Origin of the sequence: Nonlabens sp., assembly GCF_047636915.1 — a bacterium.
In the GTDB taxonomy this organism is placed as follows: domain Bacteria; phylum Bacteroidota; class Bacteroidia; order Flavobacteriales; family Flavobacteriaceae; genus Nonlabens.
Genome location: NZ_JBLIGN010000013.1, coordinates 1 through 52,050, shown reverse-complemented (window position 1 = coordinate 52,050; position 52,050 = coordinate 1). Strand labels below are relative to the sequence as shown.

At 37.6% G+C, this 52,050-nt stretch carries 46 protein-coding genes and 1 riboswitch; of the genes, 26 read left to right on the top strand and 20 right to left on the bottom strand.

What is annotated here, in order from left to right:
- Positions 1-403, bottom strand: a 403-nt coding sequence (locus ACJAT0_RS03930; protein ID WP_415180610.1) for a T9SS type A sorting domain-containing protein, incomplete at its 3' end; no start/stop codon positions are given.
- A gap of 446 nt (positions 404-849) precedes the next feature.
- Here ACJAT0_RS03930 and ACJAT0_RS03925 point away from each other — a divergent pair.
- Positions 850-1,134 (top strand): hypothetical protein, encoded by a 285-nt coding sequence (locus ACJAT0_RS03925; RefSeq protein ID WP_415180609.1) that lies wholly within the window; start codon positions 850-852, stop codon positions 1,132-1,134.
- 52 nt (positions 1,135-1,186) lie between these two features.
- Here ACJAT0_RS03925 and ACJAT0_RS03920 read toward each other — a convergent pair whose 3' ends face one another.
- Together ACJAT0_RS03920 and ACJAT0_RS03915 are read right to left on the bottom strand one after the other, a co-directional pair.
- Complete coding sequence (locus ACJAT0_RS03920) at positions 1,187-2,785, bottom strand: 4Fe-4S binding protein (protein WP_415180608.1); 1,599 nt, start codon at positions 2,783-2,785, stop codon at positions 1,187-1,189.
- Between the two features lie 25 nt (positions 2,786-2,810).
- Positions 2,811-4,151, bottom strand: coding sequence for an NAD(P)/FAD-dependent oxidoreductase (locus tag ACJAT0_RS03915; RefSeq protein ID WP_415180607.1), 1,341 nt, complete (start codon positions 4,149-4,151; stop codon positions 2,811-2,813).
- Positions 4,152-4,562: 411 nt separating this feature from the next.
- Here ACJAT0_RS03915 and ACJAT0_RS03910 point away from each other — a divergent pair, with 411 nt between their 5' ends.
- The 3 genes from ACJAT0_RS03910 to ACJAT0_RS03900 all read left to right on the top strand — a co-directional run bounded on the left by ACJAT0_RS03910 (position 4,563) and on the right by ACJAT0_RS03900 (position 7,506).
- A complete protein-coding gene (locus tag ACJAT0_RS03910) occupies positions 4,563-5,633 on the top strand; it encodes a glycoside hydrolase family 113 (RefSeq protein WP_415180606.1) in 1,071 nt (356 codons plus the stop codon).
- A 77-nt stretch (positions 5,634-5,710) separates the two neighbouring features.
- The gene (locus ACJAT0_RS03905) at positions 5,711-7,375 is read left to right on the top strand and encodes a M1 family metallopeptidase (protein WP_415180605.1); all 1,665 of its coding nucleotides are present in this window, start codon (positions 5,711-5,713) and stop codon (positions 7,373-7,375) included.
- Between the two features lie 8 nt (positions 7,376-7,383).
- Positions 7,384-7,506 (top strand): hypothetical protein, encoded by a 123-nt coding sequence (locus ACJAT0_RS03900; RefSeq protein WP_415180604.1) that lies wholly within the window; start codon positions 7,384-7,386, stop codon positions 7,504-7,506.
- Between the two features lie 252 nt (positions 7,507-7,758).
- Here the strand turns inward: ACJAT0_RS03900 and ACJAT0_RS03895 are convergent, their stop codons facing one another.
- A complete protein-coding gene (locus ACJAT0_RS03895) occupies positions 7,759-7,962 on the bottom strand; it encodes a DUF1731 domain-containing protein (protein ID WP_415180603.1) in 204 nt (67 codons plus the stop codon).
- A 6-nt stretch (positions 7,963-7,968) separates the two neighbouring features.
- Positions 7,969-8,094 carry a hypothetical protein gene (locus ACJAT0_RS03890; protein WP_415180602.1) on the bottom strand — a complete coding sequence of 42 codons (126 nt, stop codon included), beginning with the start codon at positions 8,092-8,094 and terminating at the stop codon, positions 7,969-7,971.
- 96 nt (positions 8,095-8,190) lie between these two features.
- Between ACJAT0_RS03890 and ACJAT0_RS03885 the strand changes: the two genes are divergently transcribed.
- Genes ACJAT0_RS03885 through ACJAT0_RS03875 form a run of 3 tightly spaced genes read left to right on the top strand, consistent with a single transcriptional unit; the run spans position 8,191 to position 10,218 of the window.
- Complete coding sequence (locus ACJAT0_RS03885) at positions 8,191-8,844, top strand: HD domain-containing protein (protein WP_415180601.1); 654 nt, start codon at positions 8,191-8,193, stop codon at positions 8,842-8,844.
- Positions 8,845-8,872: 28 nt separating this feature from the next.
- Positions 8,873-9,415, top strand: a complete 543-nt coding sequence (locus tag ACJAT0_RS03880; protein ID WP_415180600.1) for a hypothetical protein — start codon at positions 8,873-8,875, stop codon at positions 9,413-9,415.
- A complete protein-coding gene (locus tag ACJAT0_RS03875; protein ID WP_415180599.1) occupies positions 9,412-10,218 on the top strand; it encodes a tRNA pseudouridine(38-40) synthase TruA in 807 nt (268 codons plus the stop codon). The genes ACJAT0_RS03880 and ACJAT0_RS03875 overlap by 4 nt, the downstream gene beginning before the upstream one ends.
- A 25-nt stretch (positions 10,219-10,243) precedes the next feature.
- Here ACJAT0_RS03875 and ade read toward each other — a convergent pair whose 3' ends face one another.
- The 4 genes from ade to ACJAT0_RS03855 all read right to left on the bottom strand — a co-directional run bounded on the left by ade (position 10,244) and on the right by ACJAT0_RS03855 (position 14,800).
- Entirely contained in the window at positions 10,244-11,878 is a 1,635-nt protein-coding gene (gene ade, locus ACJAT0_RS03870) for an adenine deaminase (RefSeq protein WP_415180598.1), read from the bottom strand.
- A gap of 534 nt (positions 11,879-12,412) precedes the next feature.
- Positions 12,413-12,733: a 2Fe-2S iron-sulfur cluster-binding protein gene (locus ACJAT0_RS03865; RefSeq protein ID WP_374002913.1), complete on the bottom strand. Its 321-nt coding sequence runs from the start codon at positions 12,731-12,733 to the stop codon at positions 12,413-12,415.
- Positions 12,733-13,800 carry an NAD(P)/FAD-dependent oxidoreductase gene (locus ACJAT0_RS03860; RefSeq protein WP_415180612.1) on the bottom strand — a complete coding sequence of 356 codons (1,068 nt, stop codon included), beginning with the start codon at positions 13,798-13,800 and terminating at the stop codon, positions 12,733-12,735. Before ACJAT0_RS03860 ends, ACJAT0_RS03865 begins: the two co-directional genes overlap by 1 nt.
- Positions 13,801-14,392: 592 nt before the next feature.
- A complete protein-coding gene (locus tag ACJAT0_RS03855) occupies positions 14,393-14,800 on the bottom strand; it encodes an RrF2 family transcriptional regulator (RefSeq protein WP_374002924.1) in 408 nt (135 codons plus the stop codon).
- Between the two features lie 527 nt (positions 14,801-15,327).
- On the opposite strand from ACJAT0_RS03855, the gene ACJAT0_RS03850 reads away from it, so the two are divergent.
- On the top strand, positions 15,328-16,533 hold the full coding sequence (locus ACJAT0_RS03850; protein ID WP_415180597.1) for a sensor histidine kinase: 1,206 nt from the start codon (positions 15,328-15,330) through the stop codon (positions 16,531-16,533).
- A gap of 65 nt (positions 16,534-16,598) precedes the next feature.
- On the opposite strand, the gene ACJAT0_RS03845 is transcribed toward ACJAT0_RS03850, so the two are convergent.
- The 5 genes from ACJAT0_RS03845 to ACJAT0_RS03825 form a co-directional block, all read right to left on the bottom strand.
- Entirely contained in the window at positions 16,599-17,684 is a 1,086-nt protein-coding gene (locus ACJAT0_RS03845) for an aspartate kinase (protein ID WP_415180596.1), read from the bottom strand.
- A 21-nt stretch (positions 17,685-17,705) separates the two neighbouring features.
- Positions 17,706-18,722 carry an alpha/beta fold hydrolase gene (locus tag ACJAT0_RS03840; protein WP_415180595.1) on the bottom strand — a complete coding sequence of 339 codons (1,017 nt, stop codon included), beginning with the start codon at positions 18,720-18,722 and terminating at the stop codon, positions 17,706-17,708.
- Positions 18,723-20,015 (bottom strand): O-acetylhomoserine aminocarboxypropyltransferase/cysteine synthase family protein, encoded by a 1,293-nt coding sequence (locus ACJAT0_RS03835; RefSeq protein ID WP_415180611.1) that lies wholly within the window; start codon positions 20,013-20,015, stop codon positions 18,723-18,725.
- Between the two features lie 288 nt (positions 20,016-20,303).
- Positions 20,304-20,423: riboswitch (SAM riboswitch) on the bottom strand.
- 1,274 nt (positions 20,424-21,697) lie between these two features.
- Positions 21,698-23,284 carry an NADP-dependent glyceraldehyde-3-phosphate dehydrogenase gene (locus ACJAT0_RS03830; protein ID WP_415180594.1) on the bottom strand — a complete coding sequence of 529 codons (1,587 nt, stop codon included), beginning with the start codon at positions 23,282-23,284 and terminating at the stop codon, positions 21,698-21,700.
- 372 nt (positions 23,285-23,656) lie between these two features.
- Positions 23,657-23,887: a hypothetical protein gene (locus ACJAT0_RS03825; protein ID WP_415180593.1), complete on the bottom strand. Its 231-nt coding sequence runs from the start codon at positions 23,885-23,887 to the stop codon at positions 23,657-23,659.
- A gap of 760 nt (positions 23,888-24,647) precedes the next feature.
- Here ACJAT0_RS03825 and metK point away from each other — a divergent pair.
- Positions 24,648-25,904, top strand: coding sequence for a methionine adenosyltransferase (metK, locus tag ACJAT0_RS03820; protein WP_374004422.1), 1,257 nt, complete (start codon positions 24,648-24,650; stop codon positions 25,902-25,904).
- A gap of 490 nt (positions 25,905-26,394) precedes the next feature.
- Here metK and ACJAT0_RS03815 read toward each other — a convergent pair whose 3' ends face one another.
- Positions 26,395-28,854, bottom strand: coding sequence for a sodium-translocating pyrophosphatase (locus ACJAT0_RS03815; RefSeq protein ID WP_415180592.1), 2,460 nt, complete (start codon positions 28,852-28,854; stop codon positions 26,395-26,397).
- A gap of 327 nt (positions 28,855-29,181) precedes the next feature.
- Between ACJAT0_RS03815 and ACJAT0_RS03810 the strand changes: the two genes are divergently transcribed.
- Positions 29,182-30,534: a vanadium-dependent haloperoxidase gene (locus ACJAT0_RS03810; protein WP_415180591.1), complete on the top strand. Its 1,353-nt coding sequence runs from the start codon at positions 29,182-29,184 to the stop codon at positions 30,532-30,534.
- Between the two features lie 531 nt (positions 30,535-31,065).
- Here the strand turns inward: ACJAT0_RS03810 and ACJAT0_RS03805 are convergent.
- Together ACJAT0_RS03805 and ACJAT0_RS03800 are read right to left on the bottom strand one after the other, a co-directional pair.
- Positions 31,066-33,504 carry a DUF5686 family protein gene (locus ACJAT0_RS03805; protein WP_415180590.1) on the bottom strand — a complete coding sequence of 813 codons (2,439 nt, stop codon included), beginning with the start codon at positions 33,502-33,504 and terminating at the stop codon, positions 31,066-31,068.
- 265 nt (positions 33,505-33,769) lie between these two features.
- Positions 33,770-34,750, bottom strand: coding sequence for a pyruvate dehydrogenase complex E1 component subunit beta (locus ACJAT0_RS03800; RefSeq protein WP_374004415.1), 981 nt, complete (start codon positions 34,748-34,750; stop codon positions 33,770-33,772).
- 292 nt (positions 34,751-35,042) lie between these two features.
- Here ACJAT0_RS03800 and ACJAT0_RS03795 point away from each other — a divergent pair, with 292 nt between their 5' ends.
- From ACJAT0_RS03795 to ACJAT0_RS03755, 9 genes are all read left to right on the top strand, one after another.
- Entirely contained in the window at positions 35,043-35,789 is a 747-nt protein-coding gene (locus ACJAT0_RS03795; protein ID WP_374004414.1) for an electron transfer flavoprotein subunit beta/FixA family protein, read from the top strand.
- A 136-nt stretch (positions 35,790-35,925) separates the two neighbouring features.
- A complete protein-coding gene (locus ACJAT0_RS03790) occupies positions 35,926-36,894 on the top strand; it encodes an electron transfer flavoprotein subunit alpha/FixB family protein (RefSeq protein WP_415180589.1) in 969 nt (322 codons plus the stop codon).
- Between the two features lie 265 nt (positions 36,895-37,159).
- Positions 37,160-37,771, top strand: a complete 612-nt coding sequence (locus ACJAT0_RS03785) for a bifunctional nuclease domain-containing protein (RefSeq protein ID WP_374004412.1) — start codon at positions 37,160-37,162, stop codon at positions 37,769-37,771.
- A 10-nt stretch (positions 37,772-37,781) separates the two neighbouring features.
- Positions 37,782-39,215, top strand: a complete 1,434-nt coding sequence (locus ACJAT0_RS03780) for a NupC/NupG family nucleoside CNT transporter (protein WP_374004411.1) — start codon at positions 37,782-37,784, stop codon at positions 39,213-39,215.
- Between the two features lie 85 nt (positions 39,216-39,300).
- On the top strand, positions 39,301-39,705 hold the full coding sequence (locus tag ACJAT0_RS03775; protein WP_415180588.1) for a thymidylate synthase: 405 nt from the start codon (positions 39,301-39,303) through the stop codon (positions 39,703-39,705).
- Between the two features lie 136 nt (positions 39,706-39,841).
- Positions 39,842-40,666, top strand: coding sequence for a thymidylate synthase (locus ACJAT0_RS03770; protein WP_415180587.1), 825 nt, complete (start codon positions 39,842-39,844; stop codon positions 40,664-40,666).
- Between the two features lie 1,069 nt (positions 40,667-41,735).
- Positions 41,736-42,902: an ergothioneine biosynthesis protein EgtB gene (gene egtB / locus ACJAT0_RS03765; RefSeq protein WP_415180586.1), complete on the top strand. Its 1,167-nt coding sequence runs from the start codon at positions 41,736-41,738 to the stop codon at positions 42,900-42,902.
- Positions 42,899-43,861, top strand: coding sequence for an L-histidine N(alpha)-methyltransferase (locus ACJAT0_RS03760; RefSeq protein WP_415180585.1), 963 nt, complete (start codon positions 42,899-42,901; stop codon positions 43,859-43,861). Before egtB ends, ACJAT0_RS03760 begins: the two co-directional genes overlap by 4 nt.
- Positions 43,862-43,865: 4 nt before the next feature.
- Positions 43,866-44,147 carry a DUF427 domain-containing protein gene (locus ACJAT0_RS03755; RefSeq protein ID WP_415180584.1) on the top strand — a complete coding sequence of 94 codons (282 nt, stop codon included), beginning with the start codon at positions 43,866-43,868 and terminating at the stop codon, positions 44,145-44,147.
- A 103-nt stretch (positions 44,148-44,250) separates the two neighbouring features.
- Here the strand turns inward: ACJAT0_RS03755 and ACJAT0_RS03750 are convergent, their stop codons facing one another.
- Positions 44,251-44,766: a hypothetical protein gene (locus ACJAT0_RS03750; RefSeq protein WP_415180583.1), complete on the bottom strand. Its 516-nt coding sequence runs from the start codon at positions 44,764-44,766 to the stop codon at positions 44,251-44,253.
- Positions 44,767-45,071: 305 nt separating this feature from the next.
- Between ACJAT0_RS03750 and rplM the strand changes: the two genes are divergently transcribed.
- The 5 genes from rplM (at position 45,072) to ACJAT0_RS03725 (ending at position 49,036) form a co-directional block, all read left to right on the top strand.
- Positions 45,072-45,527: a 50S ribosomal protein L13 gene (rplM, locus tag ACJAT0_RS03745; protein ID WP_374004402.1), complete on the top strand. Its 456-nt coding sequence runs from the start codon at positions 45,072-45,074 to the stop codon at positions 45,525-45,527.
- Position 45,528: 1 nt separating this feature from the next.
- Positions 45,529-45,915: a 30S ribosomal protein S9 gene (rpsI, locus tag ACJAT0_RS03740; protein ID WP_374004400.1), complete on the top strand. Its 387-nt coding sequence runs from the start codon at positions 45,529-45,531 to the stop codon at positions 45,913-45,915.
- A 188-nt stretch (positions 45,916-46,103) separates the two neighbouring features.
- Complete coding sequence (gene rpsB / locus ACJAT0_RS03735) at positions 46,104-46,931, top strand: 30S ribosomal protein S2 (protein ID WP_374004399.1); 828 nt, start codon at positions 46,104-46,106, stop codon at positions 46,929-46,931.
- Between the two features lie 38 nt (positions 46,932-46,969).
- On the top strand, positions 46,970-47,935 hold the full coding sequence (gene tsf / locus ACJAT0_RS03730; RefSeq protein WP_415180582.1) for a translation elongation factor Ts: 966 nt from the start codon (positions 46,970-46,972) through the stop codon (positions 47,933-47,935).
- A 195-nt stretch (positions 47,936-48,130) separates the two neighbouring features.
- On the top strand, positions 48,131-49,036 hold the full coding sequence (locus tag ACJAT0_RS03725) for a hypothetical protein (protein ID WP_415180581.1): 906 nt from the start codon (positions 48,131-48,133) through the stop codon (positions 49,034-49,036).
- A gap of 263 nt (positions 49,037-49,299) precedes the next feature.
- Here ACJAT0_RS03725 and ACJAT0_RS03720 read toward each other — a convergent pair whose 3' ends face one another.
- Complete coding sequence (locus ACJAT0_RS03720; protein WP_415180580.1) at positions 49,300-49,812, bottom strand: rhodanese-like domain-containing protein; 513 nt, start codon at positions 49,810-49,812, stop codon at positions 49,300-49,302.
- Positions 49,813-49,815: 3 nt separating this feature from the next.
- Entirely contained in the window at positions 49,816-50,370 is a 555-nt protein-coding gene (gene ruvC / locus ACJAT0_RS03715) for a crossover junction endodeoxyribonuclease RuvC (protein ID WP_374004395.1), read from the bottom strand.
- 18 nt (positions 50,371-50,388) lie between these two features.
- Here ruvC and ACJAT0_RS03710 point away from each other — a divergent pair, with 18 nt between their 5' ends.
- Complete coding sequence (locus tag ACJAT0_RS03710; RefSeq protein ID WP_415180579.1) at positions 50,389-51,303, top strand: lysylphosphatidylglycerol synthase domain-containing protein; 915 nt, start codon at positions 50,389-50,391, stop codon at positions 51,301-51,303.
- Positions 51,300-52,050: glycosyltransferase (locus tag ACJAT0_RS03705; RefSeq protein ID WP_415180578.1), on the top strand; the 751-nt coding region annotated here is incomplete at its 3' end. The genes ACJAT0_RS03710 and ACJAT0_RS03705, both read left to right, overlap by 4 nt.

The window sequence follows — 52,050 nt, the reverse complement described above, 5'->3', positions numbered from 1 at the left end:
CTATGGCTAATTGATGCATATTAATTTGAGTGTCTCCATTAATAATGCGGCCATTAGATATAGCTTTTCCATTAATGTCTACAAGTTGATAACTCAAATTATCAAGCGCATGATCTGAAATTTTCAAAATCACATAATCAGACGTTGGATTAGGATACGTAATGGCTGTTAGATTTACAGTAGTCAATTCTGGATTACTAAGTATTTGAAATTCAAACGGCTGTTGCACCCCTTGGATAACTGTGCCACTACCGGTGTTGGTCGTATACACCAATTGCCCAACCGTATAACTGGAGGAACCTCCGCTGCCTATGGCATCTCCTCCTGATGTTGGAATGGTTTGTTGTGAATACATTAATTGGGTAACAAGTAATAGACAGGCCACGAGTGTTATTTTTTTCATTGGGTCTTTTTAAAAGATTTTGTCTTTTTTTACCTCAATTAAAAGAGAGAAGAAAATTAATTAAGCTAAGATAAAATAAAAGTACGGATGTTTTTTCCTACATTTTAAACAATTTAACATTTTTTTATTAAAAATTAATTCAGGGATGAATGCCACCCTTGTACACCGTAACTTTATTTCGCGAATTTTAATAGGAAAAACGTAAATAACTAATGGTCCCATCAGATCCAACAGAATGGGTATGTTTTCTACACACAACAGCACCTATAGCAATTAGCGATCAATCGTTGTGAAAAGAGCCGCTACGAGACATATGCGCAAACCTTATAAAACATTTGAAAATAACAATAGCCTACAAAAAAAAATACTTGAATATAAATCTTATATATGCTTTACTTTTCACTGTAACGCTGTTTACCCTTACTTTGAATAGTTCAGAGAGCTAGATGATCATTATCAGAATATTGACACCTACCTGTTGTATCGCAAAATATTTTTATCAGAAACCAAAAAAATATCTAAAAATTGAAGATGAAAGAATAAGAGTCAATACCATTTTCGGTGAAGGGATTAATTTAAATAAAATACATAAAATTGAAAAAAAATACGCTGGAGATTATATACTTAAAATCGGTAAGAAAAAACTGAAAATGGATACCACTATCATAGAGCCAACGGAACTAGCTAATTTGAATTCCGAATTAGAGAAACTAAATCTAAAGTGGGAATAGAAAACGCTTTACAACATTGTATGTAAAACACAGTTGGATCACCTCCACCCAACTACGACTGCCTTCTTTTATTCAACAATTCTATTAAATCCACATCATTTCCTAACAGTATTTCTGTGGGATTAATGCGTCCATCTTCAGGACCATTTTCTAATTTTAAAACTCCACGCGGGCATACCGCGCTGCAAATACCACAACCTACACAGCTGGAACGCACGATGTTTTCGCCTTTTTGAGCATAAGCTCGCACGTCTATTCCCATCTCACAATACGTAGTACAATTACCGCAAGAAATACATTGTGCCCCATTAGTTGTGATTCTAAATCGAGATTTAAAACGCTGTACAAACCCTAAATAAGCGGCCAGTGGACAACCGAAACGACACCATACCCGATTACCAAAAATAGGATAGAATCCTGTTCCAATCACCCCTGCAAAAATCGCCCCTATAAAAAAACTATAGGTATTCATGATGCTTTGTACTTCAATCCCTAAAACTACATTTGCCTCGGTAAAAAAACCATAGAGTGTAAAGCCAGTCATGACCACAGCAAAAACGAGTACGCCGTGAACCAACCAGCGTTCTACCTTCCAAGAAAAAAGAGAGGTGCTAGAATGCTGGCGGTACGGATCTCCCAAAGTTTCGGCCAGACCACCGCAACCACAAACCCAAGAGCAATACCATCTTTTACCAAAGAAATATACCATTACCGGGACAACCACCACAGTCAGCAGGATGCCCCAAATAAGAATAAACAAGCCCAAACCACCGCTATCAATAAGTTCTGTCAGGTTCCAGCTGAAAAAGAAATCGTAATCTAACGGAAAGGCATTTTTAAAATCATAGCCTTTGGAATAGGACAATTGCAAGCGCACCATAACCTCTGGAATAAGAAATGCAAAAACAATCTGAAAGAACAACACAGAAGTGGTTCTTAAAACTTGATACTTATTATAGCGGTATTTCACATACATTCTTACCGCCATAACGCTCATGACGGTACAATACATAAAACCGTATACAAACCAATGACTGGCGAGATTACCGCTCAAATTTTTACTTATAGGATCTACTAGATACGTCCAGTTGACTGCATATTCTGATTGAAAATATAAAACCAAATAAAAACTAACTAAGAAAATAAAAACAAGCCAAGCAATCCATCCTCTATTGGTAGAACTTTGGTGGTAAATGCCGTTGTTTTTAATTCCTTTTCTTCCTAAAGTAATCACTTGTGGTAAGATAAACATCAAAGATCCTAAAATGCCCAGTCCAAAGGTGAGGAACCACATCAAAACCTTATTTTCTGGAATAAAACCATACCCAGATTCCTTTCGTATAGAGGTAGCTAGACCATCATCACTGGCATATACTTTTTTGTTCCACTCTTTATTCTCGGTATGGATGGCATTTGCCTTTTCCGTAACTGATGCCACTATAGAAGATAAAGGCGTGATCCCAGAAAAATCTTTATCGACTATGGCAGCTTGCAGGTCTTTTATAAAAATTTCACTATTTATTCCTTGGTATACCATCAACTCCTCAAAACTTTTTTGATCGAGTTTAAAGTTCCCTAAAAAAGGCAAACTTATAAAAATTCCAAAACCGATTAAAAAGATGGCGATACCTATCTGTTGTACTGCTTTCATTAAGCGTAATTTTATGTAGTTTTAGTTAAGCAAAAATGCGTTTCCAACTTTTCTTTACGGGTTGGATTTGTTTTCCTCTTTGTTGATTGTAATGCTTTACGATAGCATTCTCAAAAGGCTTATAAAATTCAGGATCAAAATTAGCATCTTTTAAATAGGTCATTACCTCATCTACTTTGCGCCCTTCTGTAAGCCAGCGATCAAAAATCTCGTGTCGCATTCTTATTCCAAAGGTATTGATCCCTAGAAACTCATCGGTGTCTTTATGGTAAGCAATAGTGACACAAATCATCTCTTTAGGGTGTCGCCAGTGAAATTGTTCTTCAAAATCTGGTTTATTTCTTCCACTTACCCAACCATAGGTCTGGTATTCTATATCCATAAACTTGGCGCTATTGAACCAGTGACCCGGATTGTATTCCATGGGGTTCCCACAAATAGTTTGAGCGATAGTCTCTCCCATCATACGCCCTGTATACCATACTGATTCAATAGGCCTTCTTCTGCCTATTGCCTCACGCTGCTCCGCACAATCTCCTATAGCATAAATGTCTTTGACACTCGTTTCTAGAAGTCTATTTACTTGAACACCGCGACCTAACTCGATGCCAGACTCTTTTAGAAAGCTCACATTAGGGGTTACTCCAGCGGTAAGACCGACCACATCACAGGCTATAAGCTCACCAGTTTCTTTAATTTTTATGGCTTTGCATCTTCCGTTGCCATCATCTATAATTTCTTCTAAGTTGGTATTTAATCTCAAATCGATCCCATTAGCCATAATTTCTTCATTTACTAAGGCGCTCTCTCCGGCAGGCAATACTCCATTCCAGAAGCTATCTTCTCGCACTAAAAATGTAACTGGGATATGACGCGAGTGCAACATCTCTGCCATCTCGATTCCTATAAGCCCGCCGCCCACAATTACCGCTCGTTTACACACCTTATGATCGGGTGCATTTTGCTCTAATTTTTCAAGATCTTGTTTGTGATAGAGTCCTTGAACCCCGTCAAGCTGCTGCCCTGGCCAGCCAAAATTATTAGGAAGACTGCCCGTAGCGAGAATCAACTTATCAAAGCTCATGGATTCTCCAGAGGTAAAAAATATAGTTTTAGTAGCTCCAGAGATTTTTTCTACCCAAGCGGTTTTTAATTCTATTCGGTTCTTTTTCCAAAACCAATTCTCATAAGGCTGGGTATGCTCAAATTTCATATGTCCCATATACACATACATCAATGCCGTACGTGCAAAAAAATAATCGCTTTCGCCAGAAATAATAGTAATGCGTTTATCAGAATTCTTTCTAATGTGGCGCGCTGCGGTCACTCCAGCGATACCATTTCCTATAATAACTATATGTTCCATGAATGGGTGTATGATCAGATTACAAATCAACTGATTTTTAGAGCTACAAATAGGTAGAAACTTCATTTCAGGTGGTACATTCTTCCTTAAATCAGTCTGTATGATATGTTATAAGGTGTAAGTTATGCTATTATGCAGCATCGAGATCAAATTTGTGTAAGAATACTATATATTTAGAACTGCTTTCTATTCTCTTTTATGAATAGCTGTTTATCCTGATACCGCTCCAGGCGAAAACAAATCCTATATAAAGCTCGCAAGCTCTACTAAAACTGTTGAGAATAGGTACTGCTCCATATATTCAGTTAAATAAAACCAAAACTGGCCAGTTTTGACTAATTTTATAAAAAAGTAGCAGGGATGAGCACATACCGCAACTTAATAGCTTTACGTATTTTAAAACTTGCCTAAATGTTGATTCCTAAAAGTTCCATTAAAAAAATACTCTTGCTACTGCTAACGATAGGCCTGCTCTCCTGCAATTCAAAAAGCAAAGATTTAGCCCAAAATAAAGCTGTCGATCCAAAAGCAACGGCTTCAAAAATCAATGGCATTACTCTAGTCGCTACGCGAGATTCTATAGACCACACCGCCATACTTCCTTTTAAAAATTACAACGCAAATTATGCGGCTATCATTCCTTATGCATGGATGCAAAGTCTAGAAGAACCCAAAGTGACTTACGAAGAAATAAGAGGCTGGTGGGGCGAGAAACCACATGGCGTAGCAAAAACGGCAAGTCTTATGAAAGATCAAGGGATAAAAGTACTTTTAAAACCTCAAATTTGGATAGGTCGTGGCGATTATACGGGATCTATCAACCTGAAGTCTGAAGAAGCATGGAAGACTTTAGAAGATAGTTATACGGACTACATCATGAAATTTGCCCAGATTGCCGCTCGAGAGAAAATAGGTATGTTTTGCATAGGTACGGAGTTGGATTCTTTTGTAAAAGAACGACCGGCCTACTGGCTGCGACTGATAAAAAACATACGTAAGGTTTATGCTGGAGAGCTCACGTATGCCGCAAACTGGGATAATTACAAACACGTAACCTTCTGGAGCGATCTGGACTATGTAGGAGTTGACGCTTATTTCCCATTGAGTGATGAGAAAACGCCAGATGCTGCCACGATAACAAAAAACTGGCAAAAATGGAAAGATGAAATGAAAGGGATTTCAGAAAAGTATGACAAGAAAATTCTGTTTTCAGAATACGGTTATATCAGTGCCGATTATGCCGGAAAAGAACCTTGGAAAAATGCAGGAGAAGACCGAGAAGTAAATGAAGAAGCGCAGCACATCCTTTTTGAGCAGCTTTATAAAAACATATGGCAGGAAGACTGGATGGCAGGAGGTTTTGTATGGAAGCACCATGCCGAGGATAGCAAATGGCGTGGCTATGAAAAACGTTTTACACCACAAAATAAAAAAGCGCAACAAACTATTGCAAAAGCCTATCGAAAAGCAAGTAACGGCTGATCGCATTTGTCGAATGTGCTGAATAAGAGCTAAAAAAAATGATCTCGATATAGAAAAGACATTGTAAAGTTATTCCTATGAAATTACCCCAATTAGTGCTATTTATGATTCTGTTAGTAGGGTCCAATCAAATTGCCGAGGCTCAATTACTCAAAAACCAAAAACAATTTACCCGACAAGATTCCTTGCGTGGTTCCATTACTCCAGAAAGAGCCTGGTGGGATCTGAAATATTATGATCTCGATGTAACCGTAAAGCCTGCTGATAAATTCATATTCGGTTCTAATGAGATTACTTACGAAGTGCTAGAACCTTATCAAGTCCTGCAAATAGATCTTCAAGAACCTATGAAGATCGTAAACGCTACTCAAGACAACCGAGAACTTGAGGTGAAACAAGAAGGAAATGCGCATTTTATTCAATTGGTAGATCCACAAATTGTAGGCGTCACTAACAGGGTTAAAATAACTTTTGAAGGAACACCTAGAGAGGCAAAAAATGCTCCTTGGGATGGTGGTTTTTCTTGGGAAAAAGACAACAATGGGACACCTTTTATCGCCACTTCTAATCAAGGCCTAGGCGCTAGTGTGTGGTGGCCCAACAAAGACCATATGTATGATGAAGGAGAGAACGGAATGACCATCTCCGTAAATGCTCCCGCTGGATTAAGGACTGTTTCTAATGGCCGTCTCACCAACACAGAACTAAAAACCGATGGTTCTTCCACCTACACTTGGGAAGTAAAAAACCCTATTAATAATTATGGAGTCAACATCAATATAGGCGATTATGTCAACTTCTCTGAAGTCTATCAAGGAGAATCTGGTCCCTTAGATATGAATTATTATGTCTTGCGCGACAACCTAGAAAAAGCCAAAAAACAATTCAAAGACGCGCCTAAAATGATGAAGGCTTTTGAACACTGGTTCGGTCCTTATCCTTTTTATGAAGACAGTTATAAATTAGTCGAAGTACCTTATTTAGGTATGGAACACCAAAGCTCTGTTACCTATGGCAACAAATATGTAAACGGCTATTTAGGCAACGATCTTTCTGGAACCGGATGGGGATTGAAATTTGACTTTATCATCATCCATGAATCCGGCCACGAATGGTTTGCTAACAACATTACCAACAAAGACATCGCAGACATGTGGATACATGAGAGCTTTACCGCCTATTCAGAAAGTCTGTTTCTGGATTATTATTACGGCAAACAAGCCAGCTCTGAATACATCATAGGCACCAGACGCAGCATTAAAAACGACCGACCACTTATAGGACAGTATGATGTGAATCATGAAGGCTCTGGAGATATGTATTATAAAGGAGCTAATCTTTTGCATACCTTAAGACAAATCGCAAATGACGATGAAAAATGGCGACAAATTTTACGCGGTCTCAACTCAGAATTTTACCATCAAACGGTCACCACCGCTCAAATAGAAAACTACATTTCTAAAGAGATGGAAATCGATCTAGCTCCCGTATTTGACCAGTATTTGCGTGGCATACGTATTCCTAGATTAGAATATGCTATCAAAAAGAATAAGATGCAGTACCGCTGGGTAAATGTGGTAGAAGGTTTTGAAATGCCTCTTCAAATATTAATAGATGGTAAAAGTGAATGGATAACGCCATCTACTAAAACTAAAAAACTGAAATTACCTTCTAAAAACTCAGAATTTGAAGTGATAGAAGATTTCTATGTGAATTATAAGAAAAGAACTAAATTAAAATAAACAGGACTATGAATTACGCCAGCCTTTCTGATAGAGACAAAGCATGGTACATGGATGAAATAGTACTCATCATGACTCTGTTTCTCACATCAGAAATACTCGCCCACTTTGAGAATGTTCCTGCTTCATAAAGGATTACTTTATTTATATCCTTCTTCTTTTTGTATGAACCTATCTGTATTGCCTTTTTTAAAGGAACAATCGGTCAGCAATTCATAAATATTAAAGTAGAAAGAGCTCATGAAGACGGAAATGCCATTAACTTTTTTCTTGCGATTCTCAGAATGCTGCTTCAATATGCTTTGGGATAGATTTCTTTATGGACCATAAGCAGCAGTCCTAAAAAACAAGCGATCCATGATGCCGTAGTAAAGTCCATAGTTTTAAAAAATGAACTCCTTCAAACAATCCGCCACTTTTTCCTGCTCAAATTCAAACCCTTCATCCAGCAATCGCTGCGGATACACCTGCCTGCTTTTGATCAATAGTTCTGATTCGGATCCTATTATAAGGCTGCCCCATTCTACCAAGCATTTAGATGGAAAAATACCTATAGGTACCGCCAGTTGTTTTCTCCACACCTTCATAAATTCTTAATTAGCCATGGGATGTGGTGCAGTGACATTTACACTTCCTGATACATCAGCATTTATTAAAAAATCTATGGCCTTGCAAAAATTGATGAGTAGTTCCTGTGTTTCTGTTTGTTCCTTCATCATGGTTATAGAATTACAAAAAATAAGATCTTAAATGTACGCGATGGCGACGCGCTTTTTAATAATTTCGCTTTCGCGAAAGCGGAAATACTTCAAAAAATGACTCAACAACAAGTGATAGAAAACACCATACAATTTGTAAAAACACAATTACAAGATGCTGAAGGTGGACACGACTGGTTCCATATAGAACGGGTATGGAAAAATGCTAAACTGATTGCAAAAGAGGAAGAATGTGATACCGAAGTAGTAGAATTAGGAGCCCTATTGCACGACATAGCCGACTCCAAATTTCACGACGGAGATGAAGATTTAGGTCCTAAAGTTGCCAGGGGATTTTTAGAATCGCTAGAAATCCCACAAGATGTAATCGAGCATGTAGAGAACATTATCCGACATATTTCTTATAAAGGTGGCCATCAAAGCAAAGATTTCACGAGTAAAGAGCTAGAAATCGTTCAAGATGCAGACCGTTTGGATGCGATAGGTGCCATAGGAATTGCCCGTGCCTTTAATTATGGCGGATTTAAAAATAGGTCTATTTACGATCCTAATATTGCTCCAGATCTCCACATGACCAAGGAACAATATAAAAAAGGGACTGCTCCTACGATCAACCATTTTTATGAAAAGTTGCTGCTTTTAAAAGACCTGATGCATACCGAAACTGGAGAAAAGATCGCACAACAACGTCATAATTACATGCAAAGTTTTCTAAACCAGTTCTATGCAGAATGGAATGGCGAGAAATGATTATTTTTACATTTAAAATTTGTCCCTTATGTTTGATCATGATAATAATGAAGGCTATCATATAAGGAAGCTTGAAAAGCTTCCCATTTATAGGAAGGCACAAGAAATCTCTACTCTAGTAAGAACTTTACTTAAGGGTGCAGAGACAGATGATTTAGAAGTCTTAGAAGAAGGGGAAGAAGATCAGGAGTTCTTAGCCTATTTATTTGAAAATAAAAAACAAGACATGATTTCGAACGCACTGATGATTCCTGCAAAAATAGCTAGGGCTGAAAATGGCGAGTTCTACGATTTACGCATGGAAAATGCAGCTATCATAAGAGTAGCCGCAAAAGATTTACTAATTGACGCTTCTGGATTACAATTAGCCGGTTTCAAAGACATAGAATACCTAAATTTACTGCGTATAGAGGTGGAGGAATTCCGTGTACTGTTTGCCGAATGGGTACTGACCTTTGATCAAGAAAACTACCTGATAGATCGCTGGGGACTCTTTAACCCGGCTGGTGTGAATTATGACGATCCGGATGATGATATTCCTTTCCTTCCAGATGATTTGTTAGATTTATGAACCTAGGACCTTTTGCACAAAATAACCGTCAATTTTACCTGATACAGCTGCAGTACCTGGGGTTTAGATTTCATGGCTGGCAAAAACAACCCAACAACATACCCACGGTAGAACGTATGGTAAGTAGAACGTTGCGTTATGTGTTTGATCATTCAAACTTTAAAGTACTTGCCGCTGGAAGAACAGATGCTAAAGTTTCTGTAAACGAGACCTGGATGGAACTGTTCCTTGATGATTCTAAAGAACTAGAGATGGATCAGTTCTTAGTTGATTTCAATCAAAATTTACCCAGTGATATCAAAGCCCTTAAAGTTAAAAAAACAGACAAAGACTTCAACATTATCCAAGCGCCCAAAATCAAGGAGTACATCTACTTGTTTTCTTATGGAGAAAAATTCCATCCTTTCTGCGCTTCTATGATGGTGTACATGAAAGAAACTCTGGATCTAGAGCTTATGAAAAAAGCTGCTCAACTCTTTGAGGGGACACACGATTTCTGGTCATACACCTATAAACCATCTGAAACTACAGAAACCAATGTCACGATAGAAAGCTGTCTTATAGAAAATAATGAATTGTTTACAGCTAGTTTCTTCCCTGAAGAAAGCTTTATTTTTAGAGTAAAAGGTAAGGGTTTTAAACGACATCAAGTTCGCTTGATGATGGGAATGCTATTTGATCTGGGAATGCACAAATTCACGTTAGATGAATTTAAAGAAACGCTAGATGGAAGTCTTCAACTTCATCTTTCACACATCGCTCCACCTAGTGGATTGATGTTGTATAAGAATGATTTCATATAAAAGCCAACTATCATATTCAAAACACTTATTCTACTTCAAGCCCTGTAAACTCGAACTTCTCCCCATTAAACAGGCCTTTATCACTTAATTTAAGTGAAGGAATTACCAGCAAAGCCATAAAAGACAAAGACATATATGGGGCGTGCAACGTGCAGCCCATCGATTTTGCCATAGCATCTAATTCTTGATATTGCTGCCCAATTGTTTCTCCATTTTTATCGCTCATTATACCTGCCACTGGAAGCGCAAGGGTTTTTACAAGGTCTTGACCTCCATAGAACCGCGTAGCACAAATACCCCCTTTTACCTCTATAATCGCATTTACAGCTTTACAAATAGCAACATCATCTGCTCCTACAGCTATAATATTATGAGAGTCGTGACCTACAGAACTGGCAATAGCACCTTGTTTTAATCCGAAGTTTTTAATAAAGGCAATAGCAGGCTTTTCATTTTTATAGCGGTTGACAACTGTCATTTTTAGAACATCTGTTTCCGTATTTGAAATGAGGTTTCCGTCGTGAATAAGGCTCTCTGCAATTATTTCGTTAGTGACTAACTCACCGTCATGACACTCCATAACACGTATTTTTTGAGCCGTAGATTCAAATCTGAAGTCTGCTACTTCTTTTTTATTACAATTAAAATTGTTGAGGTTCTCAAAAGCTACCTCAGCCATATGAACTCTCCCAAAATCATAGACCAACTCTGCATTTATATAGGTTTGAAGTGTTTTAAAATCTTTTAAATCCTCTACCACAATACAGTCTGCTGCATCCCCTATTTGTAAAGTACCCACTTGGAGATCGTAATGTTTTATAGGGTTTAAACAAGACACTTGAAGCACTTTAAACACATCTATACCTTTTCGTATAGCACGAGCACAAAGCTTATTGATGTGACCCAAGAGTAAATCGTCTGGATGCTTGTCATCACTACAAAACATCATGTTTTCAAAATGTTCTGGTAACAGATCTATTAAAGCTTCAAAGTTTTTTGCAGCACTACCTTCGCGTATAATAATTTTCATGCCTTTCTGAAGTTTTTCCAAAGCTTCATCATAGGTAAAACACTCGTGATCTGTAGAAATCCCAGCGGCTATATACTTGGTAATATCGCCTCCTCTTATACCTGGTGCATGACCATCAACGGGTTTATTGTAATGTTTTGCCCAAGCTATTTTTTTTAATACTTCGTCATCATCAAAGAGAACACCCGGATAATTCATCATTTCGGCAAGATATTTAATCTCTGGATGCGCCATTAAACTTTTGATATCCTCAGAGTCAATTACCGCTCCAGCAGATTCGAAAGAAGTTGCAGGCACGCAGGATGGCGCTCCAAAATTGAACTTAAACGCTGTTTGATTTCCGTTTTCAATCATGAATTCTACTCCTTTTACACCCAACACATTTGCTATTTCATGTGGATCGCTAACTGTAGAAACCGTTCCGTGTCTAACGGCTAGTTTTGCAAATTCGCTAGGGACCAGCATAGAGCTTTCTATGTGTATATGTGCATCTATAAAACCGGGTAAGATGTAATGGTTGACATTGTTTTCCTTCTCTACTATAGAAATTACTCTTCCATCTGCAAATATGATTTCACCTTTAAAAATGCGTCTGTTCGGGATATCTACTATGTGTCCTTCTAGTTTCATGTGTATTCTTGTGGATTATGGGTAAAAGTACTGCTTTCACAAATTTGTGCTTTGAATATCCTTATCATAAATTGAATTACTTTTTTGTTTTAACAGGCCAAAATCACAAGCATAGCTCAAGTCGAAAACCAACTTTTAAATGATGTGAAAATAAAAATGCGGGTGCTGTGTTCGTTTTACTAAAACAATTTATAACGACATTTGATATGGAATTTAGTGTGAGTTGTTTTATGGATTCCTCTTTCTCCCTCAGCGACCTAGGGATACACTTCTTTTCTAATAAAGAGAATAGAGAGCGAAATTCAAACTATGCATCTCTCCGTAAAGATAAGGAGCTTACTTGTTGTGAATCTATCAAAAAACCTCCTGCAAGGAAGGGAATATTAAAGAAATGTCCTTGACACCTGTATAACTAGCCCAAAACAAAAGGCGAAATCTTAAAGGTCTTTTTTCTAAGTCTAACTCAAAGAATAGCAAATTTTTGCGTTTACAAAAAAAGAATGTGATTTATTTGCGATGGAAACAGGCGCCCGTTTATTCTTCTGGAGCAAGCTCTACTACAAGACCTTCTAACTTTTCTGTAATAGGAACTTGACAACCTAAGCGGGAATTATCTTTTACATTTTGTGCTTCCCAAAGCATCGCTTGCTCGTCCTCATTGCGTTCTCCTAAATCATGACCGCTTATCACATAACATTGGCAAGTAGCACACATCGCTATTCCACCACAAACAGCTTGTACAGGAAGCTCATAAGCTTTACAAACTTCCATAAGGTTCATATTCATGTCGGTAGGAGCCAGTACTTTGTGCTCTACTCCTTCCCGATCAATGATCGTTATGTTTACGTCGGTCATTAATTATTTCCTATTTTCTTGACAACCGCTTTCTCTGCCTCTTTACGAGAACCATCAAAACCGTTTATACCTCCTACCGTCGTGTATTTCATGACATAACGCTTATCAGGAAAGATACGTTGATAGGCACTTTGACACATTAAAGTTGCCTCATGAAACCCGCAAAGAATCAGTTTTAATTTCCCGGGATAGGTATTTACATCTCCTATGGCATAAATACCAGGAATATTAGTTTGATAATCGAGCGTATTGTCCACTTTAATTGCATTTTTCTCTATTTCAAGTCCCCAGTCGCCTATAGGCCCTAATTTAGGAGCAAGACCAAATAAAGGTATAAAGGCATCGCACTCGATCACTTCCATACGTTTAGCTTCATCGTTATGTTGTAATAAAACAGACGCTACCTTATCTTCTCCACTGACATCTAAAATTTCAGCTGGGGTGATTAATCTTATTTTTTTTGCGTTTACCAGATCTTGAACTTTATCTACACTATCCAGCGCACCACGGAATTCTTCTCTTCGGTGAACCAGCGTTACCTCTGAAGCTACATTTGCTAAGAAGATTGACCAATCAAGTGCAGAATCTCCCCCACCAGCGATGACTACCCTTTTATCCCGATAAACCTCTGGATCTTTAATCATGTAAGCAAGACCTTTGTCCTCATAGTATTCAATACCTTTTATAGCAGGCTTGCGCGGTTCAAAAGAACCCAGTCCACCAGCGATAGCAACTATTTTTGCATGGTGCTTTGTTCCTTTACTTGTAGCGACTACAAAAGAACCATCTTCAAGTTTTTCAATGGTTTCTGCTCTTTCACCTAATGTAAATCCCGGTTGAAAAGGCTCTATTTGCTTCATTAAATTAGTGACTAAATCACCTGCAAGAACCTCGGGGAAACCCGGAATATCGTAAATAGGCTTTTTAGGATATAATTCTGAGCACTGCCCACCTGGTTGAGCAAGTGCATCTATTAAATGACATTTAAGCTTTAATAAACCGGCTTCAAAAACGGCAAATAAGCCTGTAGGCCCAGCGCCTATTATCAATATATCTGTTGTGATCATGTCTTGTTTCATAGCGACTTTAATGCTAATAATTAGCAAATACAAAGGTCGGCATCATTACCTAATTAAGCAAATGATTAACTGTTTTCTATGAGTATTTGAAGAGCAGATAAACTTCACAGTTTTTTTCTTAGGATCAAATAGGCTCCTGCTTTATCCATTTATCAAAAGTTATACATCAAAAAATCCATCACAGTGGATGGATAAGGTGTTTTTTGAACGGTCAAACGCGAGATGTTAAAATAAGAAAACAGCCCATCTTAATATCATAAGTTACTCGCGTTTATTGACCTATCCAAAACTAGTTGTTAACTTAGAATACAAATATAGAACTATTTTTTAACCCTACAAATCTTATAGGCTAATATCGTATTATTTTAGAAATTAAATTTTAAAGCTTTGATTTTATGGAACCTGATCATGGTATAGCATAAACATCTAGGAGGTTTTCTAACTCTAAGCCTCCCTGGAATTTTACAGATGCTTTATTGGGTCTTTCTTCGCAAAACACATGGCTTTGTTCAACACTGTAAAAATAGCTGCGATATGTGTTTCACCATTAAAGAAATAAAGGTAACCTTCTGAAAAAAATTTAAACTAAATCATGCAACGTCTGATTTTCTAGAATCGCTAAGGTATTGTCCCTGACTTGAATCATCAACTTGTTGACGGAACAGGAGTCTTCATCCAAACAGTCATCACATTTCTCATAAAAGTTGAGACTCACACAAGGTAACATGGCAATAGGCCCTTCTAATATGCGATGAACAGTAGACATTCTGATTTTTTCAGGGTCTTGCATTAGGTAATACCCACCACCTTTACCTTTGCGACTCCCTAGAATAGTATTCTTACGCAGTTCCAGTAATATCGCTTCGAGAAACTTATGAGGTATCTTTTCTGACTTTGCAATAATCGCGATAGAAGTAGGTGCCCGATCCTTTTGTCTCGCTAGATAAGTGAGAGCTTTAATACCGTATTTAGTTTTTCGTGATAGCATCATCAAATCTAATGCTTTATAATGTTCTGAGCTATGCATAACTTTTAAATGCAGAAATATCTCTTTTAAATCTTTTCAAAAAGGCACTGGGTATAATTGATTCTTGAACGGTATCGAAAACACTTGGGAAACCTATTACTGGTTATCAGCTTTTATAAAATTAAATTTTATTCCATAGAAAAACAAGAAGAAATGTTAGGGCAAAATCTACAACTAATTAAACCATAAGGTTTATTTTTACTTTTTGTAAGGGTATCGGTTCTTTATATGTGTTTGAGATAAATCATTTGACAGGTAAATAATATTAATAGCATCTATCGTTTTTTCTTAAAAAATAAAGCGTTTGATGGATTTTCTCGAAAATAAATCCTTAAAATCTTGTAAATAACAAATGAAAAGGGATTCATTAATCACCTAATGACTGCGACAATAAAACCATACTTATAAATAATCATAATTTTCTTTACTTTTGATTCCTATCTATATTACAAAATCAAAATTGATAGTTATTTATTAAATCTTGTACCATGATAATTGCCCAAAACCCTAAAGATGAAAAGGCTAGGATTAAAGCTCTTAGAAGTTTAAACATTCTTGATTCTCTTCCAGAGCAACAATATGATAATATTACAGAACTTGCTTCTTTTGTATGTGACACCCGTAATGCCGTTATTTCTCTTGTCGACGAGAACAGGCAATGGTTTAAATCTCGAGTAGGAATAGCGCTTTGTGAAACTTCCAGAGGTGTTAGTTTTTGCGCACATGCCATCCATAATCCCAAAGAACTTATGGAGATACCAAATACTCATGACGATCCTAGATTTAAAGATAATCCTCTCGTTAATGATAAAGACAATCCGGTTATTTTTTACGCAGGAGTACCTATATTGGACGAGTCAGGCTATGCATTAGGAACTTTGTGTGTAATCGATGATAAGCCTAAAAAGCTTAACGATAAGCAAAAGAAAAGCCTCAGGAATCTTGCCGAGCAAGTGCAAGAACTTCTAAAACTCCACGTGAGAAATAACGAGTTAGAAGAGTCCCGAGCACGTTTAAAAAAACACAATGACCTTTTAAAAGATTTTGCAGGAACTGTTTCTCACGACATGAAAATGCCACTCGCAAACCTGGTTATAACCTCTGATATCCTCCATAAAAAATATGCCGACATCATCGATGATACTGGCAAGCAATACCTAGATTATCTCAAAAAGTCATCGCTATCATTAAGCGATTATATTACCAACATTCTAGCCCATTACGAAAGTTCCTCGTATGATGTAGATGACCGCAGTAGTTTTAATGTAAATGACCTCCTTGAAAATATAATTGAGCTTATAAATATCAAACACCATTGCGTTATCAACCTTCCAGAATTTAATCATAGCATCCACTGCAACCGTGTGGCTCTCGAACAAATCTTTCTAAATTTAATAGCAAACAGCATTAAATACAACGACAAAGATGAACCAGTAATTGACATTAGTATTGACCATGACGACGGCTATTATATATTTAAGGTTACTGATAATGGAATAGGGATTCCAGAAGATAAATTAGAGAGCATTTTTGACCTCTTTTCTACCGTTGGAGAATACGATCGTGATGGCCAGAAAGGACATGGTATAGGACTTTCCACCGTTCAAAAACTCGTTGAAAAATTAGGTGGCGTAATTTCTGTAGATTCCCTATTAAAAGTACAAACTACTTTTACATTTAGTATTGCTCTATAAATTTAAAGTTTGTCATTCCGCTTTTGCGAAAGCGGAATGACAAACTTTAATCATGCTCATTTGCATTATCTAATCATTAAAACTTCCTGAGTTGTTTTACTTACTTTAATAATATCAGATAAAAGGCCTCGCGCAGTAACCGCTTTTCCAGCGCCAGCACCTTTGATCACTAAAGGATTTGTCGCATAGCTTTCTGAATAAATTTCAAAAAAACCATCGCTGCCTTTTAATTGGCCGGCGGCACTATTCTTTCTTACCGCTTTCAATGAAACTTTGAGCTGTTTATTCAGCACATCCAACTCACCTAGATGTCGCAGGACTTCTCCTTCTTTTAAAACGTTCTTCTTTTTTTGTAAAACAGGATCTAAACTTTTAACCTCCTCTAGAAACTGATTTAAAGAGGCTGTTCTCAAAGATGGAATGACTAAGCTTTCAATTTGAATAGCGTCAAATTCTAGTTTTAAACCTGCCTCTCGAGCCAGAACTAATAGTTTTCTAGCCACATCATTCCCAGAAAGATCCTCTCTGGGATCTGGCTCTGTATACCCCTCTTTTAACGCTTCGATGACAATCTCTGAAAAAGGCTTTTCTTCTTCACTAAAACGATTAAAAATATAGCTCAAAGAACCAGAGAAAACGCCATTTATAGCAAACAATTGCTCCCCACTACTGTACAAATCTTTAACCGATTGAATAATAGGTAATCCTGCGCCTACATTAGTTTCATACTCCAACTGTAAATTTTTAGAAATTAATACGGTACGGATCTGATCATAAAAATCTTGTGACAGTGTATTTCCTATTTTATTAGCCGTCACTATATTAAAATCATTTTCTAACAATTCTGGATACACCAGAGAGACTTCTTTACTTGCCGTGGCATCTACTGCTATTTTAGTCGCATCATAAAGGCTAGAAATCTTATAAAAGCTGTCGCTTTCTCGGATCCCAGATCTAGTGCCAAATTTTTCCTTCCAATCCAACGAGATCCCTTCTAGATCGATCAAAACTCTCTTAGAGTTAGCAAGACCTACAATTCTCAGGTCAATATGGTGTTGCTGTTTAAAAAAGGAATGTGATTGAAGTACTTGGTCAATCAAAGTACCACCCACATTCCCAATACCGAATATGTATAAATGTATTTGTTTCATTTGTTCGTTTTAGATAGATCGTTAAGCACTTTTTAGCCATCTGATTTTATTACAGGCTATTTTGGAAGATTTAGGCAATCGATTCTGGAAGATACCGCTTAGAATTTCTTTTACTTGATCGTGTTCGATAAGAAAAGCATCGTGTCCATGCACAGAAGAAATCTCATGATAATTAATATCTTTTTCTCTCTTCAATAAATCAAACGTTCTTCTGTCTTCATGAGCCACAAAAAACCCATCGCTGTCTATAGCAATTAACTCTATAACCGTTTGAGACGTGGCGGTAATTGCTGCGATATCCTCACCGTGATTCCCAGCAGCGTCTGCACTGGCTAACAATTGATTGAGTAATCTGTAAGCTGGTAAAGAGAATCTTTTTTTCAATTCTATCCCGTGAAAGTCCAACCATTTTTGAACTTTAAAGCTTGATGCATCTTTACCCCTTATAAATTTAGACTGCAGTCCTTGTGGCGACCGGTAAAAAGTCATCGCGTGCTGTCTAGCTAATTCCACAGGCTTTGAAGACGTTGATAAAATCAATTCTTGAATGTGGCAACAAGCTATAACCCAATCGGTTGCTTTCCAGTCTGCGGCGATAGGCACGATAGTTCCAAATAATTCTGGCTGCTGCGCCATCATTTCCCACAACAGCGCGCCACCTATGCTTCCTCCTATTCCTAGGTCTATGAACGAGATGTTTAATAATTGTAAGGCTTTCGCAAAAGCAGCACCTACATCAAACAGGGTCCAATCTTGATAATTAAAAATCAAATGGTCGATGTTCCCATCATAACCATTTCCTGGAATATCAAAAGCAAGAACTGTAAACTGTTTTGTATCAATCACTTTATCATCTCCTACCAACTCGCTCCACCAGTCTGTTACAGAAGAATTTCCAGTAAGGGCATGGTTCAAGAGAATAATGGGCGCCGTATGCAAAGCACGCCCAAAAACCTGATAGGAAACACTAATCTCCTGCACTTTTCCAGACTTTAACCTGAAAGCAGGAAGCTCGATATGTTTTAAATTAAGTGGCATTTATGCAAGAACTTGTTTATCGATAGCCGAAAATGCTTGTTGTAAATCTGCCGTGAGATCTGAAATATCCTCCAGACCTACAGACAGTCGGATCAAGTCTTTAGTAACTCCAGTACTTAACTGATCTTCGTCGTTTAATTGCTGGTGTGTGGTACTCGCTGGATGGATAATCAATGACTTGCTGTCTCCTATGTTAGCCACTAAAGAAAATACTCTTGCACTGTCCACCAATTTTTTAGCACTTTCATAACCGCCTTTTACACCAAATGTGACAATACCACTTTGCCCTTTTGGTAAATATTCTTTAGCCAGATCATGATAGTCATTGCCTTCAAGACCTGGATAGTTAACCCATTCTACCTCTTCTTTACTTTGCAGCCATTTTGCTAATTCTAGTGCGTTTTGAGAATGTCTATCCATACGTAACGGTAATGTTTCTAGACCTTGAATAATTTGCCATGCATTAAACGGAGATATGGCTCCTCCTAGATCACGTAATCCCTCGATACGTACTTTGGCAATAAAGGCCGCCGCTTCGAGCGCTTCGCTGTAAATTAAGCCGTGATAACCAACACTAGGTTCTGTAAATTCTGGAAACTTACCGTTAGCCCAGTCGAAGGTTCCTGCATCTACAATGATGCCACCGAGCGCAGTTCCATTTCCATTTATGTATTTAGTTAAGGAATGAATCACGATGTTTGCTCCGTACTCAATGGGGTTTAACAAATAAGGTGTGGCAACTGTATTATCGACTATTAAAGGTACTCGAGCTAATTTTGCTTGCGCACTGATTTTTTTAAGATCGAGAACATCAAGTTTTGGATTCCCTAAAGACTCCACAAATATCGCACGCGTATTTTCTTGTACCGCTTTTGTAAAAGCGTTCTCCTCATTAGGGTTCACAAACGTAGTTGTAATTCCTAAACGTGGTAAGGTCACCAATAATAAATTGTACGTACCGCCATAAAGGGAACTGCTGGCAACGATATGATCACCAGCACGCAAAAGCGTTAAAAGTGTCGTAGAAATAGCGCTTGTTCCAGACGCGGTTGCCACGGCGGCAATACCACCTTCTAGAGCGGCAAGTCGTTGCTCGAGCACATCTACAGTAGGATTATTAATTCTAGTGTAAATGTATCCAGGCTCAGCCAGTGCAAAAAGATTTGCAGCATGATCGCTGTTGTTAAACACATAACTAGTAGATTGATATAATGGGACAGCTCTAGTACCGCCGTTGTTTTTTACCTCATGACCTGCATGAAGTGCATTTGTTGAAAATTTTTGGGACATTATCGTTTCTTTTAAAGATTAAAAATGGTATACTTTTAAAAATGACATGGCGTGGATAAAACGATGTTGCTAGTTTGTTTTATGAATCTGTGAACGATTTTCATAGCCGTCGATATAAAAATTGAAAACAAAAAATAAAACGAAAAATGAACAAGTTGAAACGCGTCATATCGTTAGTAAACTGATATAAAGATCAAAACCAATTGGAAATACAGATTTAGTACCCAAACAAAATGTTTAGATAAAAAAATCAAAAAAGAAACTTGTGGTAGAATAACCTACTATTTGTTTACATCATCTAGTCTCACAATTGTGAGCAGAATTTAGCACCTTCTATAATTTATCATCTAGATAAATAAAGGGTTGCTAAGGAGTCGATGGGTCTGATCCCTCGTCCTTTCTTGATAATTTCAGTAAGGTTATGAACGTTGTTGTAAATATTCAGAAAACAATTTGTTATTTCCAAATTTTTAACTGTTTATTATCCTATTTACTTTGTAGGGTATTTACGATAAGATTTTAATTTATTGATCTTTAGATTTATAAGACTTTTTTTGTTTTTATTTTTTTCTCTAGCATAAGCCCCTATTCGTCTGTGGCAATACATTTCTCCTGCAAACTCAATCAACACAACATGAAAAACTGATATTTATAGCTCTATAAAACAGATGTAATACAGCAACAGCATGGTCTTTCTTAGAGCCGCCACACCTGGTATGTTCCTACTTCGATAAACGCAACAAAGGCCTATCAAATAAAAGAAAAGAGACCCATTATTAGGGCCTCTAATTTTAAGACTCTAATTTCTTTAAGTATTTACTTCTAATCACTTGGTCTACAAAAGTATTTGAAATCTTGCATTCTAATCATGAAATAATATCAAGATACAACAGGCAGGTCTCTCAAAAGGATGATTCTCATCAACTCTAATTTTATTTCATATATGTTTAAAAGCATCTTTCAAATCACTCAGATAAATATCCTGTAAACCACCTATAAATTTGATCATTTCTTTTAGCCCTTCGTATAGATCATTGCTTTTGATTAAGAACTTATAAACACTAATTAAATCGGCATCAAGATGTGCATCCTCTGCCTCTTTATAAAAGCTATGAAACTTAAGATTCTGGAAAAGTACAAAAGGTCTTGTCGCATGGTAAGTGTTTTATTATTGATGATTTTATCGAGGCTCAAAATGGTCTCTTGATAGTTCCCAGAACCAAAATACACACTTGAAAATTTGTAATAGAATACCCTTTGATGCTATTCATCAATTCGATCTTTAAATGTTCATCATGCTTATCCCTTTTTGGAGATAAAATGCCATTCCTTTCTAAAACAAACCTCTAAGGCATATGGATATACTTTGATCCAATTGATGTAAAGAAAGCAAAGCGCTTCTAGATTTTTATATCAGGGGAAATTTATCAGCAATGGCATTTTATGAATTAACAAGTGTCTGTTTAATTTTCTCTTTACACTTTATACATACTCCAGATTTTCAGTCCTATTAAACGAATATCAGTACTAGTATAACAGGATACTTTACAACTGACAACTATGTCTTATTTAGAACGGTTAACCATAATTTAACCCCTCGTATTGGACAAAAAAAAGCGCCTTACAGGCGCTTTTTTTAACTTATCGAACGATTAGAGGCCCAGAAGAACCAAAATTTACTCGAATTATAAAATATAATCTGTACTCACAAAATTGGAACTTTTAGCTTTCATTAACTCCTTTAAAATAGCGTTGTTATACTCGTTATCTTTTGAAGCTACAAAAGTTCTAATAGAAAAAGAGCGTAACGCGTCATGCACACTTAAAGTTGCTACAGCACTATCTTTTCTACCGGTAAAAGGATACACATCTGGACCGCGTTGACAAGAACTATTTAAATTAACACGACATACTAGATTGACCAACGTGTCTATAAGTGCTGATAATATTTTTACATCTTTACCAAAAAGGCTTACTTGTTGCCCGTAGTTAGAAGCTGCCATATCATCTAAAGGAACATCGATATCTTTAAATGGAACTATAGGTATAACAGGTCCAAATTGCTCTTCTTCAAAAACACGCATGCCTTTTGACACCGGATATAAAACGGCTGGAAAAATATAATTATCTGTTCTTTCACCACCTTTTTCATTGATGACTTTCGCGCCTTTAACAAGGGCATCGTCTATGAGCTCTTGAATATATGCTGACTTTCCTGGTTCTGGTAAGGGTGTTAATTGAACTCCTTCCACCCAAGGATTACCAAACTTTAAAGCGTCCACTTGCTCTGAGAAACGTTTGTTAAACTCCTCTATGATATCTTCATGTACATACAATATTTTTAAAGCGGTACAACGTTGTCCATTAAACGAAGTTGTACCAGCAATGCACTCAGAAATGGCGAGGTCTAGATCAGCATCTTTTAATACAATAGCAGGATTTTTTGCTTCTAACCCTAGAACTGATCTCAACCGATTGCTTTTGGGGTGTTGATTTTGTAACGCATTAGCACTTGTACTATTCCCTATTAAAGCGAGTACATCTATTTTACCGGTTTGCATGATCGGAGAAGCTACCGTTCTACCTCGGCCATATATGATATTAACCACCCCTGCAGGAAAACTATTTTGAAAAGCTTCTAGTAATGGAGAGATTAATAAAACACCATGTTTTGCTGGTTTAAAGACCACCGTATTGCCCATGATCAACGCCGGAATTAAAAGCGCAAAAGTTTCATTAAGAGGATAATTATAAGGTCCTAAACAAAGTACCACGCCTAAAGGACCTCTTCTTATGTGAGCGTTAACCCCTTGGTGTTTTTCAAACTTAGCGCTGTCGCGATCCATCTGCTTATAATCTTCAATCGTATCGTATACATAATCTACCGTTCTATCAAATTCTTTTTGAGAGTCTGGCAAATTTTTTCCTATTTCCCACATTAATAACTTTACGATCTCCGTACGTTTAGTTTTCATCTGAGCCACAAACTTCTCCATACACGCAATACGGTCTACAACTTTCATAGTAGGCCATAAGCCTTTTCCTTTATTGTAAGATCCAACAGCGGCGTCTAGAGCTTCAAGAGCTTCTTTCGCTCCTAATGTAGGTATCGTACCTAATAAAGTAGGTTGATACTCCTGAGTAGAAGATATAGTTGAATAAACCTCTGAAGTTGCTCCGTTCCATAATTGAAGTTTACCGTTAACTAAATAATATTTTTGATGAATTAGGGACTCTATTTTGTATTCTGAAGGGATTTCTGTAAAATTCATTTGGGTATAAAGTTAGTTGTTTGGTATAAAGTTGCGCTTAGTTGCGCTAGAAAAATTAATGGCACTTCAACTGCTAGAAATTCTAATCAATAAATTCTTATGTCGTTATAAAAGTTAAATAATTTCACAACCCTTGGAAAAGCATCCAAATATAACACACTTAATATCAATTCACGCCAGTTCAAAACCGTGGATGCGATTCCTCTACTTCGTATATTCACAATGCGTAATGTCCTCAACAGTGCCTAAAACTTTTTAGCCAATTCCTTTAGAGATCTGGCTCTTTGTAAGAATCGCACCCTAAAATAATGTTTTAATCGAGACTTTAATAAAGCTCGTTCTTTGTTCTCTGCAGTTCTTATGATGTCATTATTACTGCCCCTTCACACCCACTGCGTGCCTCCCTTTGAACTTTTCTTTGACCTGTTCTAAAGCCTTTATAGTCATCACTCTAGCCGACTTAATTACTATCGCCTTACTGTTGTATACATCTAAAATGGTAAGGCGATTTGCTCCTTCACTTACATGAATGGTCTCGGATAAATGTTGCTGGTACATTTCAAAATTGCGCTCGCATCCTCTTTTCACAGAAGCTCCAAACACAAAGCTACCTAGTTGATCCAGTGCGGTGTTTGCGTTGTTAAAAATAGAAGTTGCTATGGATGACGAACCTTAGGGCTCTGGGAATATAATTTTATTTGCGAAAAACAGGTGTTTCCAAACACTAGAAACTTCAACGCGAAAGCCGGCACCTGCAAGCATGGTGACGTGATCAACTGACCATTTAGATAGCACTTCTATTTATAAGCCCGCTGTAACCAGACCTTCAATACCTTTTTTCATACCAAAAGGATGAATAAAACCTTACCTGGTTTTTTGTTAAGAGCTTGTTCCTTAATTATAAAGCCTCAATTAAAACGTGCAGAGACTATCTCGACATAATAGTGAATAAGCAACGGCTACCCAATTGATATAAGTAACATTTCATCCTTTGATATTCAATAGCTACGTATGTAACAAATTATGACATCCAAAGGCTATTACCTTCCTGAACATGCCTTAAAACAAGTATATGGTGTGACGCGATACAGTTTATTAAAGCCGCAATAACACCCTTACAATAAAGTCTGATTATGGCCCTTATAAATAATCCTATTCTGTTGACATCGTTTAAGAATTACATGTAGTACATTTGTTATTCATATAGAGGAAAGATTTGGCAGCTTGCGACCTCGTCCCACTATCGGGACACAAACGCTAAAACAGTGTACTGCGCAAACAATACAGCCACTTTTATCTTCTTGCTATTATTAATCACGCGAGATTTGTATTTATTACGCTTTCGCGAAAGCGCACCTATAAAATGCCATATTTATTTACATCAGAGTCCGTTAGTGAAGGACATCCAGACAAAGTTGCTGACCAAATCAGTGATGCTTTATTAGATAATTTTTTAGCTTTTGACCCAGAATCAAAGGTTGCTTGTGAAACGCTTGTAACTACAGGACAAGTTGTTCTTGCCGGTGAAGTAAAATCCAACACCTATGTAGACGCAGCTCAAATTGCTCGAGATGTGATCAATAAGATAGGTTACACCAAAGGAGCTTATCAGTTTTCTGGTGATTCCTGTGGGGTCATTTCTTTGATTCACGAGCAATCACCAGACATCAATCAAGGGGTAGATCGCGCTACTAAAGAAGAACAAGGCGCTGGAGATCAAGGAATGATGTTCGGTTATGCGACAAATGAAACGGAGAATTACATGCCGCTTGCCCTAGATATTTCTCATAAAATCCTTATTGAATTGGCTGCTTTGCGTCGGGAAATGAAGGACATCACGTATTTACGTCCCGATGCCAAATCACAAGTAACTATTGAATATAGTGATGATAATGTGCCGCAACGCATTGTTGCGATTGTGATTTCTACACAGCACGATGAGTTCCATGAAGATGATGCTAGCATGCTGGCACAAATCAAAAAAGATCTTGTTGAGATTTTAATTCCACGCATGAAGACATTGCTTCCCGTTTATGCGCAGCGATTGTTCAATGATGACATTACCTATCACATCAACCCCACTGGTAAATTCGTAATCGGTGGGCCGCATGGAGATACTGGCTTAACAGGTCGTAAAATAATCGTTGATACTTATGGTGGTAAAGGGGCTCACGGTGGTGGCGCTTTCTCTGGAAAAGATCCTTCTAAAGTAGATAGAAGTGCTGCTTATGCGGCGCGTCACGTTGCTAAAAACCTCGTAGCTGCAGGACTGGCAACTGAAGTCCTCGTACAAGTTTCTTACGCGATAGGAGTTGTAGAACCTACCTCTATAAATGTGAGCACTTATGGAACATCTACTGTAAATCTTACCGACGGAGAAATCTCTTTGAAAGTCGCTCAACTATTTGACATGCGACCAGCAGCCATAGAGACTCGATTGAAGTTGAGGAATCCTATCTATTCTGAAACAGCTGCTTATGGCCATATGGGTAGAACACCGCGTATAGAAAAGCTTGTTTTTGAATCTCCTTATAATGGAAGAGTAGAAAGAGAAGTGGAATTATTTACTTGGGAGAAATTGGACTATGTGGATGAAGTGAAAAAGGCTTTTTCTCTTTAATATTAAGTATTCAACTATTTTAAACCCCTTTGAATAGAAGTTTCAAAGGGGTTTTCTATGTTTTTATTTTGATACATCTAAATTTATAAGCCCTTAACCAAGCATTGCCATGCGGCCTTATGCACTCCTCTGGATGCTCTAGTCGGGTGAAAGGAGGGAAAATAAAAATGGGGTGTTTTAAGATGGTTGAACTCTAACAAATAAGCTGCTATTCTCTGACGCTATGCTTAGCATAAATATAACTAGCTCCCTATAACTGCAAACACTATTGGTGAATCACCACTATTCATTCCTTCTTCCTATCGCAAACCATTATAGATATTGAATAACCCTAAGCGTATAAGAAATAAGCAAAAGAAGCCTCTTTTACGATGTGATTTAAGTTTAGAGAAAAGCATTTATAAAGATATTCGAACTGATCAAAATTAGCAATAAAAAATCCCACTGCGACAAGATCGCAATGGGATTTATAGGTTAAGAAATGCGGGCTTTATTTAAAGTTACTACCTTCAGCGTCCATCTTAGCAATCTTTGCATCTACCTCAGCTTTTGTGCCGCTTAAGTTATGAGTCTTGGTTACTGTGGCGCCATTCACTTTGCTCTTGATGGTTACCTTTGCTGTTACCATACCAGTTGCTTCATCTACCGATTTTTGAATAGCTATATCTTTTATGTTGCTCAATTGATCGTTATTGAGTGCTACTATTTGAACTACGGGAATAGGTGTTGATAATGCCGCTAGTCCTTCTTCCCCATGACCTCCTAAAATAGGAGCTATAACAAGACCAATTAAACAAGTTAATTTAATCAATATATTCATAGATGGACCAGAAGTATCTTTAAATGGATCACCGACTGTATCTCCAGTCACTGCTGCTTTATGAGCATCAGAGCCTTTATAGGTCATTTCTCCATTGATTTCTACACCAGCTTCAAAAGATTTTTTTGCGTTATCCCAAGCGCCACCAGCGTTGTTTTGAAAGATTGCCCAAAGCACACCACTTACGGTAACTCCGGCCATATAACCACCCAGCATCTCTGCAATGGCAAGGTTGTCCATACCAAAAATCATAGGTACAAAAGCAATGACCAATGGAAAACCAATAGTCAATAAACCTGGCAACATCATTTCCTTCAAAGAAGCCTTTGTAGAAATTGCCACACACTTATCGTATTCAGGCTTACCAGTTCCTTCCATAATTCCGGGGATTTCTCTAAACTGACGTCGTACTTCTTCCACCATTTCCATGGCTGCTTTTCCTACTGCATTCATGGCAAGTGCACTAAATACTACAGGCACCATTCCTCCTACAAATAACATCGCAAGAACTGGTGCTTTAAAAATATTAATCCCTTCTATACCTGTAAAGGTTACATAAGCTGCAAATAAAGCAAGCGAAGTCAATGCTGCCGAAGCAATTGCAAATCCTTTACCGGTAGCTGCCGTTGTATTCCCCACAGCGTCTAAAATATCAGTGCGTTCTCGCACGATAGGTTCTTGTTCACTCATCTCGGCAATACCACCAGCATTATCTGCTATAGGACCGAATGCATCAATAGCTAGCTGCATTGCTGTAGTGGCCATCATGGCACTTGCTGCAAGAGCTACACCATAGAAACCAGCAAAAGCATAAGACGACCAGATGGCAGCAGCAAAGAGTAAAACGGATGGAAAAGTTGAAATCATTCCCGTTGCAAGACCAGCAATAATATTTGTTCCTGCCCCAGTAGAAGATTGTTGTACAATTTTAAGAGTAGGCTTTTTACCTAGTCCCGTATAATATTCTGTCACAGATGATATCACTGCTCCTACTACGAGTCCCACTAAAGTGGCATAAAATACATTCATTCTAGAAACCAGCATGGGTATTTCATCGCCATTTGCATCTAGATTTTCTCCAAAAAACTTCATCTCCATGGTTTCTGGAAGCATCCACATACAAAGTCCGTAGCAAGCCACTGCCACTAAAACTATGGCCGTCCAGTTACCAATATTTAAAGCACCCATTACTTGGGCTTCTTTTGCCTCCTTGTTTTTTAATCGCACCAACATCATTCCTATCATAGAAATAATAATACCTACACCAGCGATGGACATAGGTAAAAGAATAGGACCTATACCGCCAAAGCCTTCGTTAACGATATTGCCACCCATGTCTTTTATTACGTAATTTCCAAGAACCATAGCTGCGAGAATTGTCGCTACATAAGAACCAAATAAATCTGCTCCCATTCCTGCAACATCGCCTACATTATCCCCTACATTATCTGCAATAGTTGCTGGATTACGTGGGTCATCTTCTGGGATTCCTGCTTCTACTTTACCTACAAGATCAGCACCTACATCGGCTGCTTTGGTATAAATACCGCCACCTACACGAGCAAAAAGTGCAATAGACTCTGCTCCAAGAGAGAATCCGGCAAGTGTTTCAAGCACCACGGTCATGGCATCATTATCAGTCCATTCTCCACCCATAAAGAAATGATAGAACAATAAAAAGAATCCTGTTAAACCTAAAACGGCAAGACCAGCAACGCCTAGTCCCATTACCATGCCTCCACCGAAAGAAACGTCTAAGGCTTTAGGCAAACTTGTACGAGCTGCTTGTGTGGTTCTCACGTTTGTTTTCGTGGCTATTTTCATTCCTATATTTCCTGCGTAAGCTGAGAACACGGCACCACAAATAAATGCGATAACAATCATCCAGTGGGTAGAAGGAACAAAAAGAGATACTATAAATAACAGAACACTTACCACTAACACAAAAATGGCGAGTAGTTTGTACTCTGCTTTTAGGAAAGCGAGTGCCCCTTCATAAATATGATCTGAGATTTCTTTCATTTTACCGTCTCCGGCATCCTGTTTCATCACCCAGGATTTCTTAATGAGCATATAAACAAGCCCCAAAGCTGCCAAAACAATTGGCAAATAAATCATATACATTTCCATAGAATAGTTGGTATTTGGTTTTAAAATCTCGCTAAAGTAATAAAATAATGTTAAGAAAACGATCGCTATATTTCGAATCGAATAAATATTCACTGGCGGCAGTATGAATCATACGAATATGATAACAATAAACTGCGATTTAAACAATTATAAGTCTGGTTAAAAATGGATGTGATTCCGCTTTTGCGAAAGCGAGAATATCAAAACCTCTCCAAAGAACTCCAATTGCTTCTCAAAAAATATTTACTTGACAGCTATAAAAAAATTAAAAATGACAGAAATATGATTATATTCTATATTTTTAACATAAATTTTACACTTAAGAATATGAAAACACTTGTGAGAAAAGGGGAAAGAATTTTAACGACCCTCTTATTAACCACATTAATTTTCAATTCCTGTTCTGGTGATGATGATATAACAATCTCTACCACAAATGCAACGGACTATGATTCTACAGTCGTGTCAGACTGGTATGGACTTATTAAAACACTGACTACTGAAACAGCTGGTTATACTCCTCCTGTAGCCGCCAGAGCATTTGGATACACTGGCATTACTCTTTATGAAGCGGTGCATCACGGTATTCCAGGCAAGTCCTCCTTATCTGGTAAACTTGTAGAACTGAATATCTCAGTAACCTACAATGAAACTCAAGAATATTACTGGCCACTTGTAGCAAGCACTGCACTGGCAAATATGACAAAGTATTTTTATTCCAATACTTCTTCTGAACGTTATACCGCCATTCTCAATTTAGAAAATCAGTATAGAAATCTTGCAAGAGCCGCTGTTTCTGATGATGTTTATGTTAGATCCATCAACCTAGCTATGGAAACTGTTGAGCAAATGATTCTTTACTCATTAAATGACGGTGGGCATAATGGACAGTATAACAACTTCTCGAGCGATTACAATCTACCTATGGGAGCCTCATTCTGGAAACCTACCGCACCAGATTTCTTACCTGCATTACAGCCATACTGGGGGGCAAATCGTCCATTTCTCGCTCAAAACATTAACAATACGCAACCTATAGCTCCTCCTGCTTATTCTACAGATGTAAATTCAATTTTTCATCAAAGAGCGATGGAAGTGTATAATGTTGTAAATAATATTACTCCTGAACAAATTAAAATAGCTGAATACTGGTCGGACGACCCAGTAACCACTGCAACTCCTCCAGGCCACTCCATCTCAGTACTGAACCAGTTGCTCATAGAAAATAATACTAATTTAGGCTTTGGAGCTGAAGCCTTTGCCAAACTAGGTATAGGAATTTCTGATGCGTTTATCTCCTGCTGGAAAACTAAATACGACACCAATTACCCTAGACCGATTACTTATATAACGGAACAAGTAGATCCAAACTGGAATACCATACTTCCGACCCCACCATTTCCAGAATACACTTCTGGTCATAGCGTACAATCTGGTGCTCTTGCTGAAATTTCAACAGAGCTATTTGGCGCTAACTATTTCTTTACTGATCACACGCATGAGGATAGAACAGATATAGATGGCACACCTAGAAATTACAGTGATTTTTACAATATGGCTGAAGAAGCTGCGCTATCCAGACTTTATGGAGGCATACATTTTAAAGAAGCCATAGAGTTGGGTCTCGAGCAAGGGTATCAAATAGGTAGAAATATCAATGCCCTTAACTTAAACGAGTAACATTCTTTAGTTTACTTAATATCATTAGAGTCCCATTTATCATAAGATAGAGGGGACTTTTTTTAAATAAAATAGTTCTCTAAAACTAAAAAACAGCTATAAAGAAGTACACCTTATTAAAATCACACTTCAAACACCCAACTCTTATTTTAGCTGGAGAAAAGACGGTCTTAATGAGATTCTATTCTCTAATCGACATAGCTCGTAATTGAGGTCTCCCTTCTTGCATCCGACGATTGCATGGAGATCAATGCATACTGTCCGCCCTGTGCTGAGCTTGTCAAAGTAAGGACAAAGGACAATAAAAGGAAGAGCAACGCGAGTCAAAGCTATTTTCCCCTTCTTGCATCAGCCGAGTGCAACGAGAGAAATGCACCAATGTCTGCCCTGTCCTGAGCTTATCGAAGTAAGGACAATAGGGTTTACGAAAAGGTAAAAGATCAATCAAAAAAGTTTTCAATATAATTTCCAAGCGATATTGCTATACAGCGGTATGAACTATCAATCTAAAGATGGTGTTTGAATACCTTTCTAAAAATAAAAACCAAAACTTCCGGTGACCGCAATCTGTCTGGCATCTGGCAAGTAATTGTAGCCCCCTCTAAAGTTCACGTCTAATCGCAATACCTTAAATATATTACCAACTCCTACACTGTATTCCCAAAAGATGTCTTCTGGTGCACGGTACTGAAGACCACTGGCGTTCAAGGCTCTATTCTCATCACTTATGCGACCGTAGGCTGCTTTTATACCTACCAATTCCCGAAGATTCAAATCTCTCAATCCTGGAATCCGAGAAAAAAGACGGCCATTAAAATTATGATCTAAATTCACCATCAGATATTCGTCTGTTACAAACTCGTAGAAATCCATGGTATTAAAAGAACCCGGAATATTAAAATACGTCTGGTTTCCGGGAATCACGTCTAATAATGCCAGTGGTACTTCCCCAAAGGTTTTTCCTGCCTCGATTCTTGCTGTTAATTTCCCAAAAACACCTATTTGAAATGGGTGGCTGTAATAAAACTGCGCTTTGTCATAATCAAAGTTACTGCTCAATAAGTCTTTAAAACCTCTGGCATAATTGAGGAAAAGAATGGGATAATCACCCTCATTAATGATCGTGCGATCCACACCATAATTAGTGGTCTTGCGCCCGGGTTTATAGGTAATAGAAAAATCTACCTCAGCTTGATTGGTCTCTGACTCTATGCCGCTAGGAGCATCTGCATCAAAATAATCCAGACTAAAGAAGCCTGGATTTGCTGTTTCAATCTTTCTGTAACTAGCTCCTAATCTAAATTCTAGATTGTACAAAGGTTCAAAACTTACTGCTGCTACTCCTAGTTTGATTTTAGAAAGCCTGCCATTATTTCCTGCACTTACTAAAGCGCTAGATGCAAGACTGCGCCCTAAAACATCATTTGTTCTGGTTAGACTGGCGGCAAGCTGTTCTACATCGTCCCGATAACCTGCACTTACTATCAACCTGCTTTTTTTATCTAATAAGTATTTACCTCCTATACCGTATTTGAATTGTTGATCTCTAAAACCGTAAGCTCCATATCCTTCTATTCTCCAGGGATCATTTGCATCAAAATAGGTTCTTCCACCGGCGCGTAAACGCATACCTTCTACATCATTAAATCCAAATGTGGAAAATATAGGACCAAAATCAAAACCATCAAACTCGTAATAACCAGAAGCCAGTACGGTTCCTACATTATAGAGACGTTTGAATTTCTTATTTTTTTTAAGCGTGTCCAGCATGGTGTAGATCAGCTTCTCATCTTTATTGAGTTTTTCTAACCGGTTTTCATCCCAGTAGGCTTCATCTCTGTCATAAATTTCTGGATTATAATCATTCACTCTACGTCTATAAAAATCCGGATCTTTTTCTATGTCAAATTTATAGTCATTAAACAAGGTGGTGCGTTTGCCGTAAATGCCTTTTGACTTTTCTTTTTTATTCAAAGCAAAATCACTCAAAAAGTAATCTCTTGTAATTAAAAACAAGCTATCGTTTAAGACATCGTACTCCTGCTCAATGTAGATCTCCTTTACCCAGTTAATATTGGCGCTTTTAGTCGCTTGCATGTTGATCTCTTTGATCGCATAAGACTCCGTAGCCACCCAGAAATCTCCTTTAAAGGTAAGCTCATTCTTACGACGCGGATAGTACACAATGTTATAAGCCTCTACTCCATCTACTATGGCGGTATCTCTCAATACATAATTGTACGTATCGATACCACTTTTACCCACTGGACTGGTAAAACTCTTATCAAAGAATTTTAAATAGCGCTCGTATACATCAATGTCGTTATAAAGATCCTTTACAAAAGCAATAAGCGTCTGATTGTTAGAGAATCCAGAGTTTTTGTTTGCTTTTACGTCATCTATTTCTTTGCTGATTTCATTATCTCCATAAACGGTAGAAAGCGCTTCATTGATAAAAATAGGCAAATAGGTCTTTCCGGTAACCCTACTGGTATCTGCATAGTCAAAAACAAATTCCATTCCTTTGAACAACTTTGATTTTACCATCGAGCTATCAATAGTATTCATGTCAAATTCAAGCTTCTCATACTTATCATATTGATACTGCTTGAAAAGGGCAAGGCCATTTTTACGTCTATTTTCCCAAACTTTACGCAGAATATCAATGGCTGGATTGTTCTTTTTAGATGTTTTCCCTGCATAAACGACTACAGCGTCTAACTCTGCCGTATCCGTTTGTAAAGTGATTTTTAAGTCCAGGTTCACCTTATTGTCTAAGGCCACTAGCTGGGTTTTATAACCTACAAAAGAAAATTCAACTTTAGCGAAAGTGGTACTGGACTGTAGATAGAATCTGCCATTCTCATTAGATATCGTTCCTTCACTAGAATTTGGAAAAATCACATTAGCAAAAGGTACCGTATCTCCAAAATCATCATAGATCACGCCACCTACTTTAGTCTGAGCCATACTTGCTAAAGTAAAAAATAACATGCCTATACAAAGAACTTGTTTTGGTATCGCTTTCCATGTTTTTGCTCTGTGGAGGTTCCTTGTGAAACAGCTCAAGACGACAGCGTAATTCGTTACAACATTTTTCATAGGCAGGTTAAAATCAAAAGTAAAGCTACTAATTTTAAGGCGAGGTGTTTAAATTGTAAAATTATCCTTAACCTTTTAAAACTAAAAAACCCATTTCATGCGAAATGGGTTTAGATTCATAGGGATAACCAAGTTACTTTTTATACATTACTTTCTTTACTCCTACTATTACATCTGTATAGTTGGGCAACCATTCTGCAAATAATGCGGGAGAATAGGGTGCAGGAGTGTCCTGTGTATTGATCCTATAAATAGGAGCATCTAAATAGTCAAATGCCTCTGCTTGTACCATTTGAGAAATCTCTGTAGATACGTTACCAAAAGGCCATGCTTCTTCAACTATGACTAATCTATTGGTTTTCTTAACAGACTTCAAGATCGCTTCTTTATCATAAGGTCGCACGGTTCTTAAATCGATAATTTCACAAGAGATACCCTCTTTTTCTAATTCGTCTGCAGCTTTGTAGGTTTCCTTGATGATTTTTCCAAAAGAAACAATAGTCACATCAGTACCTTCTCTTTTAATGTCTGCGACCCCTATAGGCAGCACATACTCTCCTTCTGGCACTTCTCCTTTATCGCCATACATTTGCTCAGACTCCATAAAAATTACTGGATCGTCATCACGTATAGCTGCTTTTAGAAGCCCTTTTGCATCATAAGGATTTGACGGCACGATTACCTTAAGTCCTGGAGTGTTTGCAAACCAGTTTTCAAATGCCTGTGAGTGCGTTGCTCCCAGCTGTCCTGCGCTTGCCGTAGGACCACGGAAAACGATAGGGCAATTAAATTGCCCACCAGACATCTGGCGTATTTTTGCGGCATTGTTGATGATCTGATCTATTCCCACTAGGGAGAAATTAAAGGTCATGTACTCCACAATAGGACGGTTACCCGTCATGGTAGATCCTATGGCTATTCCTGCAAAACCCAGTTCAGAAATAGGTGTATCAATAACTCTTTTTTCACCAAACTCTTCTAGCATTCCTTTCGAAGCTTTATAAGCTCCATTATATTCTGCCACTTCTTCACCCATCAAGTAAATGGTTTCGTCGCGTCTCATTTCTTCACTCATCGCTTCGCAAATTGCCTCGCGGAATTGTATTGTCTTCATATTAGGTCTGATGTGGATGTAATCAAATTTAAAAAAACAAAAATAACTTACATAATCTTAGCATGCCATAATTTTAGATTAAAAAATATCTCATTTACTTACTATTCTCATTCCAGATTCAACTAACTTCACCTAAAGCTATATAGAACAAGACTTGTACACCATTTAAAAAATATTGAAAATCAACAAAGATTTACATATTAAACAAAATTTTATTATGCATGCATAGTTTATTATCTGTTTTTTTTGTATTTTCGCAATCGATTGAATAGGATTTAAAAGACTATAAAATATGAAAATATTAGTATGTATCAGCCACGTGCCAGATACCACTTCAAAAATCAATTTTACAGATAACGATACACAATTCGACACCAATGGTGTGCAATTTGTGATCAACCCAAACGATGAATTTGGGTTAACTCGCGCCATGTGGTTCAAAGAAAAACAAGGAGCTAGTGTAGATGTAGTTACTGTAGGTGGAGCTGAGGTAGAGCCAACATTAAGAAAAGCACTTGCCATAGGTGCAGATGCTGCTATACGAGTAGATACTCCAGCAACTGACGGTTATCAGGTGGCCAAACAACTAAGCGCCGTTGTTAAAGATGGCGGCTATGATCTGATCATTGCAGGCCGTGAATCTATAGATTATAATGGCGGTATGGTACCAGGAATGGTAGCTGCTATGACTGGAGCTAGTTTTATAAACACTTGTATTTCTCTTGAGGTAGAAGGCTCTGTGGCAACAGCTATTCGTGAGATCGATGGTGGAAAAGAAACTTCTACAACCACCTTGCCTTTAGTTATCGGCGGACAGAAAGGACTTGTAGAAGAAAGCGACTTAAGGATCCCTAACATGAGAGGAATTATGATGGCCCGTAAAAAACCATTAACTGTAATTCCTGCGACAGATACCCTCACAGAAACAACTAGTGTTTCTTTTATAAAACCAGTACCTAAAGGTCAAGTGACCTTAGTAGACGCTGGTGATCTCGATAAATTGATAGACTTGCTACACAACGAGGCAAAAGCAATTTAATCGATTGATAATAAGAATGTAAGGTTCTTTGATACTATCGATAATAATTATAAGTGATCCGCTTTCGCGAAAGCGAGACCACAAAAAATCAAGTAAACGTTCTTTTGTTAGGATGCTACAATAAAAATTAAAATATATGTCCGTACTCGTATACACCGAATCAGAAAACGGTAGTTTTAAAAAAACTGCTTATGAAGTATCTAGTTATGCAAAAGGAGTTGCAGATATGATGGGAACAGATGTTGCCGCTATATCTTTTAATGCAAATGACGCTGGGGAATTAGGAACTTATGGTGTGACCAGATTACACAATGTAAGTGATGCTAAATTAGATAAATTTAATGCTGCTGCCTATGCAAATGCTATCGCACAAGCTGCAAAAGCTGAGGATGCAAAAGTGGTGATCATAAGTTCCAGTGCAGATTCTAAATATTTAGGATCACTTGTAAGTGTACATTTAGAAGCTGGTTATGTTTCTAATGTGACAGAACTTCCTTCTAGCGCGTCTCCATTTACCGTAAAAAGAACTGTTTTTACCAACAAAGCTTTTTCTCATACTGAAATTAGCACAGACGTAAAATTAATAGGCCTTTCCAAAAACGCTTATGGTCTTAAAGAAAATGCCACCGATTGCGCTGTTCAATCATTTGCCCCATCGTTGAATGATGCAGACTTTACCGTTGCTGTTCAATCTGTAGACAAAGCTACCGATAAGGTAACTATTGCAGATGCAGAAGTTGTGGTAAGCGCAGGACGTGGAATGAAAGGTCCAGAAAACTGGGCAATGATTGAAGAGCTTGCAGACGTTTTAGGCGCTGCAACAGCTTGTTCCAAACCAGTAAGTGATCTAGGGTGGAGGCCTCACGGAGAACATGTAGGACAAACTGGCAAGCCAGTTGCTTCTAACTTATACATCGCTATAGGTATTTCTGGAGCCATCCAGCATCTTGCAGGAATCAACTCTTCAAGAATAAAGGTAGTCATCAATACAGACCCAGAAGCTCCTTTCTTTAAGGCCGCAGACTATGGAGTTGTAGGCGACGCATTTGAAGTAGTTCCTGCTTTAATTGAAAAATTAAAAGCTTTTAAAGCGGCAAACGCTTAAAATTCTTTACAGTTAATCAAGAATTTATTAAATTTAAGGCTGTGCAATAGGAGAAAAACCTCATTTTTGCACAGCCTTTTTTATGGCATCGCTTATTCAATTTATGTCAAAGCGTAAATCAGAGCTTTTAAAAAATTAAATACCCGTATTTTAAACTCCGCATTACCAGTATGGAGAAAATGATCCAAGATTTAAAATTAAAAGTCCGATTTTTAAAACACCTAGAAAAAGCAAAAACAAATTCCATACCTAGCACATAAAAAAAATGAGTCTAAAACGACTTAACATACGAGGTATCTCCTACAGCCAGACACAAAACGGTGCTTACGCATTAGTCCTTAAGGAAGTAGACGGATCGAGGCAATTACCTATAGTCATAGGTGCATTTGAAGCGCAAAGTATCGCTATAGCTTTAGAAAAAGAGCTGAGCCCACCGCGACCTCTTACTCACGATTTATTCAAAAGCTTTGCACAGCGATTTTCTATCGTTGTTAAACAAGTGATTATTCACAAATTAGTAGACGGAGTTTTTTATAGCAGCCTTATTTGTGAAAGAGATAAGATTGAAGAAATTATCGATGCCCGTACCAGTGATGCTATAGCACTTGCCGTACGATTCAATGCTCCTGTTTTTACTTATGAAAACATACTTGAAGAAGCAGGAATTCAACAACATATAAAACCAGACAAGGAACTGGATATAAAAGAATTGGGGAGTGAAAAAATGATCGATGAGCTCATAAGTTCTGCCACTAAAGAAGCAAATGATTACAGTAGATTTACTTTGCCAGAACTGAATAAAATGCTAAGTGAAGCCGTTTCTAACGAAAACTATGAATTAGCAGTCCAGATAAGAGATGAGATCTCCAAGCGATAAAATTATTTTTATGATCCCGTCATCCACCCAAAAATATTTAATTGCTGCTTTATTCCTATTAGGTGGAAGTTTATTTGGTTTTTCTCAAGAAGCATCAGAGACTTCAAATATCGCTCTCTCTAATGTGAATCAACCTCAAGTCACTTTCGAAAGTATGTACAGAGGTATTATAGGCATTGTTTTCATTTTAGGGATTGGTTTTGCTTTCAGTGCCAATAGAAAAAAAATAGATTGGCGACTTGTAGTTATAGGAGTGAGCTTACAAATCACCTTTGCCACTCTATTCATTCTAGTGGATGAGGTAGCAATGGTCTTCAAATGGATTGCAGACCTTGTAGTAGAATTTCTTGCCGTCTCTGAACAAGGGGCTCAATTTGTATTTGGAGGATTAGTGGACCCCTCGCAAAGCATGGGTTATATCTTTGCTTTTAAGGTACTGCCTACCATCATATTTTTTAGCGCATTTACCTCCTTACTTTATTATCTAGGTATTTTACAAAAGATAGTATTTGTGTTTGCATGGGTCATGAGTAAAACCATGAGATTAAGTGGAGCCGAATCACTTGCAGCAGCAGCTAACATTTTTATAGGTCAGACAGAAGCGCCTCTTGTCGTTAAACCTTACCTAGAAAAAATGACCAAGTCGGAGATGCTTTGCCTTATGGTAGGAGGTATGGCTACCATAGCTGGTGGCGTTCTTGCCGCTTTTATCGAATTTTTAGGAGGTACAGATCCAGAGACCAAAGCGATTTTTGCTCAACACCTGATCACAGCTTCCATCATGAGCGCTCCAGCAGCTATTGTTATGGCAAAAATGCTCTATCCAGAAACTAATCCTGAAACGATAGATCGTAAACTAGATATTTCTAAAGAAAAAATAGGCTCCAACGTATTAGATGCCATATCCCGTGGAACTACTGACGGTCTAAAACTAGCCGTTAATGTAGGTGCGATGTTATTGGTTTTTACCGCTATTATTGCAGTGGTAAATTGGTTCTTAGGTGATCTTATAGGAGACACAACAGGTCTTAATGACCTTATAGTGGAAACCACTCAAGGACGTTATGAAAAATTCTCTATGCAATACATATTAGGGAATCTATTTGCACCAGTTGCATGGGTCATAGGAGTTCCTTCTGACGATATCGTGGCTGTAGGACAGCTACTAGGAGAAAAGACTATCCTTAACGAATTCTTTGCCTATGCATCTTTAAGTAAATTAAAAGCCGCAGGAACTATAGTCAACTATCGTTCTATAGTAATAGCTACTTACGCACTTTGTGGATTTGCAAACTTTGCATCCATAGGAATCCAAATAGGTGGAATAGGGGTGCTTGCTCCTGGACAACGCAAAACTCTAGCTGCTTTTGGAATAAAAGCATTGATAGGAGGTACTTGTGCCGCGTTGCTGACAGCGACAATTGCTGGAATGCTTTTTGGCTAATTTCTATTAAATAATCCATTTACCTTAATTTTTTGTTAAACTAATTTCTTATTTTTGATTGCCAAATTAATTTAAAACAAACCTCTTGGATTTTACGGATCATCTTCAAAAATTTGAATATCCTTTCGGTACTATGTACTGTCATGAAAATTACGTGATAGGAATTTTAAATCCTGACGTAACCGTAACTAAGGAAATAGCAATTCAAATGCTTGCTGATATCGACAAGCATTTTGGGAACGGCAAGATTGTTTTTATCTCTAATCGTGAATTCGGTAACGAGGTGGATCCTAAAGTTTATAAATTAGTAAATCCAGCGGCAATGATTGGAATTGCAATAGTAGGCACTACCCAAGAACAAAAAACACGGGCTGCCACCGAGCAATCTCTTTACGGTGGCTCTTTTGGATACTTCAACACCTTAGAAAGTGCCGTTTTATGGGCAAAATCCTTTACCCTTGATTCCAATTTACTTAGCGCCAGTGAATAGAAATAGCTGCCTAATTATCGGTTTATTTATCTTTAAAAATTGATTTATAGTAATTTATAACTGTAATTTTGTGGGTATCCTAGCTCGGAGCGCTATCGAGATACCAAAGAAAAAAACACTTACCATACATTTCATTATGAAACAATACCAAGACTTACTTCAAGATATTTTAGATAAGGGCGTTGATAAAGGGGACCGCACAGGAACTGGAACACGCAGCCTTTTTGGGCATCAAATGCGTTTTGATCTTGAAAAAGGATTCCCTTTAGTAACTACTAAAAAAGTGCACCTTAAGTCTATTATTCACGAATTGTTGTGGCTTCTTTCAGGCGATACAAATATTCAATACCTCAAGGATCACGATGTGAAAATATGGAACGAATGGGCCGATGAAAACGGCAATTTAGGGCCGGTTTATGGATACCAATGGCGCAACTGGAACAATGAAGGAATAGACCAAATCAAAGAGGTTATCCATACCTTAAAAACAAATCCTAACAGCCGCCGCATGATGGTAAGCGCATGGAATCCAAGCGTCATGCCAGACACGAATAAAAGTTTTACAGAAAACGTAGCAAATGGCAAAGCTGCCTTACCACCCTGCCATGCCTTTTTTCAATTTTATGTCGCCAACAACAAGTTGAGCTGTCAATTATACCAGCGCAGTGCCGATGTTTTTCTAGGCGTTCCATTTAATATTGCCAGTTATGCCTTACTTACCATGATGGTCGCACAAGTTTGTAATCTAGAATATGGAGATTTTATCCATAGTTTTGGAGACGTTCATATCTACAACAACCTAAGAGAACAAGTAGACTTACAGTTAACAAGAGAACCTAGAGAACTTCCTCAGATGAAACTCAACCTAGAAATCAAAAACATCTTTGATTTTAAATACGAAGATTTTACATTAGAAAACTACCATCCTCATCCTGCGATTAAAGGAATTGTAGCTGTGTAACTAGATCTCCTGACACTTCTTTTTAAAGCATTCTTTTAATTTCTGCGCTGTCCAAGGCTCAAAAAGGGATGTACAGAAATTATCCTAAGGTGGACACCACTTCCTACAGACATAAAGCTCTTTATTTATAGGCAAACTTTTTTTTAAAGATGCTACTCCTGCTGGCAAAATGAATCCAATATAGAAAAGGCAAAAGGCCTAAATTAAAGATACATCTCTCTAGACAGATAGTACCGTAAAGTGAAAAGAGCGTACAAAAAGGATCAAAGGACAAGATTGCATCGCAAGTGAAAATGAAGAAAAGAGAGCGGAAAGGCTGGAGACGAGCCTGGAAATCCCATCAACAATAATGGCACATGGAGTTACAAACCTATTTAGCCATTCGCTTATTTAAATCCCTCAGCGCCTTCCCAACGGCTCCTTCTTAAACAGAAGACAACACAAAAATGAAAATCAGTTTATTACGGGTTTCCCGTTTTAATTATTTAGATAGTTAGTTCTTTAAAACCTGAAAATCGTGCTCTCCATTCTATAAAACTCCTTGCTTCACAAAAAACAGCCATTTTGATTCTGACAACATATATCATAAAACGGCACTAGTTAGTATGGAACACAGCGATGCATTACCTCTTTTATTTTAGAGATCAGATTCAATGGCCTCCATAGAAGACTTTGTCATGACCAACTCTACCACAAAGCTTCTGTCTGGGTATGCACCAATTAATTATCCAAAAATCTTCTTTATTACAACAACTTGTCAATTAGGTCTGTACGTACAGTTCATCGCTGTCATTTATTCTCAAAACACATAGGTTTTGGGTTCTTCTAGTCTTCCTTTACCTTTTCTCCATGTTGACAATTCCATACAAGCTACATCCATTGAATGTATAAATAATAGGAGGACTTAAGTTTTTAAGACCTTATTACCGCCGCGCTCTCACCTATACCTTAGGAATACTGGTCTTTATTTTTATTTTAAAAAAGGAGAAAAGCAGGGGTTTTGTATTTTAATAGGAGATTAACGCTTTCGCGAAAGCCTAACAGATAAAAAACTCCTATTTTTGAGAAGATGATGTCTACCATTCAATTTCTAGAACTTTTCACTCAAACGCGTGCTGCCTCTGAGCAAATTTGTAAACCTCTACAAACAGAGGATTATGTCGTACAGCCAAGTGTGGACATATCGCCACCCAAATGGCATCTAGGTCATACGACCTGGTTTTTTGAAGAATTTTTGCTCGATCCTCACCTTCCTGGTTATAAAAGATATCATAAGAATTATGCTTATGTGTTTAATAGTTATTATGAAAGCATAGGAAAACGCGTCGTACGCACAGATCGCGGCAATCTTTCCAGACCTAGCGTCGAGGAAGTATTTAAATATAGAGCTTATGTAAGCTTTCATATGAAGCAATTGATTGAAAACCATTTAACTGCAGCAGTTATTCCCGTACTAGAAATAGGAATCCACCATGAGAAACAACACCAAGAATTACTACTTACCGATATAAAATACATATTAGGAAACAATCCGTTGCAACCAGAATATGGTGCTGTTGCCAACGAAGAAATTATTGAAAATAATCCTACCAGTTATATAGAAATAGAGGAAGGCATCTACCATATAGGTCATGACATAGAAGGATTTTGTTATGATAATGAACAGCCTAGACATCGTGTTTTTTTAGAATCCTATGCCATTTGCGATTCCCTTGTCACTAACGGTGAGTGGATGGAGTTCATGAATGACAAGGGTTATTCTAACGCAATGTTATGGCATACAGAAGGGTGGGATTGGGTAAAAAAGAACTCCATTAACGCACCTATGTATTGGCATTATGAAAACAGAACTTGGACTCAATATTTATTAGGTGGTTCCAAAGAAGTTGACCCTGCGGCTGCCGTTACCCATATTTCTTATTACGAAGCTTTTGCCTTTGCACAATGGAAAGGCATGCGATTACCAACGGAGTTTGAATGGGAAGTGGCCCAGTCAACATTCCCCCACGGCAATCGATGGGAATGGACCGAAAGTGCCTATCTTCCCTATCCTAACTATCAGAAACCAGAAGGTGCTTTAGGAGAATACAATGGTAAATTTATGGTCAACCAGAAAATACTGCGTGGCAGCTCTTTTGCTACAGCAGCAAACCACGCTAGACCTACTTATAGAAACTTTTTTCACGCGCCACTTAGATGGCAATTTACAAGCTTGCGTCTTGCCAAATCATTATGACAAAAAAAGAATCCTTCCAACTGGAATTTGAACAACATGTAGAAAAAGGACTGAGCGCATTTCCTAAGTTTTTAAGCTCTAAATATATTTATGACGATCGCGGTGATGAGCTGTTCCAGCAAATCATGGCATTACCAGAATATTACCTCACTAATGCTGAGTATAATATTATACATCAATATAAAAGTGAATTAAGGGCATTATTTGAAACTACAAAAGGTTTTGATCTTATAGAATTAGGGGCAGGAGACGGAAAGAAGACTAAAGTACTTTTAGAAGAGTTTCATGTTCACGCTACAAATTTTACCTATATCCCTATAGATATAAGCCAGCATGCCATCGATAATCTATCAACGTCAATTAAAAACATCTATCCAAAAATGGAAGTACATGGTGCGCAAGGAACTTATTTTAAAGTCCTTGAAGCGCTCAGTAGATTTAATAAGCGACCAAAAGTCATAATCGTTTTGGGATCTAATATCGGTAATCTTCCTCATCGAGAAGCCATTGATTTTTTAAAACAAATTCAAAAAATAATGTCACCTGAGGATACGTTATTTATGGGCTTTGACCAAAAGAAGGATCCCTATACAATTCAATCTGCTTATGCAGACTCTACTGGAGTAACCCAAGAGTTTAATCGCAATTTATTACATAGACTAAATCGAGAGATGAATGCTGACTTTACAGTCCATAAATTTGAGCACTGGGAAGCTTATGATCCCGAAAATGGAACCGCAAAAAGCTACCTCATAGCGACAGAAGAATGTGAGGTAACGATTAAAAAATTGAATCTTAAAGTCCATTTCAATAAATGGGAAACCATTCATACTGAAATCTCTCAGAAATATGACGACTTAACAGTAGAATGGCTAGCTAAAGAATCTGGACTTCAAATTTCTCAAATTTTTGAAGATCAAGAAAAGCTATTTAAAAATTACTTATTTAAAAAAAAATAACTTTATGAAAGCAACTTGGAACGATCAAATCATTGCACAAAGCGATGCCACCAAAGTAATAGAAAACAATCATTATTTCCCTGCAGACAGTATTCATAAAGAATACTTTAAAGAAAGCAATACACAATCAAATTGCCCTTGGAAAGGTGTTGCTAACTATTACTCCATAGAAGTCGATGGAAGCGAGAATAAGGATGCTGCATGGTACTATCCAAACGCAAAACATGGCGCAAAAGAAATAGAAAATCATGTGGCATTTTGGAAAGGTGTCAAAATAGAACAATAATCCAATCTACCTATTGGTGTACAAAAAAGCAACTAATTCCAAAGAATATGGAACGAGTGCTTTTTTTTTTGCATTTGGAGTTTGTGAGTGTTTTAAATAAAAATCAGATTTTAGTATAAACCACTTGTAAACTATTGATGGAACCCGCAGGTGTTCCAACACGACCACTTATATATTGATCTAAATCCTGACCTGTAAGGGTGAATTGGAAAGTAGTTGCTGAAAGAACAACCTGTTTATCTTCTGTGATCGTACCGCCGTTGACATCAATAACTAAGGTAAGCAAATTACTCGCATCTAACATATATGTACCTGTTTGCATACTTGTAGGGCAGGACAACGCATTCATGGAGTCAAAATCCGGCTCAGCGACGATTGCTGTAAAATCACCGTTTGTCATAAAATCTACATTCATACTAGAAAAACAAACTGCCTCGTTTAATAGCTCTGTATCGGTAACTCCATCCTGATTGAAATCAACAGCTACATCTGCTATAAGAGAAGTTAACACGTAACTTCCAGAAACATTGGAACTTGCTGCATTTCTACTAGCGTCCTCTCCATCACAACTCGTCATCATTATTACTATGATCATCCCTAATGCGGTTAATTTTTTCATGACAGTATTTTGATAGCTAATATAACAAAATAAAACCACTGATTATGAATTATTTGCAAACTATTTGCAGGTATACACTGTCAAAATATTTATTTTAATTTATCAAAAGGGAGATTGTCCAACTATTTATAGAAAGAAAAAGAAGTCCCTAAACGAAACAAAGAACTATTATTGCACTAAATAATTTAGGTTACAAAAATTATTATAAAATCAAAAGAAGCAGCTTGTCTTTCTAAATTAAAAGATTACATTTGCAGCCCGATTTTAGTTAGTAAAATCATACAAAGAATTAAAACTATTTCAAGGTGAATACTTTAAGTTACAAAACAATTTCAGCAAATAGTGCTACGGTAAACAAAGAATGGGTACTGATAGATGCTGCTGAGCAGCCACTAGGTCGTATGTCTTCAATAGCTGCAAAGTTTTTGAGAGGTAAATACAAGACTAACTTTACTCCACATGTAGATTGTGGAGATAACGTAATCATAATTAACGCGGACAAGATAACCTTAAGCGGCAATAAGTGGAGCGAGAAGACCTACATTAGACACACTGGTTATCCAGGTGGACAGCGCAGTTTGACCGCAGATGAGCTTTTTGCAAAAGACCCAACTCGTGTAGTTGAGCGTGCTATTAAAGGGATGTTACCTAAGAATAAATTAGGCAGCGCTATATACCGCAATCTAAAAGTGTATTCAGGTGCTGCGCACGAACATGAAGCACAACAACCTAAAACCATTAATCTTAACGAGGTAAAGTAATATGGAAACATTACACAAAATAGGTAGAAGAAAAACTGCCGTTGCTCGTGTGTACCTTTCAGAAGGTACCGGTGAAGTAACAGTTAACAAAAAAGATCTTACCGATTATTTTACAACAGGAATGTTGCAATACAAGGTAAAACAACCTTTCACTCTTACAAACACAACGGACACATATAATGTGAAAGCGAAAGTTCACGGTGGAGGAATTACTGGACAAGCGGAAGCTATACGTCTTGCCATATCAAGAGCTCTTGTAGAGATTGATGAAGAAAATCGCAAAGCATTAAAACCGGAAGGTCTAATGACTCGTGACCCAAGAATGGTGGAACGTAAGAAATTTGGTCAGAAGAAAGCCAGAAAGAAATTCCAATTCTCAAAACGTTAATACAACAATATTACCCTTCCCGTTTGATTTTTATCAAACGGGATTTGTTCTTTTTTTTATTTATATTAATTTGCTGTCACGCCTGGTCGCCTCCAGAGCTCAGTTTAGCATCTAAATAGTGAAGGCTATTAAGCCAAGGCTTAAGACCACTTCATTATTGCTATCGACAGAACGTAAACTATTTAATTATGGCAAATAACTCAGATGTCAAGTCTTTACTTGACGCAGGTGTCCATTTCGGTCACCTTACTCGCAAGTGGGATCCTAACATGGCTCCCTACATCTATATGGAACGTAACGGGATCCATATTATCAACTTATACAAAACTACTGCAAAGCTTAAGGAAGCTACAGACGCACTTCGTAAGATAGCTGCCTCTGGTCGTAAAGTTCTTTTTGTGGCTACAAAGAAGCAAGCAAAAGATATCGTTGCACAACATGCTGGTGATGCAAACATGCCTTACATCACAGAAAGATGGCCTGGTGGAATGCTTACTAACTTTGTAACCATACGTAAAGCTGTTAAAAAAATGGCTACTGTAGATCGCATGAAGAAAGATGGTCGTTATGAAACTCTTTCAAAGAAAGAGCGTCTTCAAGTAGACCGTATGCGTGCAAAATTAGAAAAAAACCTTGGTTCTATTACTGAAATGACACGTATGCCAGCGGCTCTTTTTGTTGTTGATACCGTAAGGGAGCACATCGCTGTAAAAGAGGCTTTGAAATTAGGTATTCCTATTTTTGCTATGGTGGACACCAATTCCAATCCACGTGTTATTGATTACGTGATTCCTTCTAACGATGATGCATCTAAATCTATAGACATTATTGTAAACGAAGTAACAAATGCTATCAAAGCAGGTCTTGAAGATCGCAAGTCTGAAAAGAATGCAGAAGATCAAGCAAACGAAGCTTCTGACGAAGAAACTTCACCTAAAGCCGATGCTAAAGCAAAGAAAACTGCAAGTGCAGAAGATGCCAAAGTTGAAACTCCTGCAAAAGACGAAGAAGAATAAACTTATAACGCTAGATAACTAGTATAAAATTTATTAAAATGGCTAAAATATCTGCTGCTGAAGTAGGAAAACTAAGAAAGACGACTGGGGCTGGAATGATGGACTGTAAAAATGCCCTTGTTGAAGCTGAAGGTGATTTTGATAAAGCAATTGAAATCCTTAGAAAAAAAGGTCAGAAAGTAGCTGCAAAGCGCGCTGACCGTGATTCTTCTGAGGGAGTTGTTGTTGCAGACATCAATGAAGCTAACACCAGAGGTATTCTTTTATCTCTTAACTGTGAAACTGACTTTGTCTCAAAAAACGATACATATGTAGCGTTAGCAAATAAGATTGCTGCTGTAGCTCAAAACTGTAACTCAAAGGAAGAAGTTCTTACTTCTAAATTTGACGACACCATGACAGTAGAAGAAAAATTGATTGAGCAAACCGGAGTCATTGGCGAGAAAATTGAAATTGGTAATTTTGAAGCTTTTGAAGCTCCATTCGTAGGTGGTTATGTGCACGGTAACAAAATCGGCGCCTTAACTGGTCTTTCTACGGGTAGTGATCACGCTGAAGAGGTTGCAAAATCTGTTTCTATGCAAGTAGCTTCTATGGGAGCAACAACACTTTCCTATAAAGATTTTGATGCTGAATTTGTTCAATCAGAAACTGAGTCCCGTATAGCTGCCATACAAAAAGATAATATTGAACGTGGACGTTTAGGTAAAAGCCTTTTAAATATCCCACTTTTTATCTCTAAGTCTCAGTTAACTGATGAAGCTCTTGCTACTGCAAAAGCGGCTTATGAAGCTGATTTGAAAGCAGAAGGGAAACCAGAAGCTATCTGGGATAGAATTTTACCTGGTAAAATCGAACGTTTTGTAGCGGACAACACTTCTCTTGATAAAGAGCAAGCATTACTAGATCAAGACTACATTATGGATGACAAGCAAACTGTTGAAAAATTTGTAGCATCTAAAGGTGCCGTAGTCGTAGGTTTCAAAAGAGTTTCTATTGCATAATTAAGATTATCAGAAAATTTAACATCCGACTCGGTTATCTGAGTCGGATTTTTTTTTGCCTCTAGCTTAAAATGTTATCGCATTTCCATGGGGTTTTTAAGATTACCATAAAATAAATTACTTTTAAAGACCCTGACACTTATAGCTTTTAAAACACATAATTGTTATTACTGTTCGTTATGGGTATTTTGTACCATGAAAAAAATAGCTCTTCTACTCCCATTTTTTCTATTCTTTACGGCGTGTAAGACACCCATAGCAAAGATCACAGCTCCTAAAACAGACGCTGGTATAGAACTACAGCTCATAAAAGAGCTAGTTCCTGCACTCACTGAAACTTCTGGATTAGAATTTTATAAAGGCCACCTCATCACACACAACGATAGTGGCGACCTACCTACCTTATACTTTTTAGACCTAAAGGGAACTATTCTTTACAGCAAGACCTATAAAAACATGAAAGCAGTAGACTGGGAAGACATTACAAAAGACGACACACATCTTTACATGGCAGACATAGGCAATAATCAAGGCAACCGAAAAGACCTTAGCATTTATAAAATAGCACTTAGTGACTTAGAAAATGAAAATGCTTCCGTAGAAGAATTACATATCTCTTATCCTGATCAAAAAACATTTGTAAAAGGAAATCAAAACCATTCCTATGATGCAGAATCCATCGTTGCTATAAAGGGTAGTTTATATATCTTTTCTAAGGATTGGAAAAATCAAAGCACCGTACTTTATAAAGTGGATAAAAACCTACGAGATCAAGTCGCTCAGAAAATAACCTCTCACAATGTAAAAGGACTAATTACAGGAGCCACATTTAATGGCACAGATACTATTTTACTATGTGGTTATAACAGCAGTCTTACTCCTTTTGTGTTTGAAGTTGCTTACAAAAATGGCGCATTTGAATTCGGCGAGAAACTAGAAATCAATATTGAAGGTGGTGCACAAGTGGAGGCCATATCCTATTTAAAAACGGAGCATAATAAGGAAAGCTATTACCTCTCCTGCGAAGCGACAAACATACAACTGGGAGAAGATGAAGCCCTCTCGCAAGCACAACTCTATCAATTAAAATGGAACAGGTAACCCGCATCTTAAACAATTAATCAGTCCCGCGAAACAAAAATAATGCAGTTGTAATTCAACTAATTCTTAGACTTCCATGAGCTTCTTATCAATACTTTCCCTATAAGATGCACCTACTAAAAAAACCTCAATACACATTTACAAAACTAAAATGAATATTGAATCGCATCATTATTTGAATTCAATTTCTCAAATAGTCACGATCAAGTCTGCCTTCTTTATTCTTACAGCGCGGCGGTCTTGACTCTTTTCTAAAAATACATTTAAAAAACCTTCTCCCCTGTCTTTAAAAATGTAGCCCATTTCCTTGCATACACGTGAACCCTTTGAGTAGGCTTCTCGTTTTGATCTACTACTTTATAACCGGCATCTTTCCAATAAAATATACTGCCGTATAAATTGTAAACTTGAGTAAAACCGTCCTGTAGCATTTCCTCCCCATACTCTTCAGAACGTATTCCTACGCTGCAATAAACTACTATTTTTGTATCCTTCCCTACTGCGCTTAGCTTTTTTACATCGTATTTCTCTCCTACCCAGGTTGCATTAGGTAAGTGACTTATATCGTATTCTTCTTTTTTTCGGGTATCAAAAATGACGTAATCTTTATAATTCTCTTGGAGCGTTTGCACCTTTAAGTAAGGAACAGTCGATGTATTATAAGAACTCAATAACTCAGGAATACTTGGTTTTGAAGCGCCCACCTCTTGAGACCCCGCCGTAAAAGAAATCCCAAATAAAAACAATAGCCACATTAAATAAGTACGACTTATCATAGATTACTTCTTAACGCGTTTTTCATTTTGTTTTACAAAGGCTGCCCATCCCGTATAATTTTTACCGACTTCTATTCTACCACTATTGTAAAAATGGCATACTGCAGCAGCAAGTCCGTCCGTCATGTCTAAATTTTTAGGGAGTTCTTTTATCCCTAAAAGCGTTTGCAACATTTTTGCAACCTGTTCCTTACTTGCGCTTCCTTTACCCGTAATCGCTTGTTTTATCTTTAAAGGCGCGTATTCAAAAACGGGTATGTCTCTAGAAAGTCCAGCTGCCATAGCTACTCCCTGTGCCCTACCTAATTTGAGCATAGATTGCACATTCTTACCGAAAAACGGGGCTTCCAAAGCAATTTCATCTGGATGATAGGTGTCAATCAACTCAATGGTGCGTTCAAAAATACGACGCAGTTTTACATAGGGGTCTTTTAATTTTCTCATATCCAATTCATTCATCTGAATAAAACTCATGGAATTACCCTGTACCTTTATGATCCCAAAACCCATGATTGCAGTACCAGGATCTATCCCAAGAATAATTTTTTCTGTTGCCAATTGTTGTATTTTTCGCACATGTCCATCGCGCTTTACAAATCTAAGCAATTCCTAGCTCCGCTGATAAAAATCATCGTTATCGTGATTTGCGCTTACGTATTTTATTTGCAATGGACAGAACGGCCTTTAAGCTTTGACAGCATCCTTTTTTCACTTCAAAAACTACCCTGGTTCACGTTGCCGTTGATGATCTCCATAAGTCTATCCAGCTGGTTGGTAGAAAGTAAAAAGTGGCAATACTTGATCCATGATTTTTATGTGTTAGGCTTTCGCCAAAGCCTAATTCAAAATTTCACCGCACAAGCAGCTAGTTTTATCACGCCATTAAGAGCCGGCGAATTTGCCCTAAAACCCTTATTTTTTGCCAAAACTTTACGCAAAAATATATGGAGTAGAATTCTTGCCAGCAATAGTGCCCAAATGATCATTACCACGATTCTAGGCAGTATAGGAGTTTTGTTTTATTTGGAACAAAGTCTTCCATTAGAAGCTGTTTATTTATTAATTTCTACAGCCGTATTGCTTTGCTTACTGGTATTAGCCATAGCCGTATGGCTCATAAAAAAATGGGATTCTAGAAATATGACCTTACAAAAATGGCGCAATACACTTCTGTATTCCCTATTGAGGTATGCGCTATTTGCCAGCAATTGGCTCCTTATTCTATGGCTTCTAGATGATCCATCTACTCCTCTATTATTGATCAGGGATATAAGCGTGTTTTATCTAGCCGTTTCTATTATTCCCGTATTTCAACTCTTTGACATCGCTCTTAAATGGAGTGTGGCCGCTTATGTCTTTCAAGGATCACCTTACAATGTAGAGCCTATTCTTGTGGCGACCACGTTAGTCTGGTTGACTAATTCTATAGTACCGACCATATTAGGATGCGCGTTGTTTCCTTTCCAAAAGCTTAAAACTATAGAAGAATGAGTGGATTGGTTTTTATTGTTGTTTGTGGTTATGCTTTGGTAATTCTTCTTCTTTCCAAGGAAATGCTCACCTACCCTAAAACTAAAATAACACCAGAAACTAAAAAACTTCCCTTCTCCATTATCATTAACTATCGAAATGAAGAAGGTAACTTACCTAGACTGTTAGAGTCTATTTACCATCAAAAGTATGACCCTGAACTACTCCAGTGGATTTTTGTTAACGATAACTCTACAGATCATAGCCTTCCATTACTCCAATCTTTTAAAGCAAAGAATCCCAAATTTAAGATGTTACTTATAAATAGAGTGCCAAAATCAGCCAGCGGTAAAAAAGACGGAATCACCCAAGCTATAAAATTGAGCCACTACAACCGCATCATCACAACAGATGCCGACTGCCTTTTACCTCAAAACTGGGTGCTGTCCTACCAGGCGATCTACAACCAGCATACAGACGCTCATTTTATAGCAGCGCCTATTCAAATAAAGCAGGAAAACACTATTCTAAGCAGCTTACAGCAACAGGAAATGGTGGCGCTACAATTGATAACTATGGGCAGCTTTTCATACCGCCAGCCATTTATGTGTAATGGAGCCAATATGAGTTTTACTAAAGCTGCTTTTCAACAGGTGAACGGATATGAAGACAACCTACATATTTCAAGCGGTGATGATATTTTCCTTTTAGAAAAACTCGCTGCAGAAGACGTCATGAAATGCCATTACCTTAAAAACCCGGAAGCGG

Excerpts from the sequence above, each read along its gene's own strand:
- ACJAT0_RS03925 (WP_415180609.1), top strand. The coding sequence starts at position 850 with ATGATCATTATCAGAATATTGACACCTACCTGTTGTATCGCAAAATAT.
- ACJAT0_RS03920 (WP_415180608.1), bottom strand. The coding sequence starts at position 2,785 with ATGAAAGCAGTACAACAGATAGGTATCGCCATCTTTTTAATCGGTTTT.
- ACJAT0_RS03915 (WP_415180607.1), bottom strand. The coding sequence starts at position 4,151 with ATGGAACATATAGTTATTATAGGAAATGGTATCGCTGGAGTGACCGCA.
- ACJAT0_RS03910 (WP_415180606.1), top strand. The coding sequence starts at position 4,563 with ATGTTGATTCCTAAAAGTTCCATTAAAAAAATACTCTTGCTACTGCTA.
- ACJAT0_RS03905 (WP_415180605.1), top strand. The coding sequence starts at position 5,711 with ATGAAATTACCCCAATTAGTGCTATTTATGATTCTGTTAGTAGGGTCC.
- ACJAT0_RS03900 (WP_415180604.1), top strand. The coding sequence starts at position 7,384 with ATGAATTACGCCAGCCTTTCTGATAGAGACAAAGCATGGTACATGGAT.
- ACJAT0_RS03895 (WP_415180603.1), bottom strand. The coding sequence starts at position 7,962 with ATGAAGGTGTGGAGAAAACAACTGGCGGTACCTATAGGTATTTTTCCA.
- ACJAT0_RS03890 (WP_415180602.1), bottom strand. The coding sequence starts at position 8,094 with ATGATGAAGGAACAAACAGAAACACAGGAACTACTCATCAATTTTTGC.
- ACJAT0_RS03885 (WP_415180601.1), top strand. The coding sequence starts at position 8,191 with ATGACTCAACAACAAGTGATAGAAAACACCATACAATTTGTAAAAACA.
- ACJAT0_RS03880 (WP_415180600.1), top strand. The coding sequence starts at position 8,873 with ATGTTTGATCATGATAATAATGAAGGCTATCATATAAGGAAGCTTGAA.
- ACJAT0_RS03875 (WP_415180599.1), top strand. The coding sequence starts at position 9,412 with ATGAACCTAGGACCTTTTGCACAAAATAACCGTCAATTTTACCTGATA.
- ade (WP_415180598.1), bottom strand. The coding sequence starts at position 11,878 with ATGAAACTAGAAGGACACATAGTAGATATCCCGAACAGACGCATTTTT.
- ACJAT0_RS03865 (WP_374002913.1), bottom strand. The coding sequence starts at position 12,733 with ATGACCGACGTAAACATAACGATCATTGATCGGGAAGGAGTAGAGCAC.
- ACJAT0_RS03860 (WP_415180612.1), bottom strand. The coding sequence starts at position 13,800 with ATGATCACAACAGATATATTGATAATAGGCGCTGGGCCTACAGGCTTA.
- ACJAT0_RS03855 (WP_374002924.1), bottom strand. The coding sequence starts at position 14,800 with ATGCTATCACGAAAAACTAAATACGGTATTAAAGCTCTCACTTATCTA.
- ACJAT0_RS03850 (WP_415180597.1), top strand. The coding sequence starts at position 15,328 with ATGATAATTGCCCAAAACCCTAAAGATGAAAAGGCTAGGATTAAAGCT.
- ACJAT0_RS03845 (WP_415180596.1), bottom strand. The coding sequence starts at position 17,684 with ATGAAACAAATACATTTATACATATTCGGTATTGGGAATGTGGGTGGT.
- ACJAT0_RS03840 (WP_415180595.1), bottom strand. The coding sequence starts at position 18,722 with ATGCCACTTAATTTAAAACATATCGAGCTTCCTGCTTTCAGGTTAAAG.
- ACJAT0_RS03830 (WP_415180594.1), bottom strand. The coding sequence starts at position 23,284 with ATGAATTTTACAGAAATCCCTTCAGAATACAAAATAGAGTCCCTAATT.
- metK (WP_374004422.1), top strand. The coding sequence starts at position 24,648 with ATGCCATATTTATTTACATCAGAGTCCGTTAGTGAAGGACATCCAGAC.
- ACJAT0_RS03815 (WP_415180592.1), bottom strand. The coding sequence starts at position 28,854 with ATGGAAATGTATATGATTTATTTGCCAATTGTTTTGGCAGCTTTGGGG.
- ACJAT0_RS03810 (WP_415180591.1), top strand. The coding sequence starts at position 29,182 with ATGAAAACACTTGTGAGAAAAGGGGAAAGAATTTTAACGACCCTCTTA.
- ACJAT0_RS03805 (WP_415180590.1), bottom strand. The coding sequence starts at position 33,504 with ATGGCTCAGACTAAAGTAGGTGGCGTGATCTATGATGATTTTGGAGAT.
- ACJAT0_RS03800 (WP_374004415.1), bottom strand. The coding sequence starts at position 34,750 with ATGAAGACAATACAATTCCGCGAGGCAATTTGCGAAGCGATGAGTGAA.
- ACJAT0_RS03795 (WP_374004414.1), top strand. The coding sequence starts at position 35,043 with ATGAAAATATTAGTATGTATCAGCCACGTGCCAGATACCACTTCAAAA.
- ACJAT0_RS03790 (WP_415180589.1), top strand. The coding sequence starts at position 35,926 with ATGTCCGTACTCGTATACACCGAATCAGAAAACGGTAGTTTTAAAAAA.
- ACJAT0_RS03785 (WP_374004412.1), top strand. The coding sequence starts at position 37,160 with ATGAGTCTAAAACGACTTAACATACGAGGTATCTCCTACAGCCAGACA.
- ACJAT0_RS03780 (WP_374004411.1), top strand. The coding sequence starts at position 37,782 with ATGATCCCGTCATCCACCCAAAAATATTTAATTGCTGCTTTATTCCTA.
- ACJAT0_RS03770 (WP_415180587.1), top strand. The coding sequence starts at position 39,842 with ATGAAACAATACCAAGACTTACTTCAAGATATTTTAGATAAGGGCGTT.
- egtB (WP_415180586.1), top strand. The coding sequence starts at position 41,736 with ATGATGTCTACCATTCAATTTCTAGAACTTTTCACTCAAACGCGTGCT.
- ACJAT0_RS03760 (WP_415180585.1), top strand. The coding sequence starts at position 42,899 with ATGACAAAAAAAGAATCCTTCCAACTGGAATTTGAACAACATGTAGAA.
- ACJAT0_RS03755 (WP_415180584.1), top strand. The coding sequence starts at position 43,866 with ATGAAAGCAACTTGGAACGATCAAATCATTGCACAAAGCGATGCCACC.
- ACJAT0_RS03750 (WP_415180583.1), bottom strand. The coding sequence starts at position 44,766 with ATGAAAAAATTAACCGCATTAGGGATGATCATAGTAATAATGATGACG.
- rpsI (WP_374004400.1), top strand. The coding sequence starts at position 45,529 with ATGGAAACATTACACAAAATAGGTAGAAGAAAAACTGCCGTTGCTCGT.
- rpsB (WP_374004399.1), top strand. The coding sequence starts at position 46,104 with ATGGCAAATAACTCAGATGTCAAGTCTTTACTTGACGCAGGTGTCCAT.
- tsf (WP_415180582.1), top strand. The coding sequence starts at position 46,970 with ATGGCTAAAATATCTGCTGCTGAAGTAGGAAAACTAAGAAAGACGACT.
- ACJAT0_RS03725 (WP_415180581.1), top strand. The coding sequence starts at position 48,131 with ATGAAAAAAATAGCTCTTCTACTCCCATTTTTTCTATTCTTTACGGCG.
- ACJAT0_RS03720 (WP_415180580.1), bottom strand. The coding sequence starts at position 49,812 with ATGATAAGTCGTACTTATTTAATGTGGCTATTGTTTTTATTTGGGATT.
- ACJAT0_RS03710 (WP_415180579.1), top strand. The coding sequence starts at position 50,389 with ATGTCCATCGCGCTTTACAAATCTAAGCAATTCCTAGCTCCGCTGATA.